Here is a 57501-nt window from a genome sequence, read left to right on the forward strand (position 1 = left end):
GGACTTGAGCAGCGTACCTGCGTCGGAGCCTTGGATGCCGGAGTTGGCGAACATACCCAGAGCGGTGGCGGTGGCCCGGCCCGGTCGTCTGTGGCCGCGGATCAGTCGCAGATCGCGCGGAACTGTTCGATGAGCTTGACCCGGTCGGCCGGTGTCGCGGCCAGCGGCGCGACATTGAGTACGGTCACTCCCGCCTCGGCGAACGCGGCGACGCGTTCCTTCACATATCCCGCCGGGCCGATCAGCGAGATATCGCGGACCAGATCGTCCGGAACTACCTGCGTCGCTTCGTCTTTCCTACCCGCCAGGTAGAGCTCCTGGATACGGTCTGCCTCGGCACCGTACCCGTAGCGGGTGGCCAGGGTGTGATAGAAGTTCTTACCCTTGGCGCCCATTCCGCCGATGTAGAGCGCCAGCATCGGTTTCACGAAGCCCAGCAGCGGTTCCACATCCTCGCCGATGGCCAGTGCCGGGCCGGCGTAGACGTCGAGCGCGCCGAGTTCGGGGTCCCGCTTGGCCTTTCCGGCACGCAGGGCGTCACCGAAGACCGCGTCGGCGCGCTCCGGCAGGAAGAAGATCGGCTGCCAGCCTTCGGCGAGCTCGGCGGCCAGTTCCACATTCTTGGGGCCCAGCGCGGCGAGCAGCACCGGGACACGTTCGCGCACCGGGTGATTGATCAGTTTCAGGGGTTTACCCAGTCCGGTGCCCGTCCCCTCGGGCAGCGGGATCTGGTAGTACTTGCCCTGGTACTCCAGCCGTTCCCGCCGCCAGACCTTGCGGCAGATCTCCACGAGTTCGCGGGTCCGGCCGATCGGCGCGTCGTAGGGGACGCCGTGGAAGCCCTCGATGACCTGCGGCCCCGAGGCGCCCAGGCCGAGGACGAACCGGCCGTCGGAGACGAAATCCAGGCCCGCCGCCGTCATCGCGGTGAGGGTGGGCGTCCGGGTGTAGAGCTGCAGGATCCCCGACGCCAGCTGCAACCGGGAGGTTTTGGCGGCGAGGTAGCCCAGGGCGCTGACCGCGTCGAAGGAGTACGCCTCGGGCACGAACACGACGTCCAGCCCGGCCCGCTCCAAATCGGCCACTTCGGCCGCCGCCTCGGTGAAGCCGCCCGAGTAGTTGATGCTCAATCCGATCCGCATGTCCTCAACATAATCCCGGCTACGGGGTGGCCCGGCACCGGCCACGCCGGGGGACGCTGTAGGTTGAAACCGGTAACGCTCCGAGCAGTACAGCTAACTTCGAGCAATTTTGATCGAGAAAGGCCGAATCGTGTCGCAGCCCACCCAATCGCCTCAGCACACCGCCAGCGGTTTCGGGGGTTCGCCGATCGGTGACTACCTGGGCGAACTCGCGGCGAAGGTGCCCGCACCGGGTGGCGGCGCGGTCGCCGCGCTACACGCCGCACAGGGAGCCGCGCTGGTCGCCATGGTCGCGCGCTACACCACCCGGGCCAAGGATGCCGATCACCGGCCGGTGATCGACCGCATCATCGAAGCCGCCGATACCGCCCGCGAGCGGGCCCTGGCCCTGGCCGATGCCGATGCCGACGCGTTCACCGCCGTCGGCGCCGCCTACAAGCTGCCCAAGGGCAACGACGAAGAAACCGCCGAACGGTCGGCGGCTATCGAGGCAGCGCTGCTGGAGGCCGCCCGGGTCCCCGCCGCGGTGATCGACGAGGCCGACGGGATACTGACCCTGGCAACCGAATTGCTCCCGATCGGTAATCCGAATGTGGTCACCGATATCGGTGCGGCCGCCGCGTCCGCCCGGGCCGCCGCGGTCACCTCCCAACTGAATATCGAGATCAATGTCGTCTCGCTTCCGGATGCGCATGCCGCGACATTCACCCAGGTACTGGGACGGATCGAGGAAATCACCGCACGGGCGGATTCACTCCACCAGGAGGTGCTACGTGCGGTCCGCGGCGGATGATTCAGGTGCACATATCAGCACGCGCGAATTAACCAGGTTTATGCCGAACTGGGATTATTCGAGATCGAGTGGACAAGGGAGCACGCGTAGAATGGGCGTCGTTCCTGATATTCACACTGCTCCACCGCTCGACCCAGGCTCGAGTAGCTAGACCGGCCGGCGGGGCACCGGCGGCCGGGAAACTGTTTGCCCCAGCTCGACGAGTGCAGGAGGTAACGGTGAGGATCGGGTACACATCGGCGCCGCTCGCGGCGGAAGCCCAGGAACCGGGTATCGATGTCATCACCGAACACGGAGTCGTATCCAATATCGCCGACTGTTCGGCAGATCCAGGAGTGTTGACGCTCGGCCAGGCCCGGCGCGCGCACGGTATCCATCGACTCTGTTCTCCCGAATGTCTGGTCCGCAGACGGGCCGGTCTCACCTTGGCCATTGCTTCGGCCACCCCGGATCGACCCGCGTTCGGCATTTCGCCCGGGCGGTCCGCGCACTTCGGCGATTGAATTCCCGCGTTCCGGGCGTAAACAGGCGTCCGCCACGCTTCTTTCCGGCGCCGGGTATTCCGGCGCGCTTCCGATAGCGGTACTGCTCTCGTACCGAATGGTTGTCGATCAGCTCCACCCATTGGCCGGGTGGCGATTGTGGTATGCCGCGCGGTCACTAATCGAGGAGGATGAGTTGAGCACCATATTCACGAATGCGGAATCCGATTCGGATACCCCGGCGCGAAAAACCCGACGTGCCGGTTTCGGCGGAAACGGTCGCAACCACCCGCTGAACATCGTGCTGGTCGCGCCCCCGTATTTCGATGTCCCCCCGGCCGGTTACGGCGGTGTGGAAGCCGTGGTGGCCGAACTCGCCGACACCCTGGTCGCGCGGGGGCACCGGGTGACGCTCCTGGGTGCCGGAAAGCCCGGTACCGAGGCCGAATTCGTCCCGGTCTGGGAGGCCACTCAGGCCGACCGGCTGGGCGACCCCTTCCCCGAGGTGGTCAACGCGCTCAAAGTGCGGCGTGTGGTGGAGAAACTCGCCCGCTCCCGGCATATCGACATCATCCACGACCATACTTTCGCCGGCCCGTTGAACGCCCCCGCCTACGAGGCGCTGGGTATTCCGACCGCGGTCACCGTGCACGGCCCGGTCGACAACGATATGTGGGAGTACTACGGCGCTCTCGACGAGCACACTCGTCTCGTCGCGATCAGCGACCGGCAGCGCGAACTGGCGCCGAGTTTCAACTGGATCGGCCGCGTACACAATGCGCTGCGGCCCAGTGAATGGCCCTTCCGGACCGAGAAGCAGGACTATGCGCTGTTCCTCGGCCGCTACGCCTCCTACAAAGGCCCCCAGCTCGCGTTGCGCGCCGCGCACGAGGCCGGGCTGAAGCTGATCCTGGCCGGTAAGTGCAACGAACCGCCCGAGAAGGCGTTCTTCGCACAGGAGATCGAGCCCCTGCTCACCGATACCGACCACGTCTTCGGGGAAGCCGACGCGGTCGCCAAACGGGAACTGCTCGCGGGCGCGCGCTGCCTGCTGTTCCCGATCCGCTGGGAAGAACCGTTCGGCATCGTGATGATCGAGGCCATGGCCTGCGGCACGCCGGTGGTGGCGTTGCGCGGCGGCGCGGTCGACGAAGTGATCGAACACGGTGTCACCGGGTTCATCTGCGATCACCCCGACGAGCTCCCGGCCGCTATCGCCCGGGTCGGCGAGCTCGATCCGCACGCCTGCCGGCGGCGCGTCGAGGATTATTTCGGCGTGGATCAGCTGGGTGCCGGGTACGAGGCCGCCTATTACCGCATACTCGATGCGTGGGACGAATCCCACCACAGGGGACAGGCATTGACCGCCGTCGGTATGCGTCGCAGTTCGGTACCCGAGATACGCGCCGACGCCGGCACGACACCGGTATGGAGTAGGGCATGAACGCACCGCCGAGAATTCTCAACTCCGGCCAGCCCGCCGCCATCAACGGCGGCGGGGGGACGGTCACTCTGGTCGAGGCGAGCACATTCTGCCTGTCCGACCCGCTCGGCGATATCCATTCCGGTACCTCACAGGGCCTGTTCTACCGGGACTCCCGGGTGATCTCACGGTGGGAACTGCGTTTGGACGGGCAACCCGCCGAACATCTCACCGTGCTCACCCCGGAGGCCTTCAAGGGCCGGTTCATCCTGCGCAAACCCCCGCGCGCCGGGGTCGCGGACAGCACTGTGCTGGTGGTGCGGCGGCGGCTCATCGGCAACGGTCTCAAGGAGACCGTCACCGTGCACAACCTCGGGCACGAGGACACGGCGATGACCGTCACCATGTTCGTCGATTCCGATTTCGCGGATCTGTTCGCGGTCAAGGAGGGCCGTAACCACGGCGGCGGTGCCGAGCACAACGCCGTCGACGGGGATCTGCACCTCACCGACCACAACGAACCCGGTCGCGGACTGACCATCAGTGCCACGGCCGGGGCGGTCATGCTGCCCGGCACCATCACCTGGCAGGTGGTGGTGCCGGCGCGCGGCCGCTGGGATACCGAGATCCTGGCGCAGCCGGTGGTCTCGCACCGCCGGGTCCAGATGGCGTTCGGGGACGACGAGGACAGTCCGATCAGTCGGCTGAAGGCGTGGCGGGCCACCGCCACCGATCTCACCGCGACCGATCCGGCCCTGTCGGATGTACTGCAGCGCACCGAGAGCGATCTCGGGGCGCTGCGTATCGACGGCAGCACCGACGGCGCACCGGCCTATGTGGCCGCCGGGGCACCCTGGTTCATGGCCCTGTTCGGCCGGGACAGCCTGCTCACCTCGTGGATGGCACTACCGCTGGATTCCGCGCTCGCGGTCGGCACGCTGCGCAGGCTGGCGGATCTGCAGGGGACGAAGGTCAATCCGATCACCGAGGAGGAACCGGGTCGCATCATGCACGAGATGCGGCACGGCCCGGCCAGCGGCCAGGTGCTGGGCGGCACGGTCTACTACGGTTCGGTGGACGCGACGCCGCTGTTCGTGATGCTGCTCGCCGAATGCTGGCGCTGGGGCGCGGGTGACCAGGTGATCCGCGAACTGCTCCCGGCCGCCGACGCGGCGCTGGCCTGGATCGACGAATACGGCGACGCCGACGGCGACGGATTCGTCGAGTACCGCCGGAAGACCGATCGCGGCCTGAGCAATCAGGGCTGGAAGGACAGTTTCGACTCGATCAACGACGCCTCCGGTCATCTGGCCGAACCGTCCATCGCGCTGTGCGAGGTCCAGGGTTATGTGTACGCGGCCCGGCTGGCGCGCGCCCAGCTCGCCGAACATTTCGGCGATACCGGTACCGCCGCGCGCCTGCGCGAACAGGCCGAGAACCTCAAGGACCGGTTCGACGAGGCGTTCTGGGTCGCCAAGAACGGCTGGTACGCCGTGGCCCTGGACGGGCAGAAGAACCAGGTCGACTCGCTGACCAGCAATGCCGCCCAATGCCTGTGGACCGGGATCGTCTCCGACGAACGCGCCGCCGAACTGATCGAACGGCTGGCCGATGTGAGTATGGACAGCGGTTTCGGGCTGCGCACCCTGGCCACCGGAATGGGCGCCTTCAACCCGATGAGCTACCACAACGGCTCGATATGGCCGCACGACACCGCGATCGCGGTGGCGGGGCTGCTGCGGTACCGGCATATCGCCGGAGCCTCGGAACTGGCCGAACGGCTCACCACCGGCCTGCTCGACGCGGCCATCGACTTCGGCGGCAGGCTGCCGGAGCTGTTCTGCGGTTTCGCCCGCACCGAGTTCCGTTCGCCGGTGCCCTACCCCACCTCGTGCTCACCGCAGGCGTGGGCGAGCGCGGCGCCGCTGCTGCTGGTCCGGTCGTTCCTCGGGCTGTCGCCGTGTGTACCGCATCGTGTCCTGCGGGTGACCCCGCAGTTGCCACGGGAATGGGGCAAAGTCGGCCTCACCGATCTGCGACTGGGATCTGCCACGGTCAGCATCCACGCCGAGGGTGCCACCATGCATGTCCACGGGCTACCCGACGACTGGAAACTTGTCACCGAATAGCAATCGCGCGGTGTGTCAACGTCGCGAACGGGTGCCGGGACGATATCTTGGGTGGTTGAGTTGATCATGGCCCCTTAGGATGGACGTCTGTCCACCAGTCGTCCGTAAGGGGTGGCACCATGAATATCGTTGCCCGGCACCTATTTCTAGCGATCGCGGTCGCACTCTCGCTGGCCGTCGCCCCCGCCGGGGCGAGCGCCATGACGATCGATCGGCCCGGCCCCGCACCCGTGGCCTCGGTGACTCCGTCCGACGGCGCGGTCGTCGGAATCGCACATCCGGTTACCGTCCGGTTCGCCGCGGCGGTCACCGATCGGGCCCGCGCCGAGCAGTCGCTGTCGGTCACCGCCGGCGATCCGCTGCCCGGTTCCTACTCCTGGCGCGGTGACCGGGAGCTGACCTGGACTCCCCGCGGGTATCTACCGGCGGATACCACCCTCACCGTGAACTTCGGTGACCGGCGCACACAGTTCGACACCAACGGCGGCGTGATCGCCGACGCGAACATGTCGACCCACACGTTCACCGTCAGCATGGGTGGTGTGGTGGTGCGGACCATGCCGGCGTCCATGGGTAAGCCCGGGTACGAGACACCCACCGGCACCTATCCGGTACTGGAGAAGTTCCGCAACATCATCTTCGACTCCCGCACGATCGGTATTCCGCTGGATTCCGCGGAGGGATACCTGATCGACGGTGAATGGGCCGAGCGGCTCACCTGGGGCGGTGTCTTCGTCCATTCCGCACCCTGGTCGGTCGGCCAGCAGGGCAATTCCAATGTCAGCCACGGCTGCATCAATCTCGCCCCCGGCGACGCCTCCTGGTATTACGAGAACGTGGGTGTCGGTGATCCGGTGAACATCCACTGGTGAACCGGTCGCCGGACGCGGTCACCGCGTCCGGCGACGCCCCCGCGCTGCGCTCCGGTCGCCGATCCACTAGAACAATGGAGAGCGATCACGCATCGTGAACCGATGAAGGGGGCCGCGCCATGGATAGACCACCACCGGGTCCCGCCGACGGGCGAGATCGTCCGCCCTACCCCACCGACCCGACCCGGCATCGGGACTCCGGCACTTTCCCGCACCCGGGCGACGCCGACCCGGACCCGGCGACGCGGCGGCCGGAACTTTACCGGCCACATCACGATGCCACCCCGGTACCCGACGATACGTTTCCGACCGAACCGATCCCGGTGCTCCGCCTTCCGGGATGGGACAGCGGCAACGCCACCTACGAGGGTTCGTGGTCGGATTGGGTCGCGCGAGCGAACACCGACAGCGCGGATATCCGTCCCGGCGAGGAGCCGGCGACGGTGCGGTCTCCCGTCGCCGATCCCGGACCGGCCGCGCCCGCCGCGGAAACCGACCACGACCCCGCCCCGCCGCCCGCGGACAGTTCCCCGGCGGGCGCCCGGGAGCGCCTGCGCCGGCGGCTGACCCCACCCGAACCCGCCACCCCGGAACCGGTCCGTGCCGAGGCGCCCGCCGGCGGCCGGAAACGAGCGGTTCCGATCTTGCTCGGCGTGGCGGGTGTAGCGGCGCTCGGCACGGCCGCCTATGTGCAGTTCGTAGTCGTCGGCGGGGAGGAAACGCGTTCTCCCGTCGCGGCCGCACCCAGTGCCACGGCGCCGGCCGCTCCCGGAACCGATCCGCACTGCGCGGCCGAGCGGATCGGCAACACCGTGCAGGGCAACGGTCCGGGCGGCACCGAGTCCGGGCCGGAGGCCATTTTCGGATTCCAGCACGCCTACTACGTCGCCCGGTCGGGGGAACAGGCCCGGGCCCTGGTCGCAGCGGATGCCGCCGTACCTCCGGCCGCCGATATCCAGCGCGGTATCGACAGCATTCCGGCGGGTACCACCTATTGCGTCCGGATAGACCCCGGGGCATTCGTCGGCCAGTACACCGTCGCGATCACCGAGTTCCGGCCCGGTACGGCTCCCCTGGAGTACAACCCACAACTGGTCACCGCGATGCGAATCGGTGACCGGACCTTGATCACCGGTATCGGCCCCATGCCCTGAGTGCCACGATTCGGCGCGAATCCGCCCATGAGGTGGTCGGGTGCGACCGGGCGGGGCAGACTCGGGAGATGGACGCCATCGGTACGGCCCGGGTGCCCGATCATCCGACAGTGCGGGCGGCGCTGTCCCTGGCCCGGCGCGCGCCGTCGGTGCACAACACCCAGCCGTGGCGCTGGGTCTTCGACGGCCACCGGTTGCAGCTGCACCGCGACACCAGCCGGCAGTTGTTCTCGGCCGATCCACAGGGCAGGCAGCTGATCATCAGCTGCGGTGCCATCCTGGATCACGCGCGGACCGCGTTCGCGGCCGCCGGCTGGGATACCGAGGTGACCCGGCTGCCCGATACCGCGGCCGACCATCTCGCCACCGTCGACTTCGCCCCGGCGGCCGCAGTCTCCGATACCGTCCGGGCCCGCGCGGCCGCCATCGACCAGCGCTTCACCGATCGGCTGCCCATGCTGCCGCCCCGCGACTGGGAGCGGGTGCGCCCCCGCCTCGACGCCACCGCCGGCGAACACGGTGCCGTGCTCGCGGTGCTGGAGGATTCCGCCCGGCTGCGGCTGGCCGCCGCCTCCGCCCAGTCGGCGGCGCTGCGCGAATACGATCCGCAATATCTGAACGAACTGCACTGGTGGGCCGGTAACGACTCCCCCGCCGACGGTGTGCCGATCTCCGCACTGGTCTCGGCCGCGGAAATGGCACAGGTAGGGGTCGGTCGCGCGTTTCCGGCCGCACCGCCCTCGCTGCGGCGCGGCGAACTCACCGATTCCTCGCGTCTGCTGGTCATCGGTTCGGCCGCGGACAGCCCCCTGGAGTGGCTACGGGCCGGTGAGGCCCTGTCGGCCGTTCTACTGGAATGCACGGCCGCCGGGCTGGCCACCTGTCCACTCACCCATATCACCGAGGTTCCGGTGAGCCGGCGCACCATCGCGAATCTGCTGCACGAACCCGCGGCACCGCAGGTCGTGGTCCGGGTGGGCACGGCACCGGCCTCCGCCGCGCAGCCGCCGACACCGCGGCGGACCGTCGGTGATTTCCTGGAACTGCACCGCACCATCTGACTCGCGGCCGGCTACGGCTGACTCGCGGCCGGCTACGGCCGGTACCGCGCTACCGAGCGCCGGCCGGGCTGATCGGCGGGCTCTTCGGAAAAACGACCGGCAGTGATTGCAGCGCACGATGGAAGGGCCCGGGCCGCCAGCGCAGCTCTTCCGGCGCTACCGCCAGTTCCAGTTCGGGGAGGGCGTCCAGCAGCTGATCGATACCGTCCTGCACGATCAACAGGGCCGCCGGACGCGCCGGGCAGGAATGCGGGCCGGTACCGAAGGCCAGATGTGACCGGTTGTCGGTGAAATCGCCGGTCCGAATGGCCGGATCGTTGTTGCAGGCGGCCATGCTGATCAGCACCGGCTGATGCGCTGGTAGCCAGATATCGGCGATGAGGATCGGCTGCCGGGGGTAACTGATGCAATAGTTGGCCATCGGCGGATCGTTGAAGAGCACCTCGTCCAGCGCGTCCCGGGTCGAGAGGCTGCCGTCGAGGACATCGGCCGCGAACCGCTCGTCGGTCAGCATGTGCAGGAGCGTGTTCACGATCAGATTCTGCGGCGGTTCGATTCCTGCCCCGTAGAGCAGCGCGAGCTGATGCAGCATCTCCTCGTCGTCCAGTTTCACCGGATGTTCCACCAGCCAGCTGGTGACATCGGCGCCCGGCTCGGCCCGTTTGACCCGGGTGAGCTCCAGCAGCGCCTCGGCCAGCATCCGGTTACCGGCGGCGGCGTCGACGGTGTCGAACATGGCCGCCATACCGGTGGCCGCCCGCTGCCCGATATCGGTCGAGCAGCCGAGCATATCGTTGAGTGTCGCGAAGATGAGCGGGAGCGCGTACTGGCCGACAACATCGCAGTGACCGGTCTCGCAGAATGCGTTGATCAGCGGGATCGCATTGGCCTCGACGGTTTGGTGCAACCGGTGCAGATCGATCCTGCCCAGGGCCGACGCGGCCGCGGAGCGGTACCGCCGATGATCGCGCCCGGCACTGCGCACGGGGTTGGGCCGCCATTCCATCATCGGCCGGATCGGTGAATCGGCCGGTATATCGCGCTCCCACATACGCGGATCGGCAGGGAAATGATCCGGGTCGTTGAGGATCCGCAATGCGGTGTGGTACCCGATCACCAGCGTGGCGGGCACCCCCGGGGACAGTTCCACGGGGGCCAGCGATCCGAAGCGGCGTCGCATTTCCCGGTACACCTTGTGCGGATCGGCCGCGTACTCCTCCGTGTACAGGGGAATACGTGGGCCACCGAAATCTTTCGGCCCGGCGGGCGAGAGGGGTTCGCTGTCGATATTCAACGTTCGCTGATTCCTGAGGGTGTGATCTGCGCCGCCGTAGTGACGGCCGCTGGGCTGAGCACGCGACTCTACCCGGAACCCGTCGCGCACGAACGAGTTTCGCGGCGCCACGATCCCTTCGTGTACCGGGGAGAAACCGTCACACGCCTACCGGCCCGCCACGCCGGGCCGAATACCCGTCCACTTCTCGGGCCGCGGGCCCGGAAGCCCCTTTCTCCGCCTTATTTTCCGCCGGTAGCGAGGTGCGACCATCGGCTCCACCGGCCGGTGGTGGTGCCGGCCGCCATCCACCCGCTCCGTCGGCCCACAGCCGAACGAGATCGCGGGAGAGCCGGTCAGCCGAGCCGGAGCGGATGACTCTCGGGAAAGGTGACCGGCAGCGATACCAGCGCCCGGTGGAACGGGCCCGGCCGCCACCGCAGCTCGGCCGGCGGTACCGCGAGCTCCATCTCCGGTATCGCGTCCAGCAACTGATCGAGGGCGTCCTGGACGACCAGCAGCGCCACCGAACGTGCCGGACAGCTGTGCTGGCCCACGCTGAAGGCCAGGTGCGACCGGTTGTCGGTGAGCCCACCGGACTTTATCGCGGGATCGTTGTTGCACGCCGTCATACTGATCAGCACCGGTTGATGAGCGGGCAACCAGATACCGTCGATCAATATCGGCTGTCGCGGATAGCTGATGCAGTAGTTGGCCATCGGCGGATCGTTGAACAGGACTTCGTCCAGCGCGTCCCGGGTCGACAGACTCCCGTCGAGCACATTCGCCGCGAATCGTTCATCGGTCAGCATGAGCAGCAGCGTGTTCACGATCAGATTCTGCGGCGGTTCGGTACCCGCGCCGTACAGCAGCGCCAGCTGCTGCCGTGTCTCCTCGTCGCTCAGGTGTACCGGATGCTGGACCAGCCGGGTGGTGATGTCGTCACCCGGATGAACCCGTTTGAGACGGGCCAGTTCCAGCAGCGCGTCGGCCTGGGTCGCATTGCCCTCGGCCGCGCCGACCGTATCGAACATGGCCGCCAGGCCGCGGGCCGCGCGGTGCCCGAGCTCGGGCGGGCAACCCAGCATGGCGTTCAGCGTGGCGAAGATCAGGGGCGAGGCATACTGCCCGACGACATCGCAGTAGCCGTCGGTACAGAACGAGTTGATCAGCGTGACCGCGATCTTCTCGATGGTGGAATGCAACTCGTGCATATCGACTTCGCCGATGGCCGATACTGCGGCCGCTCGGTAGCGGATCCGGTCGTTGCCGACTGTGCGCAGGGGATTCGGCCGGTACTCCATCATGGGTAGCACCGGGCAGTTCTCGGGGACTCCGCGCTGCCACACCCGGGGATCGGCGGGGAAATGCTCCGGATCGTTGAGGATTCGCAAGGCGGTGTGGTACCCGATAACCAGGGTGCCCGGTACCCCCGGTGCCAGCTCGACCGGAGCCAGCGACCCGAAACGCTGCCGCATCTCCCGGTACACCTTGTGCGGATCGGCGGCGAACTCCTCCGAATACAGCGGTACGTAGGGACCGATGGGGTCCATCGGGGAACCGTGGATCACCAGGCGTGGATCGGATACGCGCCGCTGATCATGTTGTGCTGTGGTCAAGACATCACACTCCGAGGTTCGTATGAATCGGCGAATAGTGCGTTTTCGCAGACCTATCCGCCGACCCATACATCTCGCTCAGCGACGTCCGCGACGAGCCATCAGCATGAAGTTGTAAGAACCGGAATCTTTTACGCTACCGGCTTCAGCCCAGGTACACAGGCAATTCCTGGTGACCGTTCGAAACGAAGCTCACCACCGGCCGCAGTTCGCTCACATCCACCGCCAGCCGGATATCCGGGAAGCGCCGGAACAACGCGGGCAGCGCGAGTTCGCCTTCCATCCGCGCCAGCGGCGCGCCGATGCAGTGGTGCGCCCCGTGCCCGAACGACACGTGATCCTTGGCCGCCCGGGTCACGTCGAAGGTATCCGCGGTGGCGCCGTGGATCTTCGGGTCGCGGCCGGCCGCGACGTAGGAGGCGAGAATGGCCTCACCCTTACCGATCCGCAGGCCTTCGATCTCGATGTCCTCCACGGCGAATCGCAGCGGCAGATGCGCGACCGGCGCCTCGTAACGCAGCGTCTCCTCCACCACTTCGGACCAGCCGACCTCACCGGCGAGTGCGGCCGCCCGCTGCTGCGGGTGGGTGAGCAGCGCGACGATGGCCTGATCGAGCAGGTTGACCGTCGTCTCGTGGCCGGCGTTGATGACCAGCATCAGCGTTTCGACGATCTGCTTCTCGGTGAGCTGCGAACCGTCCTCGTCGCGACTGGTGATCATCACACTGGTGATGTCGTCACCGGGATTGTCACGCCGATAGGCGACCAATTCGGTCACCAGACCGTACATCTCGACGAAATTCGCCTGGGCACCCGCCTGATCGATCGTGGTGTCGAAGTACCGGTCGACGCAGACCCGCAGGCCCGCTTCCAGTTGCTCGGGTACGCCGAGCAACTCGGTGATCACCCGGATCGGCACCGGGTAGGCGTAGCCCTCACGCAGATCGACCACCTGACCGGCGGGTACGGCGGCCAACCGGTCGAGCAGTCCGGCGATCAGCGCTTCCACTCGCGGGCGCAGCGCGGCGGTCCGCCGATGCGTGAATGCCGGGGACACCAGCCGCCGGAGCCGGCGATGGTCGGGGCCGTAGGCGGTGAACATGTTCTCCACCGCGATCCACGGCAGCAGCGGCCAGTCCTCGGTGATCTCGCCGTTCACGAACGCTGTCCAGTGCTGGCGCGGATCCTTGGACACCCGCGGATCGGCCAGCAGACTCTTCAGGACCGCCGCGTCCGTGATCGACCATGCCGGAACGTTACCCGGCAGCTCGATCAGCGCGGCGGGGCCCTGAGCACGCAACCGTGTCGCTTCCCGCTGCGTATCCGCACCGGCCATGTCCAGGACGATGAGTTCGCGTTCCAACGACTGACTCCTTATACGAGATTCAACGGCGGAGAAGGCGGGAAGGCTACCGGCAGGGCCGCCAGCGCCCGGTGGAAAGGTCCGGGACGCCAGACGAGTTCTTCGGGCGCCACCGCCAGCTCCAGTTCGGGAAGCGCGTCGAGCAGCAGGTCGATCGCCTCCTGGACCACCACGAACGCCGGTGACTGCGCCGGGCAGGCGTGCGGTCCGATACTCCAGGCCAGATGCGACCGGTTACCGGTATGATCGGCGCCCCGGACAGCCGGATCGTTATTGCACGCGGACAGGCTGATCACCACCGGCTGATGGGCCGGCAACCAGGTGTTCTCGACGAGAATCGGCTGCCGCGGGTAGGTGGTGCAGAAGTTCGCCATCGGCGGGTCGTTGAACAGCACCTCGTCCAGCGCGTCGCGGGTGGACAGCGCACCGCCGAGCATGTTCCCGCCGAACCGGTCGTCGGTCATCATCAGCAGCAGCGTGTTGTTGATCAGGTTCTGCTGCGGTTCCACCCCGGCGCCGTAGAAGCTGATCAGGTTGGACAGCAGCTCCTCGTCGTCGAGCTTCGCCGGGTGGTGCACCAGCCGGGAGGTGACATCGTCGGCCGGATCGGAACGTTTCTGGAAGATGAGTTCCATCAGCGCTTCGCTGAGATGATTCATCCCCCACTCGGCATTGACCGTGTCGAACAGCGCGGCCATACCGTTGGCCACCCGCTCACCCAGTTCGAGTGAACAACCGACCATCCGGTTGAGCACCTCGAACACCAGCGGGAACGCGTACTGCATCACGAGATCGGCTTCGCCGGTCTCACAGAAGGAGTTGATCAGCGGGACCGCGATCCGCTCCACCGTCCGGTGCAGTTCGTGCAGATCGATACCGTCGATGGCGTGCACATAGGCCTGGCGGTACCGCAGGTGCAGATCGCCGCTGTTGCGCAGGGCGTTCGGGTACCACTCCATCATCGGTTTGACCGGCGAATCCGCCGGGATGCTCGTCTGCCAGGTCCGGGGATCGGCCGGGAATCGATCGGGATCGTTGAGGATCCGGACCGCGGCTTCGTAGCCGATCACGAGGGTGGCGGGAACATCCGGCGCCAGATCGATGGGAACCAGCGATCCGTACCGGCTCCGCATCGCGGCATAGGCCCGATGCGGATCACCGGCGAATTCTTCGGAGAAGAGGCTGAATCGATCGCCGATTCCTCCGGTGGGGTCTCCGTGGACGACCGGGCATCCGGCGAACGGAGGTTGCTGCTGTGGAACCGGAGAGAACTGCGCGGTCAAAGACGAGACTCCAATCGGTGGAACAGATACTCGACGAGCGTGATCAGCGACTGCAGGCAGGTACGCCGATCACGGGCGTCGAGGGCGATGAGTGGAGTGTCTTCGGTGAGGTCGAGCGCCTCACGCACTTCCGACAGCGGAAAGCGATTCGAGCCCTCGAACTCGTTCACCCCGACCGCGTACGGCACACCGCGCTCCTCGAGCACGGCCAGCACCTCGTCGGCCTTCTCGATCCGCCGGGTGTCCACCAGAACCAGGGCACCGAGCGCACCCTTGGCCAATTCCTCCCACAGCGGGATGAACCGCTGCTGGCCCGGGGTACCGAAAAGGTACAGGGCCAGTTCGGGGTTGAGCGTGATACGGCCGAAGTCCATGGCGACCGTGGTCTGCGTTTTCGAGCCCAGCCCGCCCAGATCGTCGATCCCGACGCTGGCCTCGGTGATGGTCTCCTCGGTACGCAGCGGTTTGATCTCGGAAACACTGCTCACGAAGGTGGTCTTGCCGACGCCGAAATTACCGGCGACCAGCAATTTCACCGATCGGGTCACCGTCTCCGGCACATAGTCGACCGCGCGGCCGTAATCCGCGGGCCGATCAGGCCGGGAGAGCACGGAGCCCATTGAGTACCTCCTCGAGCAGGGCGATCTCCGGCATTATTTCCGCCGGGGTCGGGATATTCAGATGTCCGCTGTCCAGCAGATCGGACACCACGATGGTCACCACCGACGGCGGGAGGTCGAGATAGGCGGCGACCTCCGCGATCGACAGGGCACCGCGAGCACAGACATCGACCACCCGGCGTGCGTCCGGCGTGGAGCCCGGCGCCGGATCCCCGACGGCCACGACCAGGGTTACCAGGCCGAGCTCACGGGTCGGACGGGAGCGTCCGCCGGTCCGCACATAGGCACGGACCAGATCTGGATCACGCCGCGACCGGCTCATTGCAGATCGCCGCCGTGTGCGCCTCTGCGAGGTTCACTGCCGAGCTCGTGACCCACCCGGCCGGCCAGCTCGTTCATCCGGTGGGCGATCAGGCCCACATCGATATCGGTCATGGTCGCGACACCCAGGAGCGCGCCCTCGCCCGCCGCGGTGATCATGATCATGCCCTGGTCGTATTCGGTCATGTTCTGCCGCACGTCGTTTCCGTTGCTGCCGCAGAACTCACCGAGCGCCTTGCCGAGTGAGCGCAGCCCGGAGGCGGCGGCAGCGAAACGCTCGGCATCGTCTTTCGCGATACCCGCCGAATGGGCGATGCGCAGCCCGTCCTCGGACAGCAGGACGGCGAATCGGACGCCGGGAACCTCGAGATCGTCCAGTAACCAGCCCAATTTATTGGTGCTGTCGGATACCACTGTCCTCGGTGAACCCATCAGGATGTCATCCCTTCGGTGTGTTCGGTTGCGGCGGCACGGCCGCTCTTGGAACCGCTCTGCCAGGCGGCGGCGATATCGGGGCGGGGCTGACCCGCTTCGGTCCTGTCCTGTCCGGACACGCGATCGTTGATGTCGGCGGGGACGGCCGCGGCCCGTCGCCGGCGCCGGGGCAGGCCGCCGCTGGTGATGTCGTGGACTGTCGTACGCTGCTCGCTCTCGGTCTCGTCGATGTCACCTGCCGCCGAAGACCGCTCGACAGGCCGGGAGCTCTCGGATACGACGGGTACCGCGGCGTGCGCGCCGGTGGTCGTCGCCGAATGCGCTCCTCCACCGGACGATACGGCGTTACCGACCAAGGCGTTACCCGAGCTTCCCGATACCGACGAGGCCTGGCCGCCGGGTACCGCCGCGAGTTCGCGTGGAGCCGGTGCGCCGCCGGGCAGCGCGGTGTCGTTGTCCTGGTTGCTCTTCGGTGCGACCAGCAGTGCCTCCGGAATATAGACCATCGCGCGCATACCGCCGTAGGCGTTGGGTCCGTCGATGTAGACGGTGAACCCGTAGCGGCGGGCGAGTGCGGCGATACCGGGGAAACCGACCTTGGGAGCCGGGCCCAGCTGGTGGATATCGATCGAACGTTCGTTGGCCAGGACCTGCCGGGCCTCTTCCATCTGCTCGGCGTTCATCCGCACGCCGGCGTCGTCGACGATCACGGTGACGCCGTGGTGGCCTTCCTGGAAGGTCACGTCCACGAACGAGGTCGGCGGCGAGTAACGCAGCGCGTTGTCGATGAGCGAGGCCAGCGTGTGCACCAGTGGTTCGACCGCACGACTGATGACGATGCGGTCCAGCTGGGAGGGGCGCACCCGCAGGTAGTCACGCACACGTCCGGTCGCACCGCCGACGACGTCGGTGAGCGACTGGGCGGGCCAGCGGCGACCGGGCAGACCACCACAGACGATCACGTAGGACTGCGCCTGACGGATCATCTGCTGCACGGTGTGGTCGATGCGGATGAGGGTTTCGTACACGCGGTCGTCGCGGTGTTCGCGCAGCGCGGAACTCACGACCTGGGAGACATCCGCGCCCAGGCTCACCACGGAGGTACCGAACGAGCGGACCGCCGCGCTGGTCGCCTCACGCGCGAGGGTTTCCGCGCGTTCACGGCCGGCGTCGGCCTCGGTACGGACGTTGCGTTCGGCGGCGGAGACGGAGGTACGGACCTGCTCCTCCATCTCCCGGGTGACGGTTTCGCGAGTATCGGCCACGACGGTGCGCAGATCCTCGGAGACGCGGTCGATGATCCAGCGCAGGCATTGGGCGAAGCGCGAATTCTCCAGTCCCGGAGGCACTTCGGGTGGCACTGTGGTCTGCTCGAAGCGGCGGGCGGATTCGGAGACAGCGGGCAGTGTGCTGGCCGCGAGATGCTCGAGCGCGTCCTCGCGCACGGCCAGCTCCCGCTCGAGCACATCGAGTCGTTTCTGTTGCTCTCGCACAGCCCGAACGGCGTACCACGCCACGCCGAGCACCAATATGGGGGCGAGTATCCAGGGAAGCAGCACGGCGGTATTCAGATTCATCAGCTTTCTCGTCGTTGACGGGGCTCGAGGTGCGCCACGCGGTGCCGTGGCAGGCCACGGCGCTTCGTCTCGCCTTCCTCGCGACGCCGACCATGTTCGCCCCTGGCCGGATGAGGTCCGTGCCGGGCACCGCGGTAACGGTCGGTGACATATCCCTTAGTTACTTTCGACTACCCGAAAGTAACTAAGGGACAAGTCATTCGGCCGATCGCTGACCATCGGAGCGCATCCTCCGATGGCCCGGAACCCGACGACCCGCTCACAGTAGCAGCATCGTGGTGAACTCTCTCAATAACTGCCGATAATCGATTGTCACCTTTCCGTGATAGGGCCGCGACCTCGCCGAATGCGGAAAGGTATTGCGCCGGTGAAGATCACGAACACGGGGCACCGCCGGGACCGCGCCCGCGGCCGGGGGTGCCCCAGCGCACACCACGATCGCATCCCCTATCACCAGCGCCGGAGCACCGAAAGCGGACCGACCGGTCGGCGATTGGCGGCGGGCTCGGAAAATTGATATCAAGACAGATCGAATACTGCACCGGGCCGGTCGAATCGACCCCGGATCCCCGGCGAAATCCGCATTGCGGACGACCGAACACATGCCGCGACGATCACCGCGGGAACGTGGAATAGCCGCATTCCGGTGAAAGCCCGCCATTACCGGGCGAAATATGACCGGCGTACCGGAACACGCGACCGGTCCGTACCAGCGGCCCGCTTCCCGGCCTCCCGTCCGAACCAATTCGGGTACAGACCAGAACGCGACGGCGACCGTATCGGTCGCCGTCGCGAATCAGTGGCGGTGGGTGGCGGGCTCAGACCGTGAAGCCGAGCGCCCGCAACTGTTCCCGGCCGTCCTCGGTGATCTTGTCCGGACCCCACGGCGGCATCCAGACCCAATTGATCTTCAGATCGTCGACCAGTCCGCTGCGCACCAGGGCGTTACGGGATTGATCCTCGATCACATCGGTGAGCGGACAGGCGGCCGAGGTCAGCGTCATATCCAGGACCGCGGTGGTCTCCTCGACCCGCATCCCGTAGACCAGCCCCAGATCCACGACATTGATACCGAGCTCGGGATCGACGACATCGCGCATCGCCTCCTCGAGATCGGCGAGCTGCGCCAGATCCTCGGCCGACAGCTCGGCTTCGGGAGCCGCCGCGCTCTCCGGCGCGGTGACCTCGGTGGCAGGAGTATCGGTCATGCTGTTTCCCCGTTCCGTGATGGGTCGGTATCGGATGCTGCCACGGTCGCGGCGAAATCGGCCGCGCCGTCGACCCGCAGCACCGCGTCCTTGAACGCCATCCAGCCCAGCAGCGCACATTTCACCCGGGCCGGGTATTTCGCGACGCCGGCGAAGGCTATCCCGTCACCGATGACGTCCTCGTCGCCCTCGACGGTGCCCCGGCTGCCGATCATCTCGTTGAACGAATCGACGACACTCAGCGCCTCGACCAACGGCAGGCCGATCACCTGATCGGTCAGCACCGAGACCGAGGCCTGACTGATCGAGCAGCCCTGACCGTCGTAGGACACATCCTCGACCGCGCCGTCCTCGCCCAGCCTTACCCGCAACGTCACTTCGTCACCGCAGGTGGGGTTCACATGGTGCACCTCGGCGCCGAAGGGTTCCCGCAGCCCGCGATTGTGCGGATGCTTGTAGTGATCCAGGATCACTTCCTGGTACATCTGCTCCATACGCATGTTCTAGGCAACCCCGAAGAAGCTCTGGGCCTTCCGCACCGCGGCGACCATCTTGTCCACTTCGTCCACCGTGTTGTACAGCGCGAACGAGGCGCGGGCGGTCGCGGCGACGCCGAAGCGCCGATGCAGCGGCCAGGCGCAGTGGTGTCCCACCCGGATGGCCACGCCCTCGTCGTCCAGGATCTGGCCCAGATCGTGCGCGTGGATACCCTCGGTCAGGAAAGCGACCGCGCCGCCGCGGTCGACGTTCTCGGTCGGGCCGATGATCCGCACACCCGGTACGGCGCCCAGCCCGGCGAGCGCGGCGTCGACGAGGCTGTGCTCATGAGCGGCGATCGCGTCCATCCCGATCTCGTCCAGATAGCGGACCGCGGCACCCAGCCCGATGACCTGCGAGGTCATCGGCACCCCGGCCTCGAACCGCTGCGGCGGCGGAGCGTAGGTGGTCTCCTCCATGGTCACCGTCTCGATCATGGAACCACCGGTGATGAAGGGCGGGGTCTCCGCGAGCAGCGCCCGCTTCCCGTAGAGCACACCGACTCCGGACGGACCGAGCATCTTGTGCCCGGAGAACGCGGCGAAGTCCACATCGAGCGCGTGGAGATCGACCGGCGCGTGCGGTACCGACTGGCAGGCGTCGAGCACCACCAGCGCGCCGACCGCGCGGGCCCGGCGTACCAGTTCGGCGACCGGCGCCACCGCGCCGGTGACATTCGACTGATGGGTGAAGGCGACAACCTTGGTGGCCGGCGACAGTTCCAGCGAATCCAGGTCGATCCGGCCGTCGTCGGTGACCCCGTACCAGCGCAGTGTGGCACCGGTGCGGCGCGCGAGTTCCTGCCACGGCACCAGATTCGCGTGATGCTCCAGCTCGGTGATCACGATCTCGTCGCCCGGGCCGACGTGATAGGGGAACCGGTCGTCGGCGAAGGAATAGGTCACCAGGTTCAGCGATTCGGTCGCGTTCTTGGTGAACACGATCTCGTCGGCCGCGGCGCCGACGAACGCGGCGATCTGCGCGCGAGCGTCCTCGTAGGCGTCGGTGGCCTCCTCCGACAGCTGGTGCGCGCCGCGGTGCACCGCGGAGTTGCTCGCGAGGAGGAATTCACGTTCGGCGTCCAGCACCGCCAGCGGCCGCTGCGCGGTAGCCCCGGAATCCAGGTACACCAGCGGCTTCCCGTCCCGGACCGTACGGTTCAGGATCGGGAAGTCGGCCCGGATCCGGGCGACGTCGAAGGCGGGAAGGGTCGCGGTCATCTCAGGCTCCGGCTCCGGCCGTCTGGGTGAATTTCACATAGCCGTTGGCGTCGAGTTCCTCGGCGAGTTCCGGACCGCCCTCGGCGACGATGCGCCCGCCCACGAAGACGTGTACGAACTGCGGCTGGATATAGCGCAGGATACGGGTGTAGTGGGTGATCAGCAGTACGCCGCCGTTCTCCCGCTCCCGGTAGCGGTTCACGCCCTCGGACACGATACGCAGCGCGTCCACGTCGAGACCGGAATCGGTTTCGTCGAGGATGGCGATCTTCGGCTTCAGCAGGCCCAGCTGCAGGATCTCGTGGCGCTTCTTCTCGCCGCCGGAGAAACCCTCGTTCACACTGCGATCGGCGAAGGCGGCGTCGATATCGAGTTCGTTCATCGACTCCTTCACCTCCTTGACCCAGTGCCGCAGCTTCGGCGCCTCACCGCGCACCGCGGTCGCCGCCGTGCGCAGGAAGTTCGACATCGAGACACCGGGGACCTCGACCGGGTACTGCATGGCCAGGAACAGCCCGGCCCGCGCCCGCTCGTCCACCGACATCTCCAGCACGTCCTCACCGTCGAGGGTGATCGACCCCGACGTGACGGTGTACTTGGGATGCCCGGCGATGGCATAGGACAGCGTGGACTTACCCGAACCGTTCGGGCCCATGATGGCGTGCGTCTCGCCGGATTTCACGGTGAGGTTCACACCGTCGAGGATTTTGACGGTGTCCCCGTCCGGGGTGGCGACCTCGGCGTGCAGATCCTTGATTTCCAGGGTGGTCATAGGGTGTCGAATTCCTTCGGTGGCTGTGGGCTGGTTGGTCAGGCGCCGATCGCGGCGAGTTCGGCCTCGATGGCTGCCTCGAGCCGCTCGGCTACCTCACCGACGCCGATCTTCTGGATGATCTCGTGGAAGAAACCACGCACCACCAGGCGGCGGGCGGCGTCTTCCGGAATGCCGCGGGCACGCAGATAGAACAGCTGCTCGTCGTCGAACCGGCCGGTCGCCGACGCGTGACCGGCGCCGACGATCTCACCGGTCTCGATCTCCAGGTTCGGTACCGAATCGGCGCGGGCGCCGTCGGTGAGGACCAGGTTGCGGTTGATCTCGAACGTATCCGTGCCCTCGGCGGCGGCCCGGATCAGCACATCGCCGACCCAGACCGTGCGGGCGTCGCCCTTGTGCGAATCGGGATCGCCCTGGAGCGCGCCCTTGTACAGCACGTTCGATTTGCAGTGCGGTACCGCGTGATCGACCAGCAGGCGCTGTTCGAAATGCTGGCCGGCATCGGCGAAGTAGAGACCGAGCAGTTCGGCATCACCGCCCGGGCCCGCGTAACGGACATTGCCGGTGAGCCGGACCAGATCGCCGCCCAGCGTGACCGCGGTATGCCGCAGGACCGCGTCACGCCCCACCAGGGCGTGGTGCGCGGTGGCGTGCACAACGTCGTCGGCCCAGTCCTGGACGGCCACCACTGTCAGCTTGGCGCTGTCGCCGAGCACGAATTCGATGTTCTCGGCGTAGGTTCCGCTGCCGCGCTGGTCGATCACCACGGTGGCGACGGCGAATTCGGCCAGCCGCACCTGGAGATGACCGTAGGCGGTCTTCCCCTCGCCCGGTCCGGTGATCCGCACGACGACGGGTTCGGCGACCTCGGTCTCCTTGCCGACCGAGAGGATCGTCGCCTGCTCGAAACCGGAGTACGCTTGCGCGGCGACCCGGTCCGACGGCGTGCCGCCCTGCCCGAGCCGGGAATCGTCGCGGCCCACCGTTTCCACGGTGACCCCGGCGACCTGCCCGACCTCGACCCCGGCCTGCCCGTCGGCGGTCGCGGTGCCGTTGTGCAGACCGCGCAGCCGGCGCAGCGGGGTGAACCGCCACGCCTCGTCCTTGCCGGAGGGGATCTCGAAGGCGTTCACATCGAAGGAGGTGAACACCTCCCCCTTGTTGATCGCCGGCGTACGAGCCTCCGCGGCCTCGGCAATGTTCTCGACCGCCATCAGCCGACGGCTCCTTCCATCTGCAGTTCGATCAGGCGGTTGAGTTCCAGCGCGTACTCCATCGGGAGTTCCTTGGCGATGGGCTCGACGAAGCCGCGCACCACCATCGCCATCGCCTCGTCCTCGGTCATCCCGCGGCTCATGAGGTAGAACAGCTGATCTTCCGACACCTTCGAGACCGTGGCCTCGTGACCCATGGTCACGTCGTCCTCGCGGATATCGACGTAGGGGTAGGTATCGGAGCGGCTGACCGTATCGACCAGCAGCGCATCGCATTTCACCGTCGACTTGGATCCGTGCGCGCCCTTGTTGACCTGGACCAGGCCGCGGTAGGAGGCACGACCGCCGCCGCGCGCCACCGATTTCGACACGATGGTCGAGGAGGTGTGCGGGGCCAGGTGCACCATCTTGGCGCCGGTGTCCTGGTGCTGTCCCTCGCCGGCGAAGGCGACCGAGAGGACCTCACCCTTGGCGTGCTCACCGGTCATCCACACGGCCGGGTACTTCATGGTGACCTTGGAACCGATATTGCCGTCGATCCACTCCATGGTGGCGCCGGCCTCGGCCTTGGCCCGCTTGGTGACCAGGTTGTAGACGTTGTTCGACCAGTTCTGGATGGTCGTGTAGCGGCAGCGGCCGCCCTTCTTCACGATGATCTCGACGACCGCCGAATGCAGCGAATCGGATTTGTAGATCGGCGCGGTGCAGCCCTCGACGTAGTGCACGTAGGCACCCTCGTCGACGATGATCAGGGTGCGTTCGAACTGGCCCATGTTCTCGGTGTTGATCCGGAAGTAGGCCTGCAGCGGGATGTCCACGTGCACGCCCGGCGGCACATAGATGAAAGAGCCGCCCGACCACACCGCGGTGTTCAGCGCGGAGAACTTGTTGTCCCCGGCCGGGATGACCGTGCCGAAGTACTCACGGAAGAGCTCCGGGTGCTCCTTCAGCGCGGTATCGGTATCGAGGAAGATGACGCCCTGCTGTTCCAGATCCTCGCGGATCTGGTGGTAGACGACTTCGCTCTCGTACTGGGCGGCGACACCCGAGACCAGCCGCTGCTTCTCGGCCTCCGGGATGCCCAGCTTGTCGTAGGTGTTGCGGATGTCCTCGGGCAGGTCTTCCCAGCTCTCGGCCTGTTTCTCGGTCGAGCGCACGAAGTACTTGATGTTGTCGAAGTCGATACCGTCGAGGTTGGATCCCCAGCCCGGCATGGGCTTGCGATCGAAGATGCGCAATGCCTTGAGCCGGTTCTCCAGCATCCAGGGCTGCTCGTCCTTCTTGGCCGAGATATCGCGGACGACCTCCTCGGACAGACCACGCTGCGCACTGGCTCCGGCCGCATCCGAGTCGGCCCATCCGTAGCCGTACTTACCCAGTGAGGCGATCGCCTCCTCCTGGGTGAGCGGTGGCACCTGATCGGTGGTGGTCGTCATTCGGCGCTCCTTCCGGAGTCGTTCGGTGCGTCCGCTGCGGGCTGTGCAACGGTTGAGGGTGAAGCGTTGTTCGGTCGGTCGGCCGCTGCTGTCGGCAGCACCGTCAGCGGTACGTGGGTGGTGCAGGCACAGTCACCGTTGGCGATGGTGGCCAGGCGCTGGACATGCGTTCCGAGTACCTCCCGGAACGCGTCGAGTTCGGCCTCGCACAGTTCCGGGAACTCCTCGGCGACATGGGAAACCGGGCAGTGGTGCTGGCAGATCTGCACGCCTGCGCCCACCCGGCGGGTACTGGCGGCGAAGCCCGCATCCGAGAGCGCGGTGGCGATCTCCTCGGCCTTCTCCACCGTGCCGGACTGCACGGCAGCGCTCGGGGTTCCGGAGGTGCTCGCGGCGGGTTCCGGACTGTGCGCCGGCAGCGGGTCGATCCCGTCGACCAGCGTGCGCGCGCGCTTGCGGGCGAACTCGGTGACCGCTTCCTCGCCACCGATCTCGCGCAACTGCCGGATGGCCGCACCTGCCAGATCGTCGTACGCGTGGCCGAGCATGCCGCGCCCGGCGGCGGTGAGCTGGTACTGCTTGGCCGGGCGGCCGCGCCCCTTCTGCTGCCAGGGCGCCGAACGCCCGGCCCGGGCCTGACCCGATTCGATGAGCGCGTCCAGATGCCGGCGCACCCCGGCGGGAGCCAGGCCCAGCGCACTGCCTATCGCGGTCGCGGTGATCGGCCCTTCCTCCAGCAGCAGCCGGACGATAGCGGCCCGGGTATGCCCCTCCCCGCCGGTCGCGGGCACGCCGACGGACCCGGTACCGGCCCGGTGACCAGCCCTTTCGTCCGCATCCGGCAAACCCATAGTTTTCACAACATCAGTGTGGCGGAATTCGTTCCCGAAATCTAATAAGGGTGCCCTGACCAGGCGGGTCACCCGATGGCACATCATCCGGCGAAAATCGCGAAATCTCCTGCTCGGGCGAGAAAGACCCGCTCGCGCTGTCCGCACCGGACCGGTGGAGTGATGTGCTTCACTACGCCGGGAGTTCACCGGTCCGCTCTGTTCGACACCGGAGAATTTGCTATCCGGATGCACCGGCGCACGCGCCCACCGGCCATCGGAAAGGCCGCGGTAACCGCGGTTCCCGAACCCGGGTGTCGTTCGCGAATCCCCGCCGCGGATGATCCGCCGGCTCCCACGGTAGCTGGAAGGTGTCCGGACTCGGATCCAGCCCGGCGCGAACCACCGAACGCACACCCCTTCCGCCACTTCCCGTGCGTGATGCCGCGGCCCGGGGACCGTCGGCGCCTCCGGCGAACTAGTCTCGATGACCGTGGCAGGACAGGCAGGCGCAGCGGCGTCGCGCGGGCAGCGCGCACTGAAATCGGTGCGACGCGCCCTCGGACTGGATGTCCCGCCCTCGGACCACACCATCGCGATTCTGCACAGCGACGAATCAGAGGTCCCGGGGCTCGATCGCCGGGAGCGGGCCCAGCTGGACCGGATCCGGCTGATGGGCGCCACCGGCACCGTGCTCATGGCGATCAGCGCGCTCGGCATCGGCGCCCAACCGGTACACCAGAACCCGACCTCGGGAATGCGCGTCCTCGGTATCTTCGCGCGGGCGCACACCGGATCACTGGCCATGTGCATGGTCGGCACCGTGACCGTCGTACTGGCGTGGTTGCTGCTCGGGCGGTTCGCCGTCGGCGGACTCGGCGGTTCGCCGCTACACCGGCTGACCCGCCGCCAGTTCGATCGCACACTGCTGCTCTGGATCATCCCGCTGTGCGTGGCACCGCCGATGTTCAGCAACGACGTCTACTCGTATCTCGCGCAGAGCGAGATCGCCGCCCGCGGTATCGACCCCTATCTGGAAGGACCGGTCGCCGGGCTCGGCATCGACAATGTGCTCACCAACAACGTTCCCAACATCTGGCGCGAGACGCCCGCACCCTATGGGCCGCTCTTCCTGTGGATAGGGCACGGGATCGCCGAGATCACCGGCGAGAACATCCTGGCCGGGGTGTGGGTACACCGATTGCTGGCACTGGCGGGAGTGGCGCTCATCGTCTGGGCCCTTCCGCGCCTGTCCGTACGCTGCGGAGTGGCCCCGGTGAGCGCGTTGTGGCTGGGGGTCGCGAATCCGCTGGTGCTGTTCCACCTCGTCGGCGGTGTGCACAACGACGCGCTCATGCTCGGTCTGATGCTGGCCGGCCTGGAGTTCATGCTGCGCGCGATCCACGGACTGCCCGGCAACGGTGGGCCACCGCCGCTGGACGGCCGCGGCTGGGCACTGCTGGCCGGCGGGGCGGTCGTGATCAGCCTGTCCTCGTCGGTCAAGGTCACCTCGATCATCGCGCTGGGCTTCGCGGGGATGGCGCTCGCCCGCCGCTGGGGCCCGGGTCTGCGCCCGATCCTGGCCGCCGCCGGACTGCTCGGGCTGATCGCGGTAGCGGTGACGGTGGTGATCAGCACCATGAGCGGTCTCGGTTTCGGCTGGCTCTACACGCTGAATACGGCCAATGCGGTACGCAGCTGGATGTCACTGCCCACGGCGCTGGGAATCGTCACCGGATTCGGCGGCGTACTACTCGGCCTGGGTGATCACACCACCGCGCTACTGAGCATCACCCGGCCCATCGCTGCCGTGGTGGCGGGATTCATCACCGTGCGAATGCTCGTCGCCACCTGGACCGGGCGCCTACATCCGGTCGGTGCGCTGGGGGTTTCGCTGGGCGCGATCGTCCTGCTGTTCCCGGTGGTCCAGCCCTGGTATCTGCTGTGGGCCATCGTGCCGATGGCCGCGTGGGCCACCCGCCCGGCCTTCCGGGCTCCGGCGATCGGTATCTCCGCGGTGGTCAGTGTGATCCTGATGCCACGCGGCGCCGACCTCGAGGTGTTCCAGATCGTGGGGTCGGCCGTGGCAACGGTGATCGTGTCGCTGCTGTTCATCGTGGTCACCCGGAACGCTTTGCCCTGGCGAGCACAGCAGGGGGTGTCGGCCCCGTCACAGCCGGCCGGGGCCTACGGTGGGACCTCGTGACCGCTTCCCGCGTACCCGCCGTACAGGTGGACCACATCGCCAAACGCTACGGCGAGACGATCGCGGTGGACGGTATCGGTTTCACCATCGAACCCGCCCAGGTCTTCGCCCTCCTCGGGCCGAACGGCGCCGGTAAGACCACCACGGTGGAGATGTGCGAGGGTTTCGTCCGCCCGGACTCGGGGCAGATACGGGTACTCGGCCTCGATCCCGTCGCCGATTCCGAACAGTTGCGGCCCCGGATCGGCGTAATGCTGCAGGGTGGCGGCGCCTACCCCGGCGCGCGGGCCGGCGAAATGCTGGATCTGGTCGCCGCGTATTCGGCGAACCCGCTGGACCCCGCGTGGCTGCTCGGCGTCCTGGGCCTGGCCGACCATCGCCGGACCCCCTACCGCCGGCTCTCGGGTGGCCAGCAGCAACGGCTGTCGCTGGCCTGCGCGCTGGTGGGCCGCCCGGAGATCGTCTTCCTCGACGAACCGACCGCCGGTATGGACGCACAGGCGCGGATCATGGTGTGGGAGTTGATCGATGCGCTGCGGCGCGACGGTGTGAGCGTGCTGCTGACCACCCATCTCATGGACGAGGCCGAGGAGCTGGCCGACCATCTGGTGATCGTCGATCACGGGCGGGTCGTCGCCTCGGGTACTCCGGCGGAGGTCACCGCGCACGGCGCGGCCGGTCAGCTACGTTTCGCGGCACCGCCCAAACTCGACCTCGAACTGTTGCGGATGGCCTTACCGGAGGGTTTCGCCCCGCAGGAGACCAGCCCCGGCTCGTATCTGGTGGAAGGCGAGATCAATCCGCAGGTACTGGCGACGGTGACGGCCTGGTGCGCCCGGGTGAACGTACTGGCCACCGATATCCGGATCGATCAGCGTCGGCTGGAGGACGTCTTCCTGGAATTGACCGGACGGGATCTGCGCGCATGATGCGTTACTGCGATACTGCGACACCTCCGCCTTCGCTACGGCCGCCGCGGACCGCATCCCGCGGCCTCGAAGGAGGACGAGCGATGCGATACCTCCGCCTTCGCTACGGCCGCCGCGGACCGCATCTCACGGCTCCGAGGGAGGCATCGTGACCAAGCCTGATCTGACGGCCAATCGGTTCGAAGCGGGGACCTTCGCGCCGGGGCCGCGGCCCGCGCCGCGTCCGGCCATGCTCGCGGCTCAGACGCGGCTGGATCTGGTACTGCTGCTGCGCAACGGGGAGCAGTTGCTGCTCACCATGTTCATTCCGATCACCCTGCTGATCGGGCTGGCGTTGCTCCCGTTCGGCGATATGGGGCCGGACAAGATCGACAAGATCGTGCCGGCGGTGATGATGGTGGCGGTGATGTCGACCGCGTTCACCGGGCAGGCCATCGCGATCGGTTTCGATCGGCGCTACGGCGCGCTCAAACGACTCGGCGCCACGCCGCTGCCGCGCTGGGGCATCGTCGCGGGCAAGAGCGGCGCCGTCCTGCTCGTGGTGGTGCTGCAGGCGGTACTGCTGGGGTTGATCGGGGTGGCACTGGGCTGGCGGCCGACACCGCTGGGGCTGCTGCTGGGCGCGGTCCTGATCGCGCTGGGCACCGCCACGTTCGCGGCGATGGGGCTGCTGCTGGGCGGCACGCTCAAGGCCGAAGTGGTACTGGCCCTGGCGAATATCCTCTGGTTCGTCATGCTCGGTATCGCCAGTGTGGTCTTCGCCTCCGACGAACTCCCTGCGGCCGTGCACACACTGGTGCGGCTGGTGCCCTCGGGCGCGCTGGCGGTCGCGCTGGAACACGCGCTGGCCGGCGGTGTCGACTGGCTGGGGATCGGGGCACTGATCGTGTGGGGTACGGTCGCCGGCCTGCTGGCGGTGCGCTGGTTCCGGTTCGAATAACCCACCCACGACAAGTTGTAGTAGTCCGGCTGCGGACCGGTCCCGGCCGCCCGCTACCATCGTGACGTGCTGTATCGCGCATTCCTGCGACTCGTCGACCGGCTGCCACTGCCGTCACGGCGCACCCAGCTCCTGATCGCGCTCGCCGTGATCGCCTCCCAGGCCGGTATCGCCGTGACCGGCGCGATCGTCCGGGTCACCGCGTCCGGTCTGGGCTGCCCCACCTGGCCGCAATGCTTCCCGGGCAGTTTCACCCCGGTCGGGGTCTCCGAGGTGGCCGTGGTCCATCAGGTGGTGGAGTTCGGCAACCGCATGCTGACCTTCGCGGTCACGCTGTGCGCCGCGCTCATCGTTCTGGCGGTCACCCGCGCCCGGCGGCGGCGCGAAGTACTCGTCTACGCCTGGCTCATGCCCGCGGGCACTGTATTGCAGTCCGTCATCGGCGGGATCACGGTACTGTCCGGCCTGCTGTGGTGGACGGTGGCGCTGCATCTGCTCGCCTCGATGCTCATGGTGTGGGTGGCCGCTGTGATGTACGCGAAGATCGCCGCCCCCGACGACGGCGTCGAAACGGTTCGCGCCCCGGAGCCGCTGCGCCTGCTCACCGCGCTCAGCGCGGTGGCGCTGGCCGGGGTGCTCGTGGCCGGCACGCTGGTCACCGGCGCCGGTCCTCATGCCGGTGACAAGAGCATCGAACGCCCGGTCGCCCGGCTCGAGGTGGAGATCGTCACCCTGGTGCATCTGCACTCGCAGTTGCTGATCGGCTATCTGGCCCTGCTCGTCGGCCTCGCGTTCGGCCTCTTCGCGACGGGTATCACGAAACCGGTGCGCGACCGTCTGTTCGTGCTGATCGGACTGGTTCTCGCGCAGTCGGCGGTCGGTATCGTCCAGTACTTCACCGATGTTCCGGCGGCGCTGGTCGCGATCCATGTGGGTGGCGCGGCCCTGTGCACCGCCGCGACCGCCGCGCTGTGGGCCGCGCTGCGAACACGTGAACCGCTACCCGAACACGTCGTGACAGCGGACGCCCAGCCTGCTTGACCCGGGCGCCCGGAAGACCGGACCACAGGGGATCCCGGGTACCGGAAGCCGGCCGCGGCTACCGGCGGACAGCCACCGGGCCACCCTGCGACGATCCACGGTGAGAAGGTTCCACCGGCGCGGCGGGCACGCGTATCCGGCGCTCGTGTCACTCGACGGTGGAGATGGGACAGGACCTCGCCCGAGGCCTATCGGCGGAACCCCGGTACCGGCGGTTCCCGACAGGCCCGCGCGAACATCCGCCATCGTCCGGGGAGATCGGATGGTCTCAGGTCGTGGCACCCGGCCCGTTCCGATAACTGCGGGCGACCAGCGCCGAGGTCAGGTACCACAGCCCGGTGGGGACAGCCGGGTCGAATCCGGTCAGCATCCGGACCCTTTTGAGTCGGTAGTCCAGCGTATTGGTGTGCATATGCATGAGCCGGGCCGTGCGCTGCCGGTTGAAATTGTTCGCGATGTGCTGCCGCAGCGTTTCCAGCAGTTCGGGATGTTCGTCCAGCGGGTCGAGGATGGCGCTGAGATGTTCGCGCGCCGGGCCCGGCCGGGTGATCTGGAATTCCAGGGCCAGATCGGTGAACCGGTGCAGTCCACCGCCGTCGGTGATGCGCTGCACGGTGTCGAGGAGTTCGTGGGCGCGGTCGGTGGCGTCGGGGATCTCGGCCGTGGCCGCGGTGACCACGGTGCCGATAACCGGCACCTGCGCGGCCTGCGCCAGGCGCGCGATCAGTTCGTCCAGTGCCTCGTCCGGGAATGCCTCGGCCGGTAGCAACACCGTGCCGCCGTCGATACTCAGCAGCGAGAGTGCCTTCTCGCCGCAGCTGCGGGCCAGTTCGGCCTGCAGCCGGCGCAATTTGCGCCGCGCGACGATCCGTCCGTCGACCTGCTGCGCGGATTCGTCCGGATGCGGCGGCAGGGCCAGGGCCAGCACCTGATAGGACCCCGCGATCTCGATCCCGCATTCGCGGGCCATGGTGGCGGTGCTGTGCCCGCCGAGCAGCGCCGAGGTCAGCGTATGGACCGCGGTGTGATGTTCGGAGACCACGCCCCGGTATTCACCCACATACGCCAGCGCCACTTCCGAGGTGATGGTGTCCAGGATCTCCAGCATCCGCCGCGCGGTGGCGACCAGTGTCGCCGAATCCGCCGGTCCCGCAGTGGACATGATGCGGTCGAAACCGAGTTTGAAGCCCTCGTGGATGGCGTGGTTGATGGTGTCGATCGGAATACCCTCGCGCGCCCATTCGGCGGCGGCCTCCCGGACCTGTTCGATCTTCTCCGGCAGCTCCCGGCCGTCGAGCCGGCTCAGGGTGAGCTCCAGGCACAGGCGGGTCACCGCGGTGACATCGCCCTGGAGCGCGTCTCCCGGCAGCGTGCCGCACGGCGCGACGTGTTCGACGAAATGACCGACCATCTGACGCGACAGGGTCGACACATCCCGTAGGTGGTTCGAGATCGGACGGCCGGACACCGTGAGTCTGGAACGGGTCGGACTGCTGACCGTCATATCGGCTCCTTCTACCCCGGGGCTGACGCTCGAGGCACTAACGGTAGCGCGAACCGGTTACTCGTCAGTAGTTTTTGCTCGGGAAACTGTTCGAGCTACCTGATGCCCGGGCGGCCCACCTGTGAGCACCCACAGGTGTCACTTCTCGTTGCGCGCCTTCGGAAACCGCGTCTGACCGGCGACCCAGCCGGCCATCTTCGCCCAGTGCCCGGTACGCGGAGTGGTGCGCGAGACCAGTTCCCGCTCCCAGCCGGCGGCGGCGGTCAGCCCGTCCACCGCGTCGACCACAGCCTGCGCGGCGGCCGTATCGGCGACCATCCGGTCCCCGAGGACCCCGTCGGAGCCGACCAGCGTGATCCGGACACCCCGGCGGCCGACCGGCTGCAGTACGGCTTCGGCCGAGCCTCCGTGCGCGGCGACGAACTTGCGCACCGATTCGACGATCTCCTTCGGAGCGTCGACGGTGACGGTGGCGGTATCTGCACTCATGCCGAGGAGTTTACCGGCGAGTAGGAACCCGATCCGGGCGCGGCCCGAAGCACCTGGTCACCCCGCCGAGCAGCGGTAGCGAGCACAGTGGTGGACCCCTGAATACCGGACAGGTGGGCCCGTGTAGAACTGGACCCATGCGCGCTATCCAGGTAGACCGGCACGGCGGTCCGGAAGTGCTGACCCTCGCCGAGGTTCCCGACCCGGAACCCGGACCGAATCAGCTACTGGTCGATATCGATGCCGTCGGCGTGAATTTCATCGACACCTATTTCCGCACCGGCACCTATCCGCGCCCGGTGCCCTATATTCCGGGTTCCGAGGGTACCGGAGTGGTGGCCGAAATCGGTTCCGGGGTCACCGGATTCGCCGTCGGCGACCGGGTGGCCTGGGCAGCCGGGCCGAACAGCTACGCCCCCCGCGCGGTGATCGACGAAGCGGTCGCGGTGGCGGTTCCCGGCGATATCGATCCGGCGGTGGCCGCCTCGGCGCTACTGCAGGGGATGACCGCGCACTACCTGATCGAATCGGTCTACCGTCCCGAACCGGGCGAGACGATTCTGGTCCACGCGGGTGCGGGCGGTGTCGGACTGCTGCTCACCCAACTCGCGGTCGCGCGCGATATCCGGGTGATCACCACGGTGTCCTCCGACGAGAAGGAAGAGCTGTCACGCGGCGCCGGCGCCGCGGAGGTACTGCGCTACGGCGATGATCTCGCCGACCGGGTCCGCGAACTGACCGGCGGCGAGGGCGTCGCGGCGGTCTACGACGGAGTGGGCGCCGCCACCTTCGACGCCAGCCTCGCTTCGCTGCGGGTCCGCGGCACGCTCGCGCTGTTCGGTGCGGCCAGCGGACCCGTGCCGCCGGTGGATCTGCAACGACTCAACGCGGCGGGTTCGGTTTTCGTGACCCGGCCCAATATCGCCCACTACACCCGCGATCGCGCCGAGCTGGACTGGCGGGCGGGCGATATCTTCGAGGCCGTCGCCGACGGTTCGCTCACCGTCCGGGTCGGCGCCACCTATCCGCTCGCCGAAGCCGAGCAGGCACACCGCGATCTGGAGAGCCGCAAGACCACCGGTTCGATCGTCCTGCTGCCCTGACCCGCTGGGCCGGGCGCGGGCTCAGTAGTCGCGCCCGGTCAAGCCGCGATAGACGAAACGGGTCAGGCTTGCCACCGCTTCGTCGTCCGAGATCTGTACCGCGCCGTCCTCCACCCCGGCCGAGATTGCCTGGACGAGATAGAACATCATCGCCAAGCTGGTGTCGACCGTGCCCGGCAGCGTCATACCCTTCGCCGTCAAACCGTCCAGGTGGTCGGCGATGTCCTGGCGCTGGTCCGCGCCGAATTGCGCCATCTCCCGGGCGAATTCCTCGTTGACCAGCGCAGCCTGTCCCATCGCCCGCATGACCGCAGCGTGCTCGCGGGCAAAGTGCCAGAAGCCGGCTATATGGAATCGGACAGCGTCGGGATCACTGAAATCCGGGTTGTGCCCGGCCTGCCCGGCCTGTTCGTCCCCGGCCGCCCCCAGATCGGCGAGCAGCGCTCTGAGCAGTTCCTCTTTGCTCGCGAAATGGTTGTAGAACGACCCCGCCGACCGGCCCGCCGCCGCCGTGATGTCGGCGATCTTGGTGTTCAGATATCCGCGTTCCGCGAAGACCCGCCGGGCCGCGGCCTTCAGCGCCTGCTCGGTTTCTTCCGCCCGTTCTCGACGGCTCGATCCCACCGACGTCACCTCCTTGACACGGCAACCTACCAACCCCAATACTGAATATAGATTCACTGAATCTATATTCATCCAATTCGTCGATCAGGGGTCCTCATGTCGCCTTCCGTCCTCATCACCGGTGCCGGTCCCACCGGACTCACCCTCGCCCTGGACCTGGCCCGCCGGAACATCGCCGTCCGCATCATCGACAGGGCCGTCGAGTTCTGCCCCGGATCGCGCGGCGACGGTATCCAGCCCCGGTCGCTCGAAGTGTTCGACGATCTGGGGGTGCTCGAGGCTGTGCAGAAGTCGGGCGCCCCGGCGCCGGTCATGCGGGCCTTTTTCGACGGGCAGCCGGTCGGCGAGCACCGGATGGCCGAGCCCGTCGACCCCACCCCGGCGGTCCCCTACCCCAACGGCTGGTTTCTCGGGCAGGCACAGACCGAGGCGATCCTGCGGGACCGGCTGGCGGAGTTCGGGGTGCAGGTAGAACTCGGCACGACGCTCCTGTCGTTCACTCAGGACGATACGAGCGTCACGGCGCGCATATCGAGCGACCGGGGCACGGAAACCGTGCGGGTCGCCTACCTGATCGGCGCCGACGGCGGCGGCAGCACCGTCCGCAAGCAGGCGGGGATCGCGTTCGAGGGAACCACCGACGAATCATTGCGCATGCTGCTCGGCGATGTCCGCGCCGACGCCCTCGACCACGACTACGGCTACTGGTTCGCCGCGGCCGCGGAGCCGACCCGGGGTATCGCGCTCTCACCGCTACCGGGCGGACGTCATTTCCAGTTCGTCGCGCCCTTCGCCGAGGGCACCGAACCCACCCTGGAGATACTGCAGGCCGCCATGGATCGCTGGTCGGTGCGCACCGACATCACTTTGACCGACCTGATCTGGGTCACCGTGTGGCGACCCAATATCCGGCTCGCCGAGCGATTCCGGGCCGGCCGCGTGCTGCTCGCGGGCGATGCCGCGCATGTACACCCGCCTACCGGCGGGCAGGGTATGAACACCGGCATCCAGGATGCCTACAACCTGGGCTGGAAACTCGCGGCCGCGCTGACCGGCGACGAGGAGCCGTTGTCGACCTACGAACCGGAACGTCGCGCGGTCGCGGCCCGGGTACTCGGTATCAGTTCCGCACTGCTCGGCAAGCTCGTCGACGGGGCGGACGACGCGATGGAACGCGGCGAGGAGACCCGGCAGCTCGATATCAGCTACCGCGACCCGGCCGATACCCGGCCCGTCACCGCGGGCGACCGCGCGCCCGACGCACCGCTGAAGGGTACCGGCGGACAGCCGCTGCGACTGTTCGATCTCTTTCGCGGGCCGCACGCGACCCTGCTCTGTTTCGGCGTGACAGGCGAGTTGCCCGCGCTGCCCGGCACCCGGAGTTACGCAGTGGTCGAGCCGGGCATCTCGGTCGCCGGCCCCGCGGTGATCGACGTCGAGGGCCACGCCCGCGCTGCCTACCATGCCGGTGCGGGGACCCGGATCCTGATCCGTCCGGACGGCTATATCGGGCAGATCGACTGACAGCGGACAGTGCCGAACGGGGCGCCGGTTCAGCCGAAGAAGACGTCGCCGAGTGTGGTCCAGCCGAGCACCGAATCGACGGCCAGACCGCAGAACACCACCGCGAGATAGTTGTTGGATTGCAGGAACAGGCGCAATGGTTTCACCGATTCCCCGCGGCGCACACCGGCGTAGAGCTGGTGGGCCATCAACAGGAACCAGGCGCCCGCGACCAGCGCGACCGCGGCGTAGACCACGCCGGTGGCGGGAACGAGTGCCAGGGTGGTCAGTACGGTCAGCCAGGTGTAGATGACGATCTGCTTGGTGACGGCCTGTTCGGTGGCCACCACCGGCAGCATCGGTACGCCGGCCGCGCGGTAGTCCTCCTTGTAGCGCATGGCCAGCGCCCAGGTGTGCGGCGGCGTCCAGAAGAAGATCACGCCGAACAGCGCCAGGGCGGGCCAGCCGATGTTCCCGGTGACCGCCGACCAGCCGACCAGCGCGGGCATACAACCGGCGGCGCCACCCCAGACCACGTTCTGCGGGGTACGCCGCTTCAGACCGAGTGTGTAGACGAAAACGTAGAACAGGATGGTCGCGACGACCAGTACGCCGCTGAGGAGATTGGCCTGCCACCACAGCCAGGCGAACGAGCCGATACCCAGGACGACGCCGAAGACGAAGGCGTGCGAGGTCGGTACCGCGTCCCGGGCCAGGGGCCGTTTGGCGGTCCGCTTCATCACCTTGTCGATATCGGCGTCGGCCACACAGTTGAGGGTGTTGGCGCTGGCCGCGCCCATCCAGCCGCCGAAGAGGGTGGCCAGGATCAGCCCGATATCGATCTGCCCGCGATCGGCCAGCAGCATGGTGGGGATGGTGGCCACCAGCAGCAGCTCGATGACACGGGGTTTGGTGAGCGCGATATAGGCGAGCGGGCGGCGGGCGATGTGGGCGAGTTTCGCGCTGCCGAGGACGCGGTCCGCGGATGCCGGGGCGGAATCGTGGGCGCCGCCGACCCCCGTGTCATGACCGATCCGCACTATCTCTCCTCGCACGCTGTGCTTCGCATCCGGTTTGGGAAGGAGCAGCGCGCGGCTGCGACGCGGCTACTACTACGCACGATGGTAGACCCACACCCGGCACACACTGCCGCTCGCCCCTGCGCGCTCACCCGGGCACCGGCTCGCGGGGGTGTCGCCCGCGCGGCCGGCCGGGCGGGCCATCCCGGCGGTGACCGGCTCGCGGGACTAGCCGGGGGGCGTGCATCAGGGGCGTTCGGGCGCAATTAGGGTATGGGGTGTATGCGGCGCCACAGTCACCGCGCCGTACCGGTTCGCCGCCCTGCCCGCCCCCAATTTCGACGCCTCGAAATGTCAGGAGAAACACGGTCGTGTCAGTGACAGACGACATCCGCGCCCTCACCCAGCCGAACCTTCCGGACGACTGGACGGATCTGGACACCAAAGCTGTCGACACCGTCCGGGTCCTCGCCGCCGACGCGGTGCAGACCGCGGGCAACGGCCACCCGGGCACCGCGATGAGCCTCGCGCCGCTGGCCTACACGCTGTTCCAGCGCACCATGCGCCACGACCCGGCCGATCCCGAATGGGTCGGTCGCGACCGGTTCGTGCTCTCCTGCGGCCACTCCAGCCTGACCCTCTACATCCAGCTGTACCTGGCGGGTTTCGGACTGGAACTCGATGATCTGCGCAACCTGCGCAAATGGGGTTCGCTGACCCCGGGCCACCCGGAGTACCGGCACACCAAGGGTGTGGAGATCACCACCGGCCCGCTGGGCCAGGGTCTGGCCTCGGCGGTGGGGATGGCGATGGCCGCCCGCCGCGAGCGCGGTCTGTTCGACCCCGAAGCCGAGACCGGTGCCAGCCCGTTCGATCACCACATCTACGTGATCGCCTCCGACGGCGATATGGAGGAGGGCGTCACCTCCGAGGCCTCCTCCCTCGCGGGTACCCAGCAGCTGGGCAACCTGGTGGTGATCTACGACGACAACAAGATCTCCATCGAGGACGACACCACCATCGCGTTCACCGAGGATGTGGCGGCCCGCTATGCGGCCTACGGCTGGCATGTCGAGGTGGTCGAGGGCGGCGAGGACGTCGTCGCGATCGAGGCGGCGCTGGCCGCGGCCAGGGCCGAGACCGGTAAGCCGTCGCTGATCCTGCTGCGCACGATCATCGGCTACCCGGCTCCCACCAAGATGAACACCGGGGCCTCGCACGGCGCCGCGCTCGGCGCCGACGAGGTCGCGGGCACCAAGCGTGCCCTCGGGTTCGATCCCGAGCAGAGTTTCCAGGTGGCCGACGAGGTCATCGCGCACACCCGCAGGGCCGCCGAGCGCGGTGCGCGGGCGCACGCGGACTGGACCCTCGAATTCGACTCCTGGGCCCAGCGCGCGCCCGAGGCCAAGAAACTGTTCGACCGGTTGTTCAACGGTCAGCTCCCCGAGGGCTGGGCCGACGGCCTGCCCACCTGGGAGCCCGACGCCAAGGGCCTGGCCACCCGGAAGGCGTCGGCCAAGGTGCTCGGCGCCCTGGGCCCGGTCCTGCCGGAGCTGTGGGGCGGTTCGGCCGACCTCGCCGAATCGAACAACACCACCATCCCGGATTCGCTGAGCTTCGGCCCCGAATCCATCTCGACCGGGATGTGGAAGGCGAGCCCCTACGGCCGCACCCTGCATTTCGGTGTCCGTGAGCACGCGATGGGTTCGATCCTCAACGGCATCGCGCTGCACGGTCCCACCCGCCCCTACGGCGGCACCTTCCTGGTGTTCAGCGATTACATGCGCCCGGCCGTGCGGCTGGCCGCGCTGATGCGGGTACCGGTCACCTATGTCTGGACCCACGATTCGATCGGTCTCGGCGAGGACGGCCCGACCCATCAGCCGATCGAACATCTGGCCGCGCTGCGCGCGATCCCGGGTCTGTCGGTCGTCCGCCCCGGCGATGCCAACGAGACCGCGTACGCCTGGCGCACCGTGATCGAGAAGCACAGCGGTAAGCACAATTCGCCGTTCGTCTCGAGCGACGCCGTGGGAACCGGTGGCCCGGCCGCCCTGGCGCTCACCCGTCAGGACCTGCCGGTACAGGAGGGCACCAGCCTCGAGGGCGTCGCCAAGGGCGGTTACATCCTGGCCGAGGCCTCCACCGGGATCCCGCAGGTGATCATCATCGCCACGGGTTCCGAGCTCCAGCTCGCCGTGGCCGCGCGCACTACGCTGGAGGAGCAGGGCATCGGTACCCGGGTGGTCTCGATGCCGTGCGTGGAGTGGTTCGACGCGCAGGACAAGGCATATCGGGACGAGGTGCTGCCCCCGGCGGTCGCCGCGCGGGTCGCCGTCGAGGCGGGTATCGCGATGCCGTGGTACCGGTTCACCGGTGACGCGGGCGAGATCGTCTCGATCGAGCATTTCGGCGCCTCGGCCGATCACAAGACCTTGTTCCGCGAGTTCGGCTTCACGCCGGAGGCTGTCGTGGCCGCCGCGCAGCGCACGCTCGACAATGTGAAGGGATAAGGGCCCATGGCACAGAACGAGAACATCGCCGCCCTGGCGGCGGCCGGGGTATCGGTGTGGCTGGACGATCTGTCCCGCGACCGGATCAACTCCGGCAACCTCGCCGAACTGATCGCCACCCGCGGGATCGTCGGAGTCACCACCAACCCGACCATCTTCCAGGGCGCCCTCAGCAAGGGTCATGCCTACGACGAACAGGTCCGCGAGCTGGCCGCTCGCGGCGCCGATGTCGACGCCGCGATCCGCACCATCACCACCGACGACGTCCGCGCGGCCTGCGATGTGCTGGCCCCGGTGTTCGAACGGACCGGCGGAGTCGACGGACGGGTCTCCATCGAGGTCGATCCGCGGCTGGCCTTCGACGCCGACAAGACGGTCGCCCAGGCGGTCGAACTGTGGAAGATCGTCGACCGGCCGAATCTGTTCATCAAGATCCCGGCCACCGAGGCGGGTCTGCCCGCGATCACCGCGGTGATCGAGGAGGGCATCAGCGTGAATGTCACGCTGATCTTCTCGGTGCGGCGGTACCGCTCGGTCATGGGCGCCTATCTGGACGGGCTGCGCAAGGCGCGGGTCGCCGGCCACGATCTGGCCAAGATCCATTCGGTGGCGTCGTTCTTCGTATCCCGGGTGGATACCGAGATCGATAAACGCCTCGAGGCCATCGGTACGCCGGAAGCGCTGGCGCTGCGCGGTAAGGCCGGGGTAGCCAATGCCCGCCTCGCCTATGCCGAGTACGAGGACGTTTTCGCGCCGGGTGGCGGCCACGTCTCCACCTACGATCACCTGGCCTCGGCCGGTGGCAACCGGCAGCGGCCGCTCTGGGCCTCGACCGGCGTCAAGAACCCCGACTACTCGGACACGCTCTACGTGACCGAACTGGTCGCGGCGAATACGGTGAACACACTGCCGGAGAAGACGCTCGAGGCCGTCGCCGATCACGGCGAGGTCCGCGGGGACACCGTCTCCGGCACCGCCGCGGAAGCGAACGAAGTCTTCGATCAGCTGCGCGCGGCCGGTATCGATCTCGACGATGTGTTCGCGGTCCTCGAGCGCGAGGGCGTGGAGAAGTTCGAGAAGTCCTGGGAGGAACTGCTGGAGGCCACCACGGCCGAACTCCAGTCTGCCGCAGGAGGTAACTGACTCAGATGGCCGGCGCTCCGGAGAGCACAGAGACGGCATCCGGCACCCCGTGGCGTAATCCGCTGCGGGACAGCCGGGACAAACGGATGCCGCGCATAGCGGGCCCGTGCAGCATGGTGATCTTCGGGGTCACCGGTGATCTGTCCCGGCGCAAGCTCATGCCGGCCATCTACGATCTGGCGAACCGGGGGCTGCTGCCCCCGGGTTTCGCGCTGGTCGGTTTCGCCCGGCGGGAGATGACGGACGGAGATTTCGGCGCGATCGTGCACGATGCCGTCCGCGAACACGCGCGGACCCCGTTCCGCCAGGAGGTCTGGGATCATCTGGCGGAGGGATTCCGCTTCGTCCAGGGCACCTTCGAGGACGGGGACGCGTTCGGCCGGCTCGCCGAAACGCTGTCCCAGCTCGACGACGAGCGGGGTACCGGCGGTAATCACGCCTTCTATCTGTCGATTCCGCCGAACACCTTCCCGGTGGTGCTGGACCAGTTGCACCGGCACCAGCTCACCAGTTCCGCGGCCGCACTGGGGCGCGCGCCGTGGCGGCGGGTCGTGATCGAGAAGCCGTTCGGGCACGATCTCGACAGCGCGCGGCAGTTGAACGCGCTGGTGAACCGAGTGTTCCCCGAGGAGACGGTGTTCCGGATCGATCACTATCTCGGTAAGGAGACGGTGCAGAACATTCTGGCGCTGCGCTTCGCCAACCAGTTGTTCGATCCGATCTGGAACGCCAATTACGTGGACCACGTCCAGATCACCATGGCCGAGGATATCGGCCTGGGTGGCCGGGCCGGATACTACGACGGTATCGGCGCCGCCCGCGACGTCATCCAGAATCACCTGCTGCAACTGCTGGCGCTCACCGCCATGGAGGAGCCGATCAGCTTCGAACCCCGACAGTTGCAGAACGAGAAGATCAAGGTCCTCTCCGCCACCAAGCTCGTGGAACCGCTCGACGAGACCACCGCCCGCGGTCAGTACGCGGCCGGCTGGCAGGGCGGCCAGGAGGTGGTGGGCCTGCTGGACGAGGAGGGTTTCGATCCGCAGTCGCGCACCGAGACCTATGCCGCGATAACCCTGGAGGTCGATACCCGGCGCTGGGCCGGAGTGCCGTTCTACCTGCGCACCGGTAAACGGCTGGGCCGGCGGGTCACCGAGATCGCGGTGGTGTTCAAACGCGCCCCGCATCTGCCCTTCGATCAGACCATGACCGAGGATCTCGGCGAGAACGCACTGGTCATCCGGGTCCAGCCGGACGAGGGCATCACCATGCGTTTCGGGTCGAAGGTGCCCGGATCGTCGATGGAAGTGCGCGATGTGAACATGGACTTCAGTTACGGCGAGGCGTTCACCGAATCGTCCCCGGAGGCCTACGAGCGGCTGATCCTGGACGTACTGCTCGGTGAGCCCTCGCTCTTCCCGGTCAATGCGGAGGTCGAATTGTCCTGGCGCATCCTGGATCCGGTCCTCGCCCATTGGGCCACGAACGGGAAACCCGAACAGTACGAGGCCGGCACCTGGGGTCCGGACACCGCCGACGCGATGCTGGCCCGTACCGGCCGGGAATGGCGGCGGCCGTGATCATCGATATCCCCGACACCACGACCGGTGCGGTCACCAAACGGCTGGTGCAGTTGCGTGAGAGCAACGGTGTGATCACCATGGGGCGGGTACTCACCCTGGTGGTGTGCACCCTGGACAGTTCCGAGGCCGAGGAAGCGATCGACGCCGCCAACGACGCCAGCCGCGAACATCCCTGCCGGGTGGTGGTGCTGGCGCGCGGCGACCGGGAAGCGGCGACCCGGCTGGACGCGCAGATCCGCGTCGGCGGGGACGCGGGTGCCGCCGAAGTGATCGTGCTGCGGTTGCAGGGCCAGCTGGTGAATCACGAGAACAGCGTGGTGATCCCGTTCCTGCTACCCGACACCCCCGTGGTGGCGTGGTGGCCGCGCGGCGCCCCGGAATTTCCGTCGAAGGATTCGGTGGGCCGGCTGGCGACCCGGCGGATCACCGACGCCACCTTCGCCCCGGATCCGCAGGCGACCATCAAGAAACGCCACGGTTCCTACGCGGCCGGGGATTCCGATCTGGCGTGGAGCCGCATCACCTACTGGCGGGCGCTGCTCGCCGCCGCGCTGGACGAGCCGCCGTTCGAACCCGTGGAGTCGGTGACCGTCTCCGGCCTGCGCGACGAACCGGCCCTGGATATTCTCGCGGGCTGGCTGGCCCGCCGGTTGAGTTGTCCGGTGCATCGCCGGACCGGGGATCTGCGGGTCGAGTTGCGCCGGAAGTCGGTTTCGGTCGCCATCGCCCGCCCGCAGACCGGCGTCACCGCGACTCTCACCCGCACCGGTGACCCGGTGCAGCGGATAGCGCTGCCGCGCCGCGAAACCCGCGACTGCCTGGCCGAGGAACTGCGCCGGCTGGACGCGGACGAGATCTACGCCGAGGCCCTGGCCGGAATCGAAGGGGTGACCTATGACCACTAGCTCCGAAACCACCGTCGAAGTCCATGCCGACGGCGATGCATTGACCACCGCCGCCGCCCGGCGGTTCGTCGAGGTCCTGGTCGCCGCGCAGGCCGAACGCGGTTCGGCCTCGGTCGTGGTGACCGGCGGCGGGACCGGTATCACGCTGCTGGAGAAGGTCCGCGACAACCCGGGCGATCTCGACTGGTCGAAACTCGAGGTGTTCTGGGGCGATGAGCGTTTCGTTCCCGCCGGTGATCCGGAGCGCAACGAACTCCAGGCCCACCGCGCCCTGCTGGACCACGTTCCCGTGGATCCGGCGCGGATCCACACGGTGGCCACCTCCGACGGTGAATATCCCGATCCCGTGGAGGCCGCCGCCGAATACGCCACCGCCGTACGCGCTCATCTCGCCGCCCACGGCGCCTTCGATCTGCATCTGCTCGGAATGGGCCCCGACGGGCATATCAATTCGCTGTTCCCCGGTCATGCGGACACGATCGGTGAAGAGCGCGAATACGCTGTCGCGGTCACCGATTCCCCTAAACCGCCGCCGGTGCGGGTCACCCTGACCTATCCTGCCATCCGCCGTTCCCGGCATGTGGTGCTGGTGGTCTCCGGTTCCGGTAAGGCCGAACCGGTGGCGGCGGCGGTGAAAGGCGCGGACCCGCTGGAGGTTCCGGCGGCGGGTGCGCACGGATCGGAGTCCACCACCTTTCTGCTGGATGAGGACGCCGCCGCCGGCCTACGCTGATTTCCGCTCGGGCGTCGGGTCCGCGGAGCCGGCGCCGCCCTCGCCGTAGGTGGTGGCGAGGACGACGCCGATCACCAGGACGAACGCGGCCAGTGCGCAACCGGTGCGGAGGAAATGGAACATCTCCCAGCGGTGCAGGATCGCGGCGTAATCCGCCGGTGGCGTTCCCACGGCCCACGCTTTGATGTGCTGATTGATCGGTACGTTCCCGAATCTGGTCACCAGGAAAGACGTGATCACCAGCACCGACGCGCTGCCGGCGATCCAGCGCGACCCCGACCGCGATCGCACCGCCAGTACCAGTGTGCTCAGCACGGCCAAACCCATCAGCGACTGCACAACGGGGCCGTTGACCCGCATCAACGCGGTATGGAAGGTGAAGCGGACGTCGAGGGGTACCGCGCGGAACGCGTACACCACGTTCACCGCCCCGTATCCGAAAGCCCCGGCCAGCAGTCCGGGAAAGAGGAGCGCTGCCGCGCGTACGGGTGTCGACCCCATCGGAACCGCCTTTCGATATCGCAACATGGAGTTGCGTTAATGTCAGCATGCCCGCCTCTCGTAGTTATCGCAACAAGGAGTTGCAATGAATGCCGCACCACTGGGCCGCGGACCGAAGGTTCGCGCAGCCGTACTGGCGACCACCATCGCCGAACTGGGCGAGCACGGATACGCGGCGTTCACCATCGACAATGTGGCGCGCCGAACCGGCGTGCACAAGACCACCGTCTATCGTCGCTGGCCCGACCGTGACACCCTGATCGCCGAAGCACTGACCGCGAGCGTCGCCACGGAAATACCCATTCCCGATACGGGTTCGATCGACGACGATCTGCGAACCCTGGCGAGAAGCCTGGTCGAATGGATCACCAGCCCGGGCGGCCGGGCAGTTCTCGCGGTGCTACCGACCGGCCCCACCGGAGCACCCACCCCCTCGGATCCGGTTCGCCACGTCTTTCGTGACCGCATCCGCCGTGCGCTCCCGCTGGTCGACCGCGCCGTCGCTCGCGGCGAACTGCCCACCGATACCGATGCCGCGGAGCTGATCAAAGCCCTTGTGGCGCCCTTCTACCTGCGCGTACTGATCACCAGCGAAAAGGTGGACAACCGCACCGCCGATACGGCCGCGGCGGTCGCCCTGACCGCCGCGCGGGCCGGAGTCTTCGCCGGTGCCACGCCACCACGACCCTGATCCACCCGGCACACAGCCCGGATCGCGAACCGCCGGACCACGGCACCCGAACCGAGCCGGTGAGTGCTGTTGCGCTGCCGCATTTCACGCGACGCAAGGCCGGTCGCGTTCGCACGACCGGCCCTCGCGACCACACGCGGCGCACCGGATCACCCGAAGGCGACGACGGCGCAGGCTCCGGCGAAGAGCACTTGGACCAGAGTCCGCAGCGGCAGTGGCATCGTCCTGATACCCAGATCCGCCCGCGCGGCCCGGATATTGGCCGGGAACATGACGATCAGCAGAACCAGTAGCGCGACGGCCGCGAACCGCGCGGTGACCGGGACGAGCAATCCGAGCGCACCGGCCAGTTCGAGGACACCGGTGAACGTCACCAACGTGGGTGCGCCGGGCAATTGCGGCGGGACCATGGCGATCAGCCCGTCGCGCCGGGGCTGCAGGAAATGCGCGCTCGCGGTGAGCGCGAACATGACCGCGAGACCCAGCGCTGTGGCGTGCGGCCAGGAGTCGAGCCATTCCGCGCCGAATCCCCAGCCGAGGAGCCGGGCGAACGCGGTGACTACGACAAGAGTGATGAGCGGTGCCATCGGAACTCCTCACGAGCGAATCTAGACACTGCAAAGATACGAGCAGACCGCAAAACTTGTCAATGGCAAGATTATGCGTGAGGATCGGCGTATGGCGAAAACCGGATACCACCACGGCGATCTGCGGTCCGCGATGCTCGCGGCCGCCGCCGACCAGATAGCGGCCGACGGTATCGATGCGATCTCCCTGCGCGCGCTGGCCCGGCGGGCCGGGGTTTCCCATGCCGCCCCGGCCCATCATTTCGGTGACCGCGCGGGGCTGCTGACCGCGCTGGCGGCCGAGGGATTCGAGCTCCTGGCCGTCGAACTGGAAGCCACCTCCGACGCGCGCGCGGCCGCGGTCGCCTATATCCGGTTCGCGCTGCGGTATCCGGGCCATTTCGATGTGATGTTCCGCCGGCGGCTCCTGCGCACCGACGATGCCGGTCTCGTCGCCGCGCGTGCGCGTTCCGGCGCGGCATTGCGCGCGAGCGTGGTCCACGGACAACCCGCGGCCGCCGATGCCGATCAACAGGCAGCCGTCCAGCTCGCTGCCTGGTCACTCGTGCACGGGTTCGCCTCGCTGTGGCGCGAAGGCGCACTGGCGGATTCCCCGCTCGCCTCCTCCACCGATCCGGAAACCGCGGCACAGCGCATGCTCGATACGATCCGGTTCGACTGACCGCGCGTGCGCGACACGACGCGATACGCCGCCGGATCGCCGGGCCACGCATAGGCTGGTGGCGGTGAGGACCCCATGAGCGTCCAGGACCCCGACCAGCGGTTCCGCGCGGAGATCGCGGCGCTGCCGGCCCCCACGCCGACATCATCGGAACCGGTTCTGCCGCCGGGGTTCACCGGACCGGATCTCCTGGAACTGTTCGAAGCGCAGGTGCTGAGCAGACAGACCGATCTCGCTGCCCGCCGGCTCGGCGCGAGCGGGCGGGGCTTCTACAGCATCGGGTCGTCCGGGCACGAAGGGAATGTCGCACTGTCCGCGGCGACCCGGATCACCGATCCGGTCCTGCCGCACTACCGTTCGGGTGCGTTCTTCATCGATCGCGCCCGGCGGGCCGGGATCGCGGACCCGGTGCGCGATCTGCTGCTGGGCGTGGTGGCCGCGGCGGCCGACCCGATTTCCGGGGGCCGGCACAAGGTGTTCGGCAGCGCGGCGGCGAATATCGTCCCGCAGACCTCCACCATCGCCTCACAGCTGCCCCGCGCGGTGGGTCTGGCGTTCGCCCTCGACCGCGCCGACCGGCTCGGGGTGTCGTGCCCGTGGCCATCGGATGCGGTGGTGCTCTGCGGTTTCGGGGATGCCTCGGCCAATCATTCGACCGCGGCGGGCGCGATCAATACCGCTGTCCACACCGCGCATCTGGGCGTTCCCGTTCCGGTGCTGTTCGTCTGTGAGGACAACGGGATCGGGATCAGTGTGCCCACTCCACCCGATTGGATCGAACACGCCTACGGGCACCGGCCGGGCCTGCGCTGGTTCGCGACCGACGGAGGAGATCTCCGCGCCGCGGTCACCACTGCGACAGCGGCGGTCGACTGGGTGCGGACCCGTCGCGGACCGGCTTTCCTGCACCTACGAACGGTGCGCTTGTTCGGCCACGCGGGTTCCGATGTGGAAACCGCCTACCGCGAACCGGCCGCCATCGAGGCCGATCTGGCCCGTGATCCGGTCACCGCGACCGCGCGCTTCCTCGTCCACGCCGGTATCCGCACTCCGCGAGAGCTACTCGACCGCTACGACCGGCTGGCCGCGCAGGTGATCGCGACCGCGGAAGAGGTCTGCCGGGAGCCGAAACTCACCACGGCCGACGCCGTGATCGCACCGCTGGCCCCCGCTCACCCGGACCGGGTGCGCGCGGACGTACTGCGCCGGAACACGCGGGGGCCGATATCGCCCGGCCTGTCTCCCGCCGGACAAGGTGCGGCGGGCGATCACAGCACCCCCGCGGCCGCCGCCGAACCGGTATCGGAAACGCTGGCGCAGGCGATCAACCGCACGCTGGCCGAATTACTCGCGCGCGATCCCGACATCCTGGTATTCGGTGAGGACGTCGCCCGCAAGGGCGGTGTCTACGGGGTCACCAAGGGGTTGTGGAAGCGATTCGGGGCGCGCCGGGTTTTCGATACGTTGCTCGACGAACAGAGCGTTCTCGGTACCGCCTCGGGCACCGGCCTCGCGGGATTCGTGCCGATTCCGGAGATCCAGTACCTGGCCTATGTACACAACGCGCTCGACCAATTACGTGGCGAAGCGGCCACCCTCTCGTTCTTCTCGGCCGGCCGCTACCGCAATCCGCTGGTGGTCCGTATCGCCGGTTACGCCTACCAACGCGGTTTCGGCGGACATTTCCACAACGACAATTCGGTGGCCGCACTGCGCGATATCCCCGGCGTGATCGTGGCCTCGCCGGCGCGGGCCGACGATGCGGCCGCGATGCTGCGCACCTGTGTCTCCGCCGCTCGCGTGGACGGCCGAGTCTGTGTCTTCCTCGAACCCATCGCGCTCTACCACACTCGTGACCTGTACGAACCCGGCGACGAGCAGTGGACGGCCGCGGCCGCGGACCCCGCTCATGTGCCGATCGGCCGGGCGCGCGGGTACGGTGACGGTACCGATCTGACGATCGTCGCCTTCGCCAATTCGGTTCCGATGAGCCTGCGGGTGGCACGCCGCCTGGCACAGCGTGGATTCGGTGTCCGTGTCCTCGACCTGCGCTGGCTCCGCCCGCTCCCCCGTGCGGACCTGATCCGGCATGCTCGGGCCACCGGCCGGGTCCTGATCGCCGACGAGACCCGGCGCAGCGGCGGCGTTTCCGAATCCGTGTGCGCGGAGCTGATGGACGCCGGATTCACCGGCGCCCTGGCCCGGGTCACCAGCGCGGACAGTTTCGTACCCCTGGGACCGGCTGCCGCGACCGTACTGCTGAACGAATCCGATATCGAAGCGGCCGCCGGCCGATTGCTCGCCGCGGACGGTCCGTGACCCGTCCGGTTCCCCTGCCGTGAGTATCCGGCGAACCGGCTGTGCCACGCCGAGTGGGGAACTCGGCCCGGCACACCTCCGATCGCCGGTGCTGTCACTTACTCGTGGTGAGGTCGTACACGGTGACCCCGTCCACCTGGGTGGCGGTGAAGTTGTCCTGCACCCACTGGCTGATCTTCGACGCCGCGGAATCGGATCCCGACCCGGGGCCGCCGTGCCCACCACCGAGGAAATAGTGGATCGCGCCGTCGGCCACGTACTGCTGGAACTGTTCCAGCGTCGGCGACGGATCGCCGCCGCCGAAACCACCGATCGACATCACCGGGACGTCTCCGGCCAGCTGATAGCCCGCGGCGTTCATCGAACTCACGGCGGCCGCCGCCCAGGTGTAGGAACTCGCGTCTTGCTGGAGCAGCGCGGTGACGGCCGCACTGCTCTCACCGCCGGGGCCGCCACTCTGCCCCGGTACACCCGCACCGGGAGCCTGTTGTCCGCCGGGCCGACCGTCTCCACCGTCGTCGTTGTCACCTGCTCCGCCGGGCACCGTACCGCTGTCACCGGGTATCGCGCCGGACGAGCCGGAGGCGCCGTCCCGGTCCGGAACAGCTCCCGCATCGCCCGGAGCGGTACCCCTGTCGCCGGGTGCACCGCCCGCGCCTCCCGGCCCGCCGAACCCGCCCGACCCGGTGCTCGGCCCCGCCAGCACGATCGAACCCGTATGCGGCGTCGCCAGCGTGTCCACGGTGTAGGCGACCGGACCGGCCAGGCCGACGAACAACGCCGTCAGCGCCGCGGCCACCGATATCTTCCGCGGCACCGGAAACAGCACGGCAAAGGTGGCGATCACCCCGGCCACCAGCACCACCCAGCGCAGCCACGGAACGAATTCCGCGGACCGGCCCAGGAACACCCATGAGGTCGCCGCGGACAGCGCGACGGTCACCGCGAGGATCAGGCGCACCCACGGCCGGTCGCGTTCCCGCCATACCGTCACCCCACCCGCGCCGACGACCGCCGCGATCGCCGGCGCCAGCGCCACGGTGTAGTACTGGTGGAAGGTCCCGGTCATGAAGCTGAACACCACACCGGTGACCAGGCCCCACCCGCCGAACAGCAGCAGTATCGCGCGCGGCCCGTCGGTGCGGGCAGCCCGCCCACGCAGCACTGTTCCCGCGACCAGCAGGATCAGCGCCGCCGGGATCAACCAGCCGATCTGGCCTCCGATGGACACACCGAACAATCGCGCGATCCCCGCGTCGCTGCCGAATCCGCCGCCGGGACCACCACCGGAAGAGCTGAGCCGGTCGAGCCCGTTGTACCCCAGAGTCAGTTCGATGATCGAGTTGTGCTCCGAACCACCGAAATACGGCCGCGATTGCGCCGGCCACAGCTGGGCGGTGAGAATCCACCACCCCGCCGCGATCACCATCGCCGCGCCCGCCGCGACGAGCTGCGCGATCCGTGTGCCCAGCCGCGGCGGACCGGCGAACAGATAGACCAGTGCCAGCGCGGGCAGCACGAGCAGCACCTGCAACTGTTTGGCCAGGAACCCGAATCCGACGAACGCGCCACAGAGAACCAGCCAGCGCCAGCGCCCGTCCTCGACCGCTCGGGCCATCGCCCATACCGCCGCGACCATCAACAGGACGAGCAATGCGTCGGGATTGTTGAACCGGAACATGAGCGCCGCGACCGGCGTCACCGCCAGCACGAGACCGGACAGCAAACCGGCCGTAGCACCGAACGAACGGCGCACCGTCGCCCACAGCAAGGCCACTGAGGCGACGGCCATCAATACCTGCGGCGCCAGCATGCTCCAGCTACCGAACCCGAACAATCGCGCGGACAGTTCCATCGGCCACAGCGCAGCGGGGGTCTTGTCGACAGTGATGGCATTCGACCAGTCGGAGGAGCCGAAGAAGAACGCCTCCCAGGATTTCGCGCCCGATTGCACCGCGGCCGCGTAGAAGGAGTTGGCGAACCCGTTGGCGGTGAGATTCCAGAAGTAGGCCGCCGCCGTACCGACCAGCAGCACCGCGAGGCCGATCTTCTCCCAGGGCGTGTTCCGCCGGGCGGGCGCCGCCTCCGGCACAGGGGCCGGGCGGCGCGTCATCACTGTGGTCATCGCGTCACCTCCCGTACGGGGCGGCCGGCGCCGTGGGAACTGCTCGAATAGTCGGTCATGCGATCCACCATCGCTCCCGATGCTCTCCCGCCCCTGGGTGTGGGCTGGGAAGACGCTGGGAGCCGGGCGCCTCCCCGGGGGGTCGCGCCACCACGCGGCATCCGATTCGGAGTCGGGCCCCGAGCAGGCGATTTCCGGTTTGCCAGGAAGTTCGCAGGCCGTTGGCAGCCCATCTCGAGCCCGGTTGCACAGGATGGCCGAGTCGGACCGGGTTCGCCCCGGGCCGGTGGCCCGAGAGTCGGGCCACATGCCAGAGGAGGAATATCTCACAATGCCGAAGGTGATGAAGTCGAAGCTCGCGAAGGCAGCAATGGTCGGCGGTGTCGGGCTGGGGATGGTCGGCCTCGGTGCGGGCGCGGCGAGCGCACAGCCGGGCCCGGACCAGCACTGGAACCAGCCGCAGCAGAATCAGCCGCATCGGGACCAGCATCATCAGGACAACAACCGCGGACCGAACCAGCCCAATGGTCACGGCTTCTGGGTCTTCGACCGATGGGTACCGCTGCCCTGGTGATCCACTGAGGATCCGAACCGCGACCGGACCGGTCGCTGCGCCCGGCCCCGCGGATGAGTTCCGGCACGGAACCCGCTGCGGGGCCGCGTTCGTCCCGGGGAACTCTGCGCGGCCGGAACCACCCGGTTCGAATACCCGTTCTGGGCGGATTCCACTGTGCCCGTGCGGTTTATCGGGCACGATCTGGTCGTGTGATGATCAGACGAGTTCATGGAGTTGCCCTCGCGGCCGTGGCCGCCGCCGTATTCGCACCCCTCACCGCCGCGCCCGCTGTCGCGGACGCGCCGTTCACCGCACCCCAGGTCACGTTCGAAGGCACCGCACCGGGAACAGTGACCGCCACCCTGCACAACCCGAACGACCGGGGCCAGTGCTGGGCGGAGGCCGGAGTCGGCCCCGAGAACAACCACGTGTTCTTCGGCGAATCGAAACCGGAATCGCTGGCCGGCCCCGGCCTCACCGTCGAGACGTCACTGACCGGTCTCGAATCGGGATCCACGATCACCGCGCGTGGTGGCTGCGCGGACACCAGCCCGGCCGGCGGATACGAGCTGGGCGAAACGGTCACCGTCGTCGTCCCCTAGCCGGATACGGCCCGCGGCCAGGTTCCGCGGGCCACCCGGGCGAAGTTGGCGCCGAGAACCGCGTCGATCTCGTCACCGGCCCAGCCGCGCTGCGAGAGATGGGTGCCGAGAGCGACGAAGGTCTCCGGTGGCATCCATCGAATCGGCCCCCACCGGGTATACGACTCGTCGAAGAGGTGTGGCCGGGCCGCTACCTCGGCCAGGAACTCCGGACCGTCGAACGAATGGTCGGTACTCACCCCCACATGCTCGATACCGACCAATTCGACCGCGTATTCGAGATGCCGGGTCATCGCCTCCAGCGTCGGAGTATTGGGACCGAGGAAGATCCCCACCCCGGTGATCCCGATGACCCCGCCGGTTCCGGCACATGCTTTTGCCTGATCGTCGGTGATATTGCGGGGATGTTCCCAGACCGATCGCATACACGAATGGCTGTACACCATCGGCAGCGCCGAGATATCACACATATCCAGCCCGGTGCGCGCACTACAGTGCGACCCGTCCGGCACCATACCGACGGCATTCATCTCGCGCACCAGTTCGGCACCCCAGGCCGTGAGTCCCTGATCGTCGGTGTCCAGGCAACCGCTACCGGCCCGGTTCGCATGGTTGTAGCTCGGTAGCAGCGTCCGTACGCCGAGTTCCGCAAACGCTCGCAGATTGTCCAGGTCCCCGTCGAGCGGCCCGGAATCCTCCAGATCGAACGCCACGCCGATCCGTCCGGCTGTTCCGGCCGACTCGATATCGTCCACGCCCGACACCAGCGCCAGTTCCGGATGCCGGGCGATACGGGCCCGGAAATCGTCGAGCAGCGCGACCGAATCCGCGAAGCGCTGCGGGGTGTACCCCACATTCACCGAAACGAATGTGGGCCCGCGCCGGCGGAACCGCGCCAGCTCGCCGACATCCGCGCCGATCTGCAGGGGCAGGCAGGCGTGCTGATCCCAGAGCAATGTCATGACCGACCATCCTGCCCCGCCGGGCGGCACGGGCAGGTAATCCCGGCCGGGACCCACGTCGCGCCGCCCCGGCACGGGCGGTGAACGGTGGTTTCGGAAGGTCCCCGCCGATCGGTACGACCGGCGACGCGTCAGGGCCGGCCCGCGCCCGGTGCCGGCGCGGGAAAGGACACCACCCGGCCGGTGGGTCCGGGCGCTTCGGTGCCGTACTCCTGGCCGACCACGAAGAGTCTCGGACGCTCGGGGTCACGGTCCAGGGCGCAGGCGAAAGCGCCGCGGTCCGATTCGACGGTGCCGAGCACCGTTCCACCCTCGGCCACCCGCACGCAATGATGGTTGCCGACATCGGCGTACCAGACCGCGCCCTCGGTATCCAGGCAGATGCCGTCGGGATGGTCGCCGGGGGTGGGCGCCCAGACACGGCGGCCGGTGAGAGCACCCGATGCGGTGATGTCGTAGGCGGTGAGCTGTTCGGCATAGGATTCCGCGACGATCAGGGTGGCGCCGTCCGCGGTGATCGCCATGCCGTTGGGAAACGCGAGGTCGTCCGCGACCCGGCGCACCGTCCCGTCCGGCGTCACCAGCACCACGAAACCGGGTGCGAACTCGCCACCGGGGAAATCGAATCCGATGCTGTTGACGTAGGCGTTGCCCGCGCTGTCGACGACGATATCGTTCCACGGCTTATCCGTCTCGGCGGCGAGATCGGCACGAGTGACCAGGCTCCCGTCCGCTGCGCGGCACAGCAGCCGCTGCCGGGCCGAATCCACGATCAGCAACTGTCCATCGGGCAGGAAGTCGATACACATCGGGAACGAGGGCACGGAGGCGATCACCTCGGCACGGCCCGGACCGTCGACGGCGATCACCTGGTGCGCGCCCCAGTCGGAGAACCACAGCCGCCCTTCGTGCCAGCGCGGCGATTCACCGAAAACGACGCCGTCGAGCAGTACCTCTGGTGTATCCACGTGATATTCCCTTCCTTCGACGCCCGTAGTGCGGACGTGGCGGTCGTGGGAAATTCATCGGCGGACCGGCCCGCCGATCCACTCGTCGCACCGAGCGTCCGGGTCAGCCGATCCCGTAGGCGGCCAGCGCATCGAGCAGCGCGCGCGGCCGCTGCTCGACCGGCAGCGGCTCGACCAGCCCGACCGCGCAGCCGATAGCGGCCGCGGCGCCGTCGGCTTCCGCGCTGTCCCCGATCATCAGAGCCGCGCTCGGCAGGACGCCGAGCCGTTCACAGGCGAGAGCGAACAGCCGCGGATCGGGTTTCACCGCGCCTTCCCGGTAAGAGAGCACGAATTCGCGTACGTAGTCGGCGGTTCCGGCGCGTTCGAAGACGGGCCGGATATCCCAGGCGATATTGCTGATGACGGCGACCGGCAACTCGAGATCCGCCACCGTCTTCAGCGCGGCCACCGTATCGGGATAGGGAGCCCACGAACCGGCCGATATCAACTGGTCGTAGAGATAGCCGGGATTGCCGACGCCGGATCCCTCGAGCACCGCCGTATACAGCGCGCGGTGCAGCGGCGGGTCGAGATCGCGGCGGCCCCAGTCGTCGTGCAATCGCTCGGGAAGCCCGTCGGGTAGGCCGACCGGGGCGGTCATCCGCCGCATGATCTCGGCCTGGCGATCGCCGACGAGTGATTCGCCGGATCGATCGGTCAACCCGTCGAGCACCGGTTCGAAGCGGAACAGCGTGCCGGAGAAATCGAAGAGAACGCCGCGGATGGTCATGCGAGCCAGGGTACGGACGACTGGTGTTCCGGCGCCGGACGCACGGTTGCCACCTGCGCGACGCGGCCCCGGTTCGGCCCTCCGGACTCGCTGCCGGTATCACCGCGAGCTGAGCCGACCCCGCGGTGATCGCGGGCGGCCGGCGGACGGACGATCCGGGTGAGTATCGACTCCCCCGCCCGGCTGGCACGGTGAGCCCGGGACCGCGGACGGCGGTCACTCACGACGCGATGCTCGCGGGCGGCCGGAGGTGGGACGCAGGCGCGACAGGGTTCCCGGCGTCAGCCGCTGCGCGAGAATGTCCAATGCCGTGACCACCTCGGCAATATCATCGGGATCAGCGGTACCGAGCGCCGCCGCCAGCGCGGAATCGATCGTGGTGGACCGCACGAGATCCACCCGTCCGGATGCCTCGGGCGCCTGCCGGATCAGCACGCGCCGGCGATCGGCCGGATCGGGTTCGCTGACGATCGCACCCGCCTCCCGCAGCCGCGCGACGCATCCGGAGACCTGGCTCTGCGGCAGACTCGTCCGCGCCGCTATCTCGCCCACCGCACTGCCGGGGTTCTCGACGATATCGCTGGCCACGATCAGTACCGAACGCACGCTGGTGGCGTACTCGGGCAGCCCTTCGGTCGGCATGGCCTCCTCGCCGATCTTCATCAGGGTGCGCCCCAGCAGGAAAAGTTCGACTCCGTTCACACTCGGCACGCTACCGGAAAAGTATCATTCCGAATACATCTTTCTTGATGCATCTAAAAAGATGGGTTACGGTTCTCGGCATGAGCGACTTCCGAAACGGCCGGCTTCCCGTCCCCGGCGCGTCCCTGTACTACGAGATCCACGGCTCCGGCCCCCTGCTCCTCCTGCTCCAAGGCGGCGACGGCAATACCGCCCGCGGCGCCGACCTGGCCGAACGCCTCGCCTCCGACTACACCGTGGTCGTCCCCGATCGGCGCGGGCTGTCCGGCAGCACACTCGAGGATCCGGACACACCGGTTACGGTCGCCACCCACGCCGCGGACATCCATCGCCTGCTGGCCGCCCTCACCGACGAGCCCGTCCAGGTATTCGGTTCCAGTTACGGCGCACTCATCGCCCTCGCGCTGGCCGGCGATCATCCGGAGCAGGTCGGCACCCTCGTCGCCCACGACCCGGCCACGATCGGCCTCCTGCCGGCTCCGGTCCGTGCGCGTGCCGAACGCGATCTCGCCGACCTCGCCGCGGTCTACGGCAGCAAGGGGGCGCTACCCGCACTCCGGAAGCTCGCCGAACTCGTACACGCGGATTTCTCCGATACGGAACCGGGCATCGCCCCACCCGCACCGCGCGGGCCCGGCGACCTGGACGATCTGAACTTCTTCCTGAGCCGGGATCTCCCCGAGATACGGTCGTCGAAGCTCGGCGCCGAGCACATCACCGCGCTCGCCACGACTTCTGTCCGCATCGTGCCCGCCGCCGGTCGCGGATCCCGGACGATCTGGAACTACGATTGCGCCCGGGCGCTGGCGGCCCTACTGGGCCGGGAGATCACCCAGTTCCCGGGCGGCCACAGCCTTTCCACCCATCCGGCCGCCTTCACCACGCGACTCCGCGAGGTCCTGCAACGCGACGAACCCGCACCGGCCGCGGTTCCCGCTCGCAACGGCTGATCGCGTCACCGTCGGCACCGGTCGCACGCAGTAGCGTGATCTCGGGAACTCCCGCCGCCGCGGCATTGTCGTCGATCACGTACGCCTTTCCGTCGTCCGCGAGGAAAACCACCTGCTCGCCGGGCCGGCATTCCAGCTCACTCCGATCGACGGCCGGCAGCTCGCGCGCGACATCGGGACAGCGGCCGGGTCAAGCGGTAGTCGGGGGCCCGGCCGTACGCTCGCCCAATCGCTGGATCACAGCATCCGCGAAATCGGCGACCGGAACCACCGTCCGGCCGTCGTCGTTCACATCCAGGTGCCGTAGTCCATCCCGGAAGTCCTGATCCCAGAAGGGATAGACACTCAGCTCGACCTGCTCGTCGCCGGAGCGCAGCTGCACGAAGGACGGCTGGAGGTCGGTCGAGCCCCCGTGCAATCGCCCGTGGTTGATCCGCGCGGCATGACGTAGACCTGCGTCCATATTGTCTTTGGCAATATCGACCGGAGACCCACTGGCCGACAGCGGTCCCAGCGCGTTCTCCAACCTGGACAGGAATTTGGACCGTACGCCGATAGCCAGATCATCACCCGCGTTCAATCTCACGTGGCGCGCCGACTGCAATGCCTCGCCGAGCCACTGTGGGAGCGCGGGCGTTTCCCGGGCGTCGAACGAAATCTCTCTGGTCCACCCGCCCGGGTCATCCACCAGCATTCGGTGGTCGAGCCGACCGAATACCTGATCGTCGAGCACCTCAGCGGGCGGAGCGCTGTCGCCTCGGTCGAAGATCCGGACTCGCAGCACCCGATCACCACGTTCACCCGTGGTCTCCAACACGATGCGGGGATCCCCGCCGGTCGATCGGGCCGAATACGCAGTCGCATCGCTCAGGGTCAATCCGATATCGTCGCGCCGTCCGGCCGGCCAATCGGGCAGCTGCCGATCGAGCCAATCCCACACCCGAGCGGTACCTTCCGCATCGGCTCGGCGCACACTCACCTCCGGAGCGACACGTGCGAGGTCCCGCGTCGCGGCGGCAATCAATCGTTCCCCCTGATCACCGGCGCGTTCGCCGGCAGATGCGCCGAACTCGGCCTGATCGGCGTGCCGGTGGAGCAACTCGGACTCCCCGCTCGAACGCAGGCCCGTCAGACCGATCAATTTGTCACGAAACCTGCGGAACAGCTCATCTCCTCCCCATTTCACCGGTCATCACCCGCATCGAGCGCCACCGCGCCCAGCCGACCGACCGAAAGACCCGCGGACGGCGGACAGGTGCCGGGGCGTGACATCACCGTACGAGAGCCGAACGACGTATTGCCCCCACGAAATCCCACTGTTTCAGAGTAGGAGACGGCCGGTGTACCAGCCATAGCCCAGACGTGTGAGTTACCACCGACCTACTCGACCACCTTCATGGCCGGGCGGCACGAAGCCCTGCACACGACACCTGTTCGGCCACCGCGATCCCGCGAAACCCACCGGGCCGGACAAGAGGCTACAACCCGTACACGGAGTGCCCCCTCAGCCTCCTACCCGGCGAATCGGCACAACCCGAGTGCCGTACTGCGCAGGGCGCCGAGACTGATCGCGTCGCCGTCGGCACCGGTTGCACGCAGTGGCGTGATCTCGGGAACTCCCGCCGCCGCGGCATTGTCGTCGAGCGCGTACGACTTCCCGTCGTCCGCGAGGAAAACCACCTGCTGGCCGGGCCGGCATTCCAGTTCGCCCCGATCGACGGTCAGCGGCCACAGGAAACCGAAATTCTCACTCGCGACCGTTTGTCGCGCGGAGGTGGGCGTGGGCAACGGTATCGGGCTCGGATGAGCGGGGTCTTCCGGTCCCGACCCGCCACCGCACGCGGCGGCCGAAACGACGGCACACAGGGCGATCGTCACGAAATACGCAGAAACCCTGGACAACACGGCGGACCCCCCGGACTCGGTGCGCGGGACGGATACCCCGCGCACCGAAGTTACCCGATCGGCGATCCGATAGCCGTCACTTTGTGGTGAGCTCCCCGAGGGCGCCCAGCAGGAAACCGTTCACGGCCTCCGTCGCCTCCAGTTGCACCAGGTGACCGGCGCCGGGGACCCGTTGGACGGCACGCAGATCCGGAAGCG

Annotated in this window: 54 protein-coding genes (1 of these 54 only partly in view); 24 read left to right on the top strand and 30 right to left on the bottom strand. The window is 67.8% G+C overall.

Translation table 11 applies throughout. From position 1 onward, the window contains the following. Positions 1-101: 101 nt before the first annotated feature. Entirely contained in the window at positions 102-1142 is a 1041-nt protein-coding gene (locus ACWEWT_RS08630) for an LLM class F420-dependent oxidoreductase (protein ID WP_452557714.1), read from the bottom strand. A 130-nt stretch (positions 1143-1272) separates the two neighbouring features. Between ACWEWT_RS08630 and ACWEWT_RS08635 the strand changes: the two genes are divergently transcribed. From ACWEWT_RS08635 to ACWEWT_RS08665, 7 genes are all read left to right on the top strand, one after another. After that, positions 1273-1935, top strand: a complete 663-nt coding sequence (locus ACWEWT_RS08635) for a cyclodeaminase/cyclohydrolase family protein (protein WP_452557715.1) — start codon at positions 1273-1275, stop codon at positions 1933-1935. Between the two features lie 218 nt (positions 1936-2153). Continuing rightward, positions 2154-2438: a hypothetical protein gene (locus ACWEWT_RS08640; protein ID WP_452557716.1), complete on the top strand. Its 285-nt coding sequence runs from the start codon at positions 2154-2156 to the stop codon at positions 2436-2438. A 271-nt stretch (positions 2439-2709) separates the two neighbouring features. Next, positions 2710-3861, top strand: a complete 1152-nt coding sequence (locus ACWEWT_RS08645; protein WP_452558072.1) for a glycosyltransferase family 4 protein — start codon at positions 2710-2712, stop codon at positions 3859-3861. Further along, complete coding sequence (locus tag ACWEWT_RS08650) at positions 3858-5969, top strand: amylo-alpha-1,6-glucosidase (RefSeq protein ID WP_452557717.1); 2112 nt, start codon at positions 3858-3860, stop codon at positions 5967-5969. Before ACWEWT_RS08645 ends, ACWEWT_RS08650 begins: the two co-directional genes overlap by 4 nt. 119 nt (positions 5970-6088) lie before the next feature. Then, entirely contained in the window at positions 6089-6841 is a 753-nt protein-coding gene (locus tag ACWEWT_RS08655; RefSeq protein ID WP_452557718.1) for a L,D-transpeptidase, read from the top strand. 119 nt (positions 6842-6960) lie between these two features. Then, positions 6961-7995 (top strand): hypothetical protein, encoded by a 1035-nt coding sequence (locus ACWEWT_RS08660; protein ID WP_452557719.1) that lies wholly within the window; start codon positions 6961-6963, stop codon positions 7993-7995. 68 nt (positions 7996-8063) lie between these two features. Further along, a complete protein-coding gene (locus ACWEWT_RS08665; protein WP_452557720.1) occupies positions 8064-9056 on the top strand; it encodes an Acg family FMN-binding oxidoreductase in 993 nt (330 codons plus the stop codon). A 49-nt stretch (positions 9057-9105) separates the two neighbouring features. Here ACWEWT_RS08665 and ACWEWT_RS08670 read toward each other — a convergent pair whose 3' ends face one another. The 15 genes from ACWEWT_RS08670 to ACWEWT_RS08740 all read right to left on the bottom strand — a co-directional run bounded on the left by ACWEWT_RS08670 (position 9106) and on the right by ACWEWT_RS08740 (position 24872). After that, positions 9106-10350 carry a cytochrome P450 gene (locus tag ACWEWT_RS08670; protein WP_452557721.1) on the bottom strand — a complete coding sequence of 415 codons (1245 nt, stop codon included), beginning with the start codon at positions 10348-10350 and terminating at the stop codon, positions 9106-9108. Positions 10351-10685: 335 nt separating this feature from the next. Further along, positions 10686-11882: a cytochrome P450 gene (locus ACWEWT_RS08675; protein WP_452558073.1), complete on the bottom strand. Its 1197-nt coding sequence runs from the start codon at positions 11880-11882 to the stop codon at positions 10686-10688. 211 nt (positions 11883-12093) lie between these two features. Next, positions 12094-13311, bottom strand: coding sequence for a cytochrome P450 family protein (locus ACWEWT_RS08680; protein WP_452557722.1), 1218 nt, complete (start codon positions 13309-13311; stop codon positions 12094-12096). An 11-nt stretch (positions 13312-13322) separates the two neighbouring features. Continuing rightward, on the bottom strand, positions 13323-14594 hold the full coding sequence (locus ACWEWT_RS08685; protein ID WP_452557723.1) for a cytochrome P450: 1272 nt from the start codon (positions 14592-14594) through the stop codon (positions 13323-13325). Next, positions 14591-15214 (bottom strand): GTP-binding protein, encoded by a 624-nt coding sequence (locus ACWEWT_RS08690; RefSeq protein ID WP_452557724.1) that lies wholly within the window; start codon positions 15212-15214, stop codon positions 14591-14593. Before ACWEWT_RS08690 ends, ACWEWT_RS08685 begins: the two co-directional genes overlap by 4 nt. After that, positions 15189-15536: a DUF742 domain-containing protein gene (locus ACWEWT_RS08695; protein WP_030521401.1), complete on the bottom strand. Its 348-nt coding sequence runs from the start codon at positions 15534-15536 to the stop codon at positions 15189-15191. Before ACWEWT_RS08695 ends, ACWEWT_RS08690 begins: the two co-directional genes overlap by 26 nt. Beyond that, a complete protein-coding gene (locus ACWEWT_RS08700) occupies positions 15533-15967 on the bottom strand; it encodes a roadblock/LC7 domain-containing protein (protein WP_030521402.1) in 435 nt (144 codons plus the stop codon). Before ACWEWT_RS08700 ends, ACWEWT_RS08695 begins: the two co-directional genes overlap by 4 nt. After that, entirely contained in the window at positions 15967-17547 is a 1581-nt protein-coding gene (locus ACWEWT_RS08705; protein ID WP_452557725.1) for an ATP-binding protein, read from the bottom strand. Before ACWEWT_RS08705 ends, ACWEWT_RS08700 begins: the two co-directional genes overlap by 1 nt. 818 nt (positions 17548-18365) lie before the next feature. Beyond that, positions 18366-18755, bottom strand: coding sequence for a metal-sulfur cluster assembly factor (locus tag ACWEWT_RS08710; RefSeq protein WP_452557726.1), 390 nt, complete (start codon positions 18753-18755; stop codon positions 18366-18368). Beyond that, positions 18752-19255, bottom strand: coding sequence for a Fe-S cluster assembly sulfur transfer protein SufU (gene sufU, locus ACWEWT_RS08715; protein WP_452557727.1), 504 nt, complete (start codon positions 19253-19255; stop codon positions 18752-18754). Before sufU ends, ACWEWT_RS08710 begins: the two co-directional genes overlap by 4 nt. A gap of 3 nt (positions 19256-19258) precedes the next feature. Further along, positions 19259-20512, bottom strand: coding sequence for a cysteine desulfurase (locus ACWEWT_RS08720; protein WP_452557728.1), 1254 nt, complete (start codon positions 20510-20512; stop codon positions 19259-19261). Position 20513: 1 nt separating this feature from the next. Then, a complete protein-coding gene (sufC, locus tag ACWEWT_RS08725; protein WP_452557729.1) occupies positions 20514-21284 on the bottom strand; it encodes a Fe-S cluster assembly ATPase SufC in 771 nt (256 codons plus the stop codon). 38 nt (positions 21285-21322) lie between these two features. After that, a complete protein-coding gene (gene sufD / locus ACWEWT_RS08730; RefSeq protein ID WP_452557730.1) occupies positions 21323-22501 on the bottom strand; it encodes a Fe-S cluster assembly protein SufD in 1179 nt (392 codons plus the stop codon). Then, positions 22501-23937: a Fe-S cluster assembly protein SufB gene (sufB, locus tag ACWEWT_RS08735; RefSeq protein WP_452557731.1), complete on the bottom strand. Its 1437-nt coding sequence runs from the start codon at positions 23935-23937 to the stop codon at positions 22501-22503. Before sufB ends, sufD begins: the two co-directional genes overlap by 1 nt. Then, positions 23934-24872, bottom strand: a complete 939-nt coding sequence (locus ACWEWT_RS08740; RefSeq protein ID WP_452558074.1) for a helix-turn-helix transcriptional regulator — start codon at positions 24870-24872, stop codon at positions 23934-23936. Before ACWEWT_RS08740 ends, sufB begins: the two co-directional genes overlap by 4 nt. A gap of 388 nt (positions 24873-25260) precedes the next feature. On the opposite strand from ACWEWT_RS08740, the gene mptB reads away from it, so the two are divergent. The 4 genes from mptB to ACWEWT_RS08760 all read left to right on the top strand — a co-directional run bounded on the left by mptB (position 25261) and on the right by ACWEWT_RS08760 (position 29883). Then, positions 25261-26973, top strand: a complete 1713-nt coding sequence (mptB, locus tag ACWEWT_RS08745) for a polyprenol phosphomannose-dependent alpha 1,6 mannosyltransferase MptB (protein WP_452557732.1) — start codon at positions 25261-25263, stop codon at positions 26971-26973. After that, a complete protein-coding gene (locus tag ACWEWT_RS08750; protein WP_452557733.1) occupies positions 26970-27902 on the top strand; it encodes an ABC transporter ATP-binding protein in 933 nt (310 codons plus the stop codon). The genes mptB and ACWEWT_RS08750 overlap by 4 nt, the downstream gene beginning before the upstream one ends. A gap of 145 nt (positions 27903-28047) precedes the next feature. Beyond that, positions 28048-28842, top strand: a complete 795-nt coding sequence (locus ACWEWT_RS08755; protein ID WP_452558075.1) for an ABC transporter permease — start codon at positions 28048-28050, stop codon at positions 28840-28842. A 66-nt stretch (positions 28843-28908) separates the two neighbouring features. Continuing rightward, the gene (locus ACWEWT_RS08760; protein ID WP_452557734.1) at positions 28909-29883 is read left to right on the top strand and encodes a COX15/CtaA family protein; all 975 of its coding nucleotides are present in this window, start codon (positions 28909-28911) and stop codon (positions 29881-29883) included. A 268-nt stretch (positions 29884-30151) separates the two neighbouring features. On the opposite strand, the gene ACWEWT_RS08765 is transcribed toward ACWEWT_RS08760, so the two are convergent. Together ACWEWT_RS08765 and ACWEWT_RS08770 are read right to left on the bottom strand one after the other, a co-directional pair. Next, positions 30152-31387: a PucR family transcriptional regulator gene (locus ACWEWT_RS08765; RefSeq protein ID WP_452557735.1), complete on the bottom strand. Its 1236-nt coding sequence runs from the start codon at positions 31385-31387 to the stop codon at positions 30152-30154. A 138-nt stretch (positions 31388-31525) separates the two neighbouring features. Beyond that, positions 31526-31876 carry a hypothetical protein gene (locus ACWEWT_RS08770; RefSeq protein WP_452557736.1) on the bottom strand — a complete coding sequence of 117 codons (351 nt, stop codon included), beginning with the start codon at positions 31874-31876 and terminating at the stop codon, positions 31526-31528. A gap of 137 nt (positions 31877-32013) precedes the next feature. On the opposite strand from ACWEWT_RS08770, the gene ACWEWT_RS08775 reads away from it, so the two are divergent. Beyond that, the gene (locus ACWEWT_RS08775) at positions 32014-32979 is read left to right on the top strand and encodes a quinone oxidoreductase family protein (RefSeq protein WP_452557737.1); all 966 of its coding nucleotides are present in this window, start codon (positions 32014-32016) and stop codon (positions 32977-32979) included. A 21-nt stretch (positions 32980-33000) separates the two neighbouring features. Here the strand turns inward: ACWEWT_RS08775 and ACWEWT_RS08780 are convergent, their stop codons facing one another. Continuing rightward, the gene (locus ACWEWT_RS08780; protein WP_452557738.1) at positions 33001-33603 is read right to left on the bottom strand and encodes a TetR/AcrR family transcriptional regulator; all 603 of its coding nucleotides are present in this window, start codon (positions 33601-33603) and stop codon (positions 33001-33003) included. A gap of 96 nt (positions 33604-33699) precedes the next feature. Between ACWEWT_RS08780 and ACWEWT_RS08785 the strand changes: the two genes are divergently transcribed. Next, positions 33700-35127 carry an FAD-dependent monooxygenase gene (locus ACWEWT_RS08785; RefSeq protein WP_452557739.1) on the top strand — a complete coding sequence of 476 codons (1428 nt, stop codon included), beginning with the start codon at positions 33700-33702 and terminating at the stop codon, positions 35125-35127. 29 nt (positions 35128-35156) lie between these two features. Here the strand turns inward: ACWEWT_RS08785 and ACWEWT_RS08790 are convergent, their stop codons facing one another. Beyond that, positions 35157-36053, bottom strand: a complete 897-nt coding sequence (locus ACWEWT_RS08790; protein ID WP_452558076.1) for a heme o synthase — start codon at positions 36051-36053, stop codon at positions 35157-35159. 443 nt (positions 36054-36496) lie between these two features. Between ACWEWT_RS08790 and tkt the strand changes: the two genes are divergently transcribed. Genes tkt through pgl form a run of 5 tightly spaced genes read left to right on the top strand, consistent with a single transcriptional unit; the run spans position 36497 to position 43002 of the window. After that, positions 36497-38638, top strand: a complete 2142-nt coding sequence (gene tkt / locus ACWEWT_RS08795; RefSeq protein WP_452557740.1) for a transketolase — start codon at positions 36497-36499, stop codon at positions 38636-38638. A 6-nt stretch (positions 38639-38644) separates the two neighbouring features. Beyond that, on the top strand, positions 38645-39781 hold the full coding sequence (gene tal, locus ACWEWT_RS08800; RefSeq protein WP_452557741.1) for a transaldolase: 1137 nt from the start codon (positions 38645-38647) through the stop codon (positions 39779-39781). A gap of 5 nt (positions 39782-39786) precedes the next feature. Further along, positions 39787-41361 (top strand): glucose-6-phosphate dehydrogenase, encoded by a 1575-nt coding sequence (zwf, locus tag ACWEWT_RS08805; RefSeq protein ID WP_452557742.1) that lies wholly within the window; start codon positions 39787-39789, stop codon positions 41359-41361. Then, positions 41358-42269, top strand: a complete 912-nt coding sequence (gene opcA, locus ACWEWT_RS08810; RefSeq protein WP_452558077.1) for a glucose-6-phosphate dehydrogenase assembly protein OpcA — start codon at positions 41358-41360, stop codon at positions 42267-42269. The genes zwf and opcA overlap by 4 nt, the downstream gene beginning before the upstream one ends. Beyond that, a complete protein-coding gene (pgl, locus tag ACWEWT_RS08815; protein ID WP_452557743.1) occupies positions 42259-43002 on the top strand; it encodes a 6-phosphogluconolactonase in 744 nt (247 codons plus the stop codon). The genes opcA and pgl overlap by 11 nt, the downstream gene beginning before the upstream one ends. On the opposite strand, the gene ACWEWT_RS08820 is transcribed toward pgl, so the two are convergent. After that, the gene (locus ACWEWT_RS08820; protein ID WP_452557744.1) at positions 42994-43503 is read right to left on the bottom strand and encodes an anthrone oxygenase family protein; all 510 of its coding nucleotides are present in this window, start codon (positions 43501-43503) and stop codon (positions 42994-42996) included. The genes pgl and ACWEWT_RS08820 overlap by 9 nt on opposite strands. An 85-nt stretch (positions 43504-43588) precedes the next feature. On the opposite strand from ACWEWT_RS08820, the gene ACWEWT_RS08825 reads away from it, so the two are divergent. Next, positions 43589-44194: a TetR/AcrR family transcriptional regulator gene (locus ACWEWT_RS08825; protein ID WP_452557745.1), complete on the top strand. Its 606-nt coding sequence runs from the start codon at positions 43589-43591 to the stop codon at positions 44192-44194. A gap of 149 nt (positions 44195-44343) precedes the next feature. On the opposite strand, the gene ACWEWT_RS08830 is transcribed toward ACWEWT_RS08825, so the two are convergent. Further along, positions 44344-44781 carry a DoxX family protein gene (locus tag ACWEWT_RS08830; RefSeq protein WP_452557746.1) on the bottom strand — a complete coding sequence of 146 codons (438 nt, stop codon included), beginning with the start codon at positions 44779-44781 and terminating at the stop codon, positions 44344-44346. A gap of 91 nt (positions 44782-44872) precedes the next feature. Between ACWEWT_RS08830 and ACWEWT_RS08835 the strand changes: the two genes are divergently transcribed. Both ACWEWT_RS08835 and ACWEWT_RS08840 read left to right on the top strand, forming a co-directional pair. Next, entirely contained in the window at positions 44873-45442 is a 570-nt protein-coding gene (locus tag ACWEWT_RS08835; protein WP_452557747.1) for a WHG domain-containing protein, read from the top strand. A gap of 75 nt (positions 45443-45517) precedes the next feature. After that, a complete protein-coding gene (locus tag ACWEWT_RS08840) occupies positions 45518-47761 on the top strand; it encodes a thiamine pyrophosphate-dependent enzyme (protein ID WP_452557748.1) in 2244 nt (747 codons plus the stop codon). Between the two features lie 94 nt (positions 47762-47855). Here the strand turns inward: ACWEWT_RS08840 and ACWEWT_RS08845 are convergent, their stop codons facing one another. Beyond that, complete coding sequence (locus tag ACWEWT_RS08845; protein ID WP_452557749.1) at positions 47856-49886, bottom strand: glycosyltransferase family 39 protein; 2031 nt, start codon at positions 49884-49886, stop codon at positions 47856-47858. Positions 49887-50229: 343 nt separating this feature from the next. Between ACWEWT_RS08845 and ACWEWT_RS08850 the strand changes: the two genes are divergently transcribed. Together ACWEWT_RS08850 and ACWEWT_RS08855 are read left to right on the top strand one after the other, a co-directional pair. Next, positions 50230-50460 (top strand): hypothetical protein, encoded by a 231-nt coding sequence (locus ACWEWT_RS08850; protein ID WP_452558078.1) that lies wholly within the window; start codon positions 50230-50232, stop codon positions 50458-50460. A gap of 194 nt (positions 50461-50654) precedes the next feature. Then, complete coding sequence (locus ACWEWT_RS08855; RefSeq protein ID WP_452557750.1) at positions 50655-51044, top strand: hypothetical protein; 390 nt, start codon at positions 50655-50657, stop codon at positions 51042-51044. Here ACWEWT_RS08855 and ACWEWT_RS08860 read toward each other — a convergent pair. From ACWEWT_RS08860 to ACWEWT_RS08875, 4 genes are all read right to left on the bottom strand, one after another. Beyond that, positions 51041-52006 carry a dipeptidase gene (locus tag ACWEWT_RS08860; RefSeq protein ID WP_452557751.1) on the bottom strand — a complete coding sequence of 322 codons (966 nt, stop codon included), beginning with the start codon at positions 52004-52006 and terminating at the stop codon, positions 51041-51043. The genes ACWEWT_RS08855 and ACWEWT_RS08860 overlap by 4 nt on opposite strands. Positions 52007-52137: 131 nt before the next feature. Further along, positions 52138-52974 (bottom strand): SMP-30/gluconolactonase/LRE family protein, encoded by an 837-nt coding sequence (locus tag ACWEWT_RS08865; protein ID WP_452557752.1) that lies wholly within the window; start codon positions 52972-52974, stop codon positions 52138-52140. A gap of 103 nt (positions 52975-53077) precedes the next feature. After that, on the bottom strand, positions 53078-53746 hold the full coding sequence (locus tag ACWEWT_RS08870) for an HAD family hydrolase (RefSeq protein WP_452557753.1): 669 nt from the start codon (positions 53744-53746) through the stop codon (positions 53078-53080). 216 nt (positions 53747-53962) lie between these two features. Further along, on the bottom strand, positions 53963-54448 hold the full coding sequence (locus tag ACWEWT_RS08875; protein WP_452557754.1) for a MarR family winged helix-turn-helix transcriptional regulator: 486 nt from the start codon (positions 54446-54448) through the stop codon (positions 53963-53965). 80 nt (positions 54449-54528) lie between these two features. On the opposite strand from ACWEWT_RS08875, the gene ACWEWT_RS08880 reads away from it, so the two are divergent. Then, the gene (locus tag ACWEWT_RS08880) at positions 54529-55398 is read left to right on the top strand and encodes an alpha/beta fold hydrolase (protein ID WP_452557755.1); all 870 of its coding nucleotides are present in this window, start codon (positions 54529-54531) and stop codon (positions 55396-55398) included. A 190-nt stretch (positions 55399-55588) separates the two neighbouring features. Here ACWEWT_RS08880 and ACWEWT_RS08885 read toward each other — a convergent pair whose 3' ends face one another. The 3 genes from ACWEWT_RS08885 to ACWEWT_RS08895 form a co-directional block, all read right to left on the bottom strand. Then, entirely contained in the window at positions 55589-56584 is a 996-nt protein-coding gene (locus ACWEWT_RS08885) for a hypothetical protein (RefSeq protein ID WP_452557756.1), read from the bottom strand. A gap of 326 nt (positions 56585-56910) precedes the next feature. Then, positions 56911-57300: a DUF2511 domain-containing protein gene (locus tag ACWEWT_RS08890; protein ID WP_452557757.1), complete on the bottom strand. Its 390-nt coding sequence runs from the start codon at positions 57298-57300 to the stop codon at positions 56911-56913. A 79-nt stretch (positions 57301-57379) separates the two neighbouring features. Further along, positions 57380-57501: the end of an alpha/beta fold hydrolase gene (locus ACWEWT_RS08895; protein WP_452557758.1), read on the bottom strand. The gene runs 847 nt beyond the window's last position; only the last 122 of its 969 coding nucleotides appear in the window; the start codon falls outside the window, past its right edge — the gene reads right to left on this strand; its stop codon occupies positions 57380-57382.

It is taken from the genome of Nocardia sp. NPDC003963 (assembly GCF_053605105.1).

What these genes read in the sequence shown, in the direction of transcription:
- ACWEWT_RS08630 (WP_452557714.1), bottom strand. Translation starts at nt 1,142, where the DNA reads ATGCGGATCGGATTGAGCATCAACTACTCGGGCGGCTTCACCGAGGCG.
- ACWEWT_RS08650 (WP_452557717.1), top strand. Translation starts at nt 3,858, where the DNA reads ATGAACGCACCGCCGAGAATTCTCAACTCCGGCCAGCCCGCCGCCATC.
- ACWEWT_RS08655 (WP_452557718.1), top strand. Translation starts at nt 6,089, where the DNA reads ATGAATATCGTTGCCCGGCACCTATTTCTAGCGATCGCGGTCGCACTC.
- ACWEWT_RS08660 (WP_452557719.1), top strand. Translation starts at nt 6,961, where the DNA reads ATGGATAGACCACCACCGGGTCCCGCCGACGGGCGAGATCGTCCGCCC.
- ACWEWT_RS08665 (WP_452557720.1), top strand. Translation starts at nt 8,064, where the DNA reads ATGGACGCCATCGGTACGGCCCGGGTGCCCGATCATCCGACAGTGCGG.
- ACWEWT_RS08675 (WP_452558073.1), bottom strand. Translation starts at nt 11,882, where the DNA reads ATGGACCCCATCGGTCCCTACGTACCGCTGTATTCGGAGGAGTTCGCC.
- ACWEWT_RS08690 (WP_452557724.1), bottom strand. Translation starts at nt 15,214, where the DNA reads ATGGGCTCCGTGCTCTCCCGGCCTGATCGGCCCGCGGATTACGGCCGC.
- ACWEWT_RS08695 (WP_030521401.1), bottom strand. Translation starts at nt 15,536, where the DNA reads ATGAGCCGGTCGCGGCGTGATCCAGATCTGGTCCGTGCCTATGTGCGG.
- ACWEWT_RS08700 (WP_030521402.1), bottom strand. Translation starts at nt 15,967, where the DNA reads ATGGGTTCACCGAGGACAGTGGTATCCGACAGCACCAATAAATTGGGC.
- ACWEWT_RS08705 (WP_452557725.1), bottom strand. Translation starts at nt 17,547, where the DNA reads ATGAATCTGAATACCGCCGTGCTGCTTCCCTGGATACTCGCCCCCATA.
- ACWEWT_RS08710 (WP_452557726.1), bottom strand. Translation starts at nt 18,755, where the DNA reads ATGACCGATACTCCTGCCACCGAGGTCACCGCGCCGGAGAGCGCGGCG.
- sufU (WP_452557727.1), bottom strand. Translation starts at nt 19,255, where the DNA reads ATGCGTATGGAGCAGATGTACCAGGAAGTGATCCTGGATCACTACAAG.
- ACWEWT_RS08720 (WP_452557728.1), bottom strand. Translation starts at nt 20,512, where the DNA reads ATGACCGCGACCCTTCCCGCCTTCGACGTCGCCCGGATCCGGGCCGAC.
- sufC (WP_452557729.1), bottom strand. Translation starts at nt 21,284, where the DNA reads ATGACCACCCTGGAAATCAAGGATCTGCACGCCGAGGTCGCCACCCCG.
- sufD (WP_452557730.1), bottom strand. Translation starts at nt 22,501, where the DNA reads ATGGCGGTCGAGAACATTGCCGAGGCCGCGGAGGCTCGTACGCCGGCG.
- sufB (WP_452557731.1), bottom strand. Translation starts at nt 23,937, where the DNA reads ATGACGACCACCACCGATCAGGTGCCACCGCTCACCCAGGAGGAGGCG.
- ACWEWT_RS08740 (WP_452558074.1), bottom strand. Translation starts at nt 24,872, where the DNA reads ATGTGCCATCGGGTGACCCGCCTGGTCAGGGCACCCTTATTAGATTTC.
- ACWEWT_RS08765 (WP_452557735.1), bottom strand. Translation starts at nt 31,387, where the DNA reads ATGACGGTCAGCAGTCCGACCCGTTCCAGACTCACGGTGTCCGGCCGT.
- ACWEWT_RS08770 (WP_452557736.1), bottom strand. Translation starts at nt 31,876, where the DNA reads ATGAGTGCAGATACCGCCACCGTCACCGTCGACGCTCCGAAGGAGATC.
- ACWEWT_RS08775 (WP_452557737.1), top strand. Translation starts at nt 32,014, where the DNA reads ATGCGCGCTATCCAGGTAGACCGGCACGGCGGTCCGGAAGTGCTGACC.
- ACWEWT_RS08785 (WP_452557739.1), top strand. Translation starts at nt 33,700, where the DNA reads ATGTCGCCTTCCGTCCTCATCACCGGTGCCGGTCCCACCGGACTCACC.
- tal (WP_452557741.1), top strand. Translation starts at nt 38,645, where the DNA reads ATGGCACAGAACGAGAACATCGCCGCCCTGGCGGCGGCCGGGGTATCG.
- zwf (WP_452557742.1), top strand. Translation starts at nt 39,787, where the DNA reads ATGGCCGGCGCTCCGGAGAGCACAGAGACGGCATCCGGCACCCCGTGG.
- pgl (WP_452557743.1), top strand. Translation starts at nt 42,259, where the DNA reads ATGACCACTAGCTCCGAAACCACCGTCGAAGTCCATGCCGACGGCGAT.
- ACWEWT_RS08820 (WP_452557744.1), bottom strand. Translation starts at nt 43,503, where the DNA reads ATGGGGTCGACACCCGTACGCGCGGCAGCGCTCCTCTTTCCCGGACTG.
- ACWEWT_RS08825 (WP_452557745.1), top strand. Translation starts at nt 43,589, where the DNA reads ATGAATGCCGCACCACTGGGCCGCGGACCGAAGGTTCGCGCAGCCGTA.
- ACWEWT_RS08830 (WP_452557746.1), bottom strand. Translation starts at nt 44,781, where the DNA reads ATGGCACCGCTCATCACTCTTGTCGTAGTCACCGCGTTCGCCCGGCTC.
- ACWEWT_RS08835 (WP_452557747.1), top strand. Translation starts at nt 44,873, where the DNA reads ATGGCGAAAACCGGATACCACCACGGCGATCTGCGGTCCGCGATGCTC.
- ACWEWT_RS08840 (WP_452557748.1), top strand. Translation starts at nt 45,518, where the DNA reads ATGAGCGTCCAGGACCCCGACCAGCGGTTCCGCGCGGAGATCGCGGCG.
- ACWEWT_RS08845 (WP_452557749.1), bottom strand. Translation starts at nt 49,886, where the DNA reads ATGACCACAGTGATGACGCGCCGCCCGGCCCCTGTGCCGGAGGCGGCG.
- ACWEWT_RS08850 (WP_452558078.1), top strand. Translation starts at nt 50,230, where the DNA reads ATGAAGTCGAAGCTCGCGAAGGCAGCAATGGTCGGCGGTGTCGGGCTG.
- ACWEWT_RS08855 (WP_452557750.1), top strand. Translation starts at nt 50,655, where the DNA reads ATGATCAGACGAGTTCATGGAGTTGCCCTCGCGGCCGTGGCCGCCGCC.
- ACWEWT_RS08860 (WP_452557751.1), bottom strand. Translation starts at nt 52,006, where the DNA reads ATGACATTGCTCTGGGATCAGCACGCCTGCCTGCCCCTGCAGATCGGC.
- ACWEWT_RS08870 (WP_452557753.1), bottom strand. Translation starts at nt 53,746, where the DNA reads ATGACCATCCGCGGCGTTCTCTTCGATTTCTCCGGCACGCTGTTCCGC.
- ACWEWT_RS08880 (WP_452557755.1), top strand. Translation starts at nt 54,529, where the DNA reads ATGAGCGACTTCCGAAACGGCCGGCTTCCCGTCCCCGGCGCGTCCCTG.